This is a genomic window from Luteibacter sp. 22Crub2.1 (assembly GCF_900167995.1).
GTDB classification, from domain to species: domain Bacteria; phylum Pseudomonadota; class Gammaproteobacteria; order Xanthomonadales; family Rhodanobacteraceae; genus Luteibacter; species Luteibacter mycovicinus.
In genome coordinates, this window is sequence record NZ_FUYT01000005.1 from 115344 (window position 1) to 169527 (window position 54184).

The 54184-nt window shown below is 65.5% G+C and carries 63 protein-coding genes, 2 tRNA genes, 1 other RNA gene and 1 pseudogene (1 of these 67 running past the window's edge); 20 read left to right on the forward strand and 47 right to left on the reverse strand.

The window, feature by feature from the left end:
* The 17 genes from B5X73_RS06275 to B5X73_RS06355 form a co-directional block, all read right to left on the reverse strand.
* Positions 1 to 691, reverse strand: partial view of an NADH-quinone oxidoreductase subunit D gene (locus tag B5X73_RS06275; RefSeq protein WP_239709167.1) — the 5' portion only. Its footprint begins 539 nt before the window's first position; 691 of the gene's 1230 nt are visible here — the first part of the coding sequence; it begins with the start codon at positions 689 to 691; its stop codon lies beyond the left edge, outside the window.
* A 27-nt stretch (positions 692 to 718) separates the two neighbouring features.
* A complete protein-coding gene (locus B5X73_RS06280) occupies positions 719 to 1447 on the reverse strand; it encodes an NADH-quinone oxidoreductase subunit C (RefSeq protein ID WP_079520989.1) in 729 nt (242 codons plus the stop codon).
* A gap of 14 nt (positions 1448 to 1461) precedes the next feature.
* Positions 1462 to 2016, reverse strand: coding sequence for a NuoB/complex I 20 kDa subunit family protein (locus B5X73_RS06285; RefSeq protein WP_036112197.1), 555 nt, complete (start codon positions 2014 to 2016; stop codon positions 1462 to 1464).
* A complete protein-coding gene (locus B5X73_RS06290; protein ID WP_036112196.1) occupies positions 2007 to 2363 on the reverse strand; it encodes an NADH-quinone oxidoreductase subunit A in 357 nt (118 codons plus the stop codon). The genes B5X73_RS06285 and B5X73_RS06290 overlap by 10 nt, the downstream gene beginning before the upstream one ends.
* 320 nt (positions 2364 to 2683) lie before the next feature.
* Positions 2684 to 3043: a PilZ domain-containing protein gene (locus B5X73_RS06295; RefSeq protein ID WP_036112194.1), complete on the reverse strand. Its 360-nt coding sequence runs from the start codon at positions 3041 to 3043 to the stop codon at positions 2684 to 2686.
* 34 nt (positions 3044 to 3077) lie between these two features.
* The gene (locus tag B5X73_RS06300; RefSeq protein WP_176167749.1) at positions 3078 to 4040 is read right to left on the reverse strand and encodes a PIG-L deacetylase family protein; all 963 of its coding nucleotides are present in this window, start codon (positions 4038 to 4040) and stop codon (positions 3078 to 3080) included.
* A 63-nt stretch (positions 4041 to 4103) separates the two neighbouring features.
* On the reverse strand, positions 4104 to 5039 hold the full coding sequence (gene holB, locus B5X73_RS06305; RefSeq protein WP_079520991.1) for a DNA polymerase III subunit delta': 936 nt from the start codon (positions 5037 to 5039) through the stop codon (positions 4104 to 4106).
* Positions 5040 to 5094: 55 nt separating this feature from the next.
* Positions 5095 to 6126, reverse strand: coding sequence for an endolytic transglycosylase MltG (mltG, locus tag B5X73_RS06310; protein ID WP_079520992.1), 1032 nt, complete (start codon positions 6124 to 6126; stop codon positions 5095 to 5097).
* Positions 6123 to 6959, reverse strand: a complete 837-nt coding sequence (gene pabC / locus B5X73_RS06315; RefSeq protein ID WP_079520993.1) for an aminodeoxychorismate lyase — start codon at positions 6957 to 6959, stop codon at positions 6123 to 6125. Before pabC ends, mltG begins: the two co-directional genes overlap by 4 nt.
* Positions 6956 to 8281 carry an aminodeoxychorismate synthase component I gene (locus B5X73_RS06320; protein WP_079521121.1) on the reverse strand — a complete coding sequence of 442 codons (1326 nt, stop codon included), beginning with the start codon at positions 8279 to 8281 and terminating at the stop codon, positions 6956 to 6958. Before B5X73_RS06320 ends, pabC begins: the two co-directional genes overlap by 4 nt.
* A gap of 25 nt (positions 8282 to 8306) precedes the next feature.
* Positions 8307 to 9596, reverse strand: a complete 1290-nt coding sequence (fabF, locus tag B5X73_RS06325; RefSeq protein WP_079520994.1) for a beta-ketoacyl-ACP synthase II — start codon at positions 9594 to 9596, stop codon at positions 8307 to 8309.
* Between the two features lie 155 nt (positions 9597 to 9751).
* Positions 9752 to 9991 carry an acyl carrier protein gene (gene acpP, locus B5X73_RS06330; RefSeq protein WP_029213434.1) on the reverse strand — a complete coding sequence of 80 codons (240 nt, stop codon included), beginning with the start codon at positions 9989 to 9991 and terminating at the stop codon, positions 9752 to 9754.
* Positions 9992 to 10161: 170 nt separating this feature from the next.
* Positions 10162 to 10905 (reverse strand): 3-oxoacyl-ACP reductase FabG, encoded by a 744-nt coding sequence (fabG, locus tag B5X73_RS06335; RefSeq protein WP_079520995.1) that lies wholly within the window; start codon positions 10903 to 10905, stop codon positions 10162 to 10164.
* 43 nt (positions 10906 to 10948) lie between these two features.
* Positions 10949 to 11899 carry an ACP S-malonyltransferase gene (gene fabD / locus B5X73_RS06340; RefSeq protein ID WP_079520996.1) on the reverse strand — a complete coding sequence of 317 codons (951 nt, stop codon included), beginning with the start codon at positions 11897 to 11899 and terminating at the stop codon, positions 10949 to 10951.
* 109 nt (positions 11900 to 12008) lie between these two features.
* On the reverse strand, positions 12009 to 12977 hold the full coding sequence (locus B5X73_RS06345) for a beta-ketoacyl-ACP synthase III (protein WP_036112171.1): 969 nt from the start codon (positions 12975 to 12977) through the stop codon (positions 12009 to 12011).
* An 89-nt stretch (positions 12978 to 13066) separates the two neighbouring features.
* Positions 13067 to 13261, reverse strand: coding sequence for a 50S ribosomal protein L32 (gene rpmF / locus B5X73_RS06350; RefSeq protein ID WP_036112167.1), 195 nt, complete (start codon positions 13259 to 13261; stop codon positions 13067 to 13069).
* Positions 13262 to 13279: 18 nt separating this feature from the next.
* Positions 13280 to 13717: a YceD family protein gene (locus B5X73_RS06355; protein WP_308847004.1), complete on the reverse strand. Its 438-nt coding sequence runs from the start codon at positions 13715 to 13717 to the stop codon at positions 13280 to 13282.
* 235 nt (positions 13718 to 13952) lie between these two features.
* Here B5X73_RS06355 and B5X73_RS06360 point away from each other — a divergent pair, with 235 nt between their 5' ends.
* Both B5X73_RS06360 and B5X73_RS06365 read left to right on the forward strand, forming a co-directional pair.
* Entirely contained in the window at positions 13953 to 14399 is a 447-nt protein-coding gene (locus tag B5X73_RS06360; RefSeq protein ID WP_079520997.1) for a hypothetical protein, read from the forward strand.
* A 13-nt stretch (positions 14400 to 14412) separates the two neighbouring features.
* Positions 14413 to 14982 (forward strand): Maf family protein, encoded by a 570-nt coding sequence (locus tag B5X73_RS06365; RefSeq protein ID WP_254857252.1) that lies wholly within the window; start codon positions 14413 to 14415, stop codon positions 14980 to 14982.
* A gap of 4 nt (positions 14983 to 14986) precedes the next feature.
* Here the strand turns inward: B5X73_RS06365 and B5X73_RS06370 are convergent, their stop codons facing one another.
* Positions 14987 to 16606 (reverse strand): ArnT family glycosyltransferase, encoded by a 1620-nt coding sequence (locus tag B5X73_RS06370; RefSeq protein ID WP_139382676.1) that lies wholly within the window; start codon positions 16604 to 16606, stop codon positions 14987 to 14989.
* A gap of 5 nt (positions 16607 to 16611) precedes the next feature.
* On the opposite strand from B5X73_RS06370, the gene B5X73_RS06375 reads away from it, so the two are divergent.
* From B5X73_RS06375 to B5X73_RS06390, 4 genes are read left to right on the forward strand one after another with little or no spacing between them, the layout of a single operon-like run.
* The gene (locus tag B5X73_RS06375; protein ID WP_079520999.1) at positions 16612 to 17553 is read left to right on the forward strand and encodes an AAA family ATPase; all 942 of its coding nucleotides are present in this window, start codon (positions 16612 to 16614) and stop codon (positions 17551 to 17553) included.
* A complete protein-coding gene (locus B5X73_RS06380; protein ID WP_079521000.1) occupies positions 17553 to 18509 on the forward strand; it encodes a DUF58 domain-containing protein in 957 nt (318 codons plus the stop codon). The genes B5X73_RS06375 and B5X73_RS06380 overlap by 1 nt, the downstream gene beginning before the upstream one ends.
* Positions 18506 to 20494, forward strand: coding sequence for a transglutaminase TgpA family protein (locus B5X73_RS06385; RefSeq protein ID WP_079521001.1), 1989 nt, complete (start codon positions 18506 to 18508; stop codon positions 20492 to 20494). Before B5X73_RS06380 ends, B5X73_RS06385 begins: the two co-directional genes overlap by 4 nt.
* A gap of 42 nt (positions 20495 to 20536) precedes the next feature.
* Entirely contained in the window at positions 20537 to 21133 is a 597-nt protein-coding gene (locus B5X73_RS06390; protein ID WP_043694719.1) for a Slp family lipoprotein, read from the forward strand.
* Between the two features lie 59 nt (positions 21134 to 21192).
* Here B5X73_RS06390 and B5X73_RS06395 read toward each other — a convergent pair whose 3' ends face one another.
* The 8 genes from B5X73_RS06395 to B5X73_RS06430 form a co-directional block, all read right to left on the reverse strand.
* The gene (locus B5X73_RS06395) at positions 21193 to 21537 is read right to left on the reverse strand and encodes a histidine triad nucleotide-binding protein (protein WP_079521002.1); all 345 of its coding nucleotides are present in this window, start codon (positions 21535 to 21537) and stop codon (positions 21193 to 21195) included.
* Positions 21538 to 21553: 16 nt separating this feature from the next.
* The gene (recR, locus tag B5X73_RS06400; protein WP_036112145.1) at positions 21554 to 22156 is read right to left on the reverse strand and encodes a recombination mediator RecR; all 603 of its coding nucleotides are present in this window, start codon (positions 22154 to 22156) and stop codon (positions 21554 to 21556) included.
* 19 nt (positions 22157 to 22175) lie between these two features.
* A complete protein-coding gene (locus B5X73_RS06405) occupies positions 22176 to 22499 on the reverse strand; it encodes a YbaB/EbfC family nucleoid-associated protein (RefSeq protein WP_036112141.1) in 324 nt (107 codons plus the stop codon).
* The gene (gene dnaX, locus B5X73_RS06410; RefSeq protein ID WP_079521003.1) at positions 22496 to 24199 is read right to left on the reverse strand and encodes a DNA polymerase III subunit gamma/tau; all 1704 of its coding nucleotides are present in this window, start codon (positions 24197 to 24199) and stop codon (positions 22496 to 22498) included. Before dnaX ends, B5X73_RS06405 begins: the two co-directional genes overlap by 4 nt.
* Before the next feature lie 76 nt (positions 24200 to 24275).
* An RNA gene (gene ffs, locus B5X73_RS06415) (signal recognition particle sRNA small type) lies at positions 24276 to 24372 on the reverse strand.
* 230 nt (positions 24373 to 24602) lie between these two features.
* A tRNA-Ser gene (locus B5X73_RS06420) sits at positions 24603 to 24693 on the reverse strand.
* A gap of 80 nt (positions 24694 to 24773) precedes the next feature.
* Positions 24774 to 25532, reverse strand: a complete 759-nt coding sequence (locus tag B5X73_RS06425; RefSeq protein ID WP_079521004.1) for an MBL fold metallo-hydrolase — start codon at positions 25530 to 25532, stop codon at positions 24774 to 24776.
* On the reverse strand, positions 25529 to 26257 hold the full coding sequence (locus tag B5X73_RS06430; RefSeq protein WP_079521005.1) for a 3-deoxy-D-manno-octulosonic acid kinase: 729 nt from the start codon (positions 26255 to 26257) through the stop codon (positions 25529 to 25531). The genes B5X73_RS06425 and B5X73_RS06430 overlap by 4 nt, the downstream gene beginning before the upstream one ends.
* Positions 26258 to 26300: 43 nt before the next feature.
* On the opposite strand from B5X73_RS06430, the gene B5X73_RS06435 reads away from it, so the two are divergent.
* Positions 26301 to 27377, forward strand: coding sequence for a glycosyltransferase family 9 protein (locus tag B5X73_RS06435; RefSeq protein WP_254857244.1), 1077 nt, complete (start codon positions 26301 to 26303; stop codon positions 27375 to 27377).
* Here B5X73_RS06435 and B5X73_RS06440 read toward each other — a convergent pair whose 3' ends face one another.
* Positions 27378 to 27782 (reverse strand): DUF6165 family protein, encoded by a 405-nt coding sequence (locus B5X73_RS06440; RefSeq protein ID WP_079521006.1) that lies wholly within the window; start codon positions 27780 to 27782, stop codon positions 27378 to 27380. It abuts the gene before it with no gap.
* 17 nt (positions 27783 to 27799) lie between these two features.
* Positions 27800 to 28723: a LysR family transcriptional regulator gene (locus B5X73_RS06445; protein WP_079521007.1), complete on the reverse strand. Its 924-nt coding sequence runs from the start codon at positions 28721 to 28723 to the stop codon at positions 27800 to 27802.
* Positions 28724 to 28812: 89 nt separating this feature from the next.
* Here B5X73_RS06445 and B5X73_RS06450 point away from each other — a divergent pair, with 89 nt between their 5' ends.
* On the forward strand, positions 28813 to 29766 hold the full coding sequence (locus tag B5X73_RS06450) for an NAD-dependent epimerase/dehydratase family protein (RefSeq protein ID WP_079521008.1): 954 nt from the start codon (positions 28813 to 28815) through the stop codon (positions 29764 to 29766).
* Between the two features lie 14 nt (positions 29767 to 29780).
* Here the strand turns inward: B5X73_RS06450 and B5X73_RS06455 are convergent, their stop codons facing one another.
* Both B5X73_RS06455 and B5X73_RS06460 read right to left on the reverse strand, forming a co-directional pair.
* Complete coding sequence (locus tag B5X73_RS06455; protein ID WP_036112121.1) at positions 29781 to 31064, reverse strand: Nramp family divalent metal transporter; 1284 nt, start codon at positions 31062 to 31064, stop codon at positions 29781 to 29783.
* An 83-nt stretch (positions 31065 to 31147) separates the two neighbouring features.
* Positions 31148 to 32164, reverse strand: a complete 1017-nt coding sequence (locus tag B5X73_RS06460; protein WP_079521009.1) for a YihY/virulence factor BrkB family protein — start codon at positions 32162 to 32164, stop codon at positions 31148 to 31150.
* Between the two features lie 102 nt (positions 32165 to 32266).
* On the opposite strand from B5X73_RS06460, the gene B5X73_RS06465 reads away from it, so the two are divergent.
* Positions 32267 to 32920 carry a response regulator gene (locus B5X73_RS06465; protein WP_043694740.1) on the forward strand — a complete coding sequence of 218 codons (654 nt, stop codon included), beginning with the start codon at positions 32267 to 32269 and terminating at the stop codon, positions 32918 to 32920.
* Between the two features lie 9 nt (positions 32921 to 32929).
* On the opposite strand, the gene B5X73_RS06470 is transcribed toward B5X73_RS06465, so the two are convergent.
* Positions 32930 to 35563, reverse strand: coding sequence for a hybrid sensor histidine kinase/response regulator (locus tag B5X73_RS06470; RefSeq protein WP_079521010.1), 2634 nt, complete (start codon positions 35561 to 35563; stop codon positions 32930 to 32932).
* 115 nt (positions 35564 to 35678) lie between these two features.
* Between B5X73_RS06470 and B5X73_RS06475 the strand changes: the two genes are divergently transcribed.
* The 3 genes from B5X73_RS06475 to B5X73_RS06485 are packed head-to-tail and all read left to right on the forward strand — an operon-like array spanning position 35679 to position 39579.
* Positions 35679 to 37007 (forward strand): dicarboxylate/amino acid:cation symporter, encoded by a 1329-nt coding sequence (locus tag B5X73_RS06475; protein WP_079521011.1) that lies wholly within the window; start codon positions 35679 to 35681, stop codon positions 37005 to 37007.
* Complete coding sequence (locus tag B5X73_RS06480) at positions 37004 to 38032, forward strand: alpha/beta hydrolase (RefSeq protein WP_079521012.1); 1029 nt, start codon at positions 37004 to 37006, stop codon at positions 38030 to 38032. The genes B5X73_RS06475 and B5X73_RS06480 overlap by 4 nt, the downstream gene beginning before the upstream one ends.
* Before the next feature lie 26 nt (positions 38033 to 38058).
* On the forward strand, positions 38059 to 39579 hold the full coding sequence (locus tag B5X73_RS06485) for an OprO/OprP family phosphate-selective porin (RefSeq protein WP_079521013.1): 1521 nt from the start codon (positions 38059 to 38061) through the stop codon (positions 39577 to 39579).
* Here the strand turns inward: B5X73_RS06485 and B5X73_RS06490 are convergent.
* Positions 39564 to 40271: a methyltransferase domain-containing protein gene (locus B5X73_RS06490; RefSeq protein WP_052191327.1), complete on the reverse strand. Its 708-nt coding sequence runs from the start codon at positions 40269 to 40271 to the stop codon at positions 39564 to 39566. The genes B5X73_RS06485 and B5X73_RS06490 overlap by 16 nt on opposite strands.
* 158 nt (positions 40272 to 40429) lie before the next feature.
* Here B5X73_RS06490 and B5X73_RS06495 point away from each other — a divergent pair, with 158 nt between their 5' ends.
* Together B5X73_RS06495 and B5X73_RS06500 are read left to right on the forward strand one after the other, a co-directional pair.
* On the forward strand, positions 40430 to 40672 hold the full coding sequence (locus tag B5X73_RS06495; protein ID WP_036112106.1) for a hypothetical protein: 243 nt from the start codon (positions 40430 to 40432) through the stop codon (positions 40670 to 40672).
* A gap of 136 nt (positions 40673 to 40808) precedes the next feature.
* On the forward strand, positions 40809 to 41684 hold the full coding sequence (locus B5X73_RS06500) for a hypothetical protein (RefSeq protein WP_139382677.1): 876 nt from the start codon (positions 40809 to 40811) through the stop codon (positions 41682 to 41684).
* A 129-nt stretch (positions 41685 to 41813) separates the two neighbouring features.
* Here B5X73_RS06500 and B5X73_RS06505 read toward each other — a convergent pair whose 3' ends face one another.
* The 3 genes from B5X73_RS06505 to B5X73_RS06515 form a co-directional block, all read right to left on the reverse strand.
* Positions 41814 to 42029, reverse strand: coding sequence for a hypothetical protein (locus tag B5X73_RS06505; protein WP_036112102.1), 216 nt, complete (start codon positions 42027 to 42029; stop codon positions 41814 to 41816).
* Positions 42026 to 42205: a DUF3606 domain-containing protein gene (locus B5X73_RS06510; protein ID WP_079521124.1), complete on the reverse strand. Its 180-nt coding sequence runs from the start codon at positions 42203 to 42205 to the stop codon at positions 42026 to 42028. Before B5X73_RS06510 ends, B5X73_RS06505 begins: the two co-directional genes overlap by 4 nt.
* Before the next feature lie 73 nt (positions 42206 to 42278).
* Positions 42279 to 42527 (reverse strand): hypothetical protein, encoded by a 249-nt coding sequence (locus tag B5X73_RS06515; RefSeq protein WP_139382678.1) that lies wholly within the window; start codon positions 42525 to 42527, stop codon positions 42279 to 42281.
* A gap of 191 nt (positions 42528 to 42718) precedes the next feature.
* Between B5X73_RS06515 and B5X73_RS06520 the strand changes: the two genes are divergently transcribed.
* Genes B5X73_RS06520 through B5X73_RS06530 form a run of 3 tightly spaced genes read left to right on the forward strand, consistent with a single transcriptional unit; the run spans position 42719 to position 45613 of the window.
* Positions 42719 to 43390, forward strand: coding sequence for an LAPAL motif-containing putative phage structural protein (locus B5X73_RS06520; RefSeq protein WP_079521015.1), 672 nt, complete (start codon positions 42719 to 42721; stop codon positions 43388 to 43390).
* A gap of 58 nt (positions 43391 to 43448) precedes the next feature.
* On the forward strand, positions 43449 to 44987 hold the full coding sequence (locus tag B5X73_RS06525; RefSeq protein WP_079521016.1) for an FAD-dependent oxidoreductase: 1539 nt from the start codon (positions 43449 to 43451) through the stop codon (positions 44985 to 44987).
* Positions 44984 to 45613 carry a TetR/AcrR family transcriptional regulator gene (locus B5X73_RS06530; RefSeq protein ID WP_254857245.1) on the forward strand — a complete coding sequence of 210 codons (630 nt, stop codon included), beginning with the start codon at positions 44984 to 44986 and terminating at the stop codon, positions 45611 to 45613. The genes B5X73_RS06525 and B5X73_RS06530 overlap by 4 nt, the downstream gene beginning before the upstream one ends.
* 76 nt (positions 45614 to 45689) lie before the next feature.
* Here B5X73_RS06530 and imm40 read toward each other — a convergent pair whose 3' ends face one another.
* From imm40 to B5X73_RS06555, 5 genes are all read right to left on the reverse strand, one after another.
* The gene (gene imm40 / locus B5X73_RS06535) at positions 45690 to 45983 is read right to left on the reverse strand and encodes an Imm40 family immunity protein (protein ID WP_176167750.1); all 294 of its coding nucleotides are present in this window, start codon (positions 45981 to 45983) and stop codon (positions 45690 to 45692) included.
* 133 nt (positions 45984 to 46116) lie between these two features.
* Positions 46117 to 46389: a hypothetical protein gene (locus B5X73_RS06540; RefSeq protein WP_051943459.1), complete on the reverse strand. Its 273-nt coding sequence runs from the start codon at positions 46387 to 46389 to the stop codon at positions 46117 to 46119.
* Between the two features lie 41 nt (positions 46390 to 46430).
* Positions 46431 to 46574 (reverse strand): hypothetical protein, encoded by a 144-nt coding sequence (locus B5X73_RS06545; protein WP_254857246.1) that lies wholly within the window; start codon positions 46572 to 46574, stop codon positions 46431 to 46433.
* 24 nt (positions 46575 to 46598) lie between these two features.
* A complete protein-coding gene (locus tag B5X73_RS06550) occupies positions 46599 to 47066 on the reverse strand; it encodes a hypothetical protein (protein ID WP_139382679.1) in 468 nt (155 codons plus the stop codon).
* A gap of 1 nt (position 47067) precedes the next feature.
* A complete protein-coding gene (locus B5X73_RS06555; RefSeq protein WP_139382680.1) occupies positions 47068 to 47622 on the reverse strand; it encodes a hypothetical protein in 555 nt (184 codons plus the stop codon).
* Between the two features lie 133 nt (positions 47623 to 47755).
* On the opposite strand from B5X73_RS06555, the gene B5X73_RS06560 reads away from it, so the two are divergent.
* On the forward strand, positions 47756 to 48079 hold the full coding sequence (locus B5X73_RS06560; protein WP_079521020.1) for a hypothetical protein: 324 nt from the start codon (positions 47756 to 47758) through the stop codon (positions 48077 to 48079).
* Between the two features lie 29 nt (positions 48080 to 48108).
* Positions 48109 to 48183: pseudogene (locus tag B5X73_RS20575) on the forward strand (transposase); the annotation flags it as partial.
* A gap of 301 nt (positions 48184 to 48484) precedes the next feature.
* Here B5X73_RS20575 and B5X73_RS06565 read toward each other — a convergent pair.
* The 4 genes from B5X73_RS06565 to B5X73_RS06580 form a co-directional block, all read right to left on the reverse strand.
* Positions 48485 to 48832, reverse strand: a complete 348-nt coding sequence (locus tag B5X73_RS06565) for a hypothetical protein (protein WP_079521021.1) — start codon at positions 48830 to 48832, stop codon at positions 48485 to 48487.
* Positions 48829 to 49746 (reverse strand): RHS repeat-associated core domain-containing protein, encoded by a 918-nt coding sequence (locus B5X73_RS06570; RefSeq protein ID WP_079521022.1) that lies wholly within the window; start codon positions 49744 to 49746, stop codon positions 48829 to 48831. Before B5X73_RS06570 ends, B5X73_RS06565 begins: the two co-directional genes overlap by 4 nt.
* 452 nt (positions 49747 to 50198) lie before the next feature.
* Positions 50199 to 51161 carry a DUF6538 domain-containing protein gene (locus B5X73_RS06575; protein ID WP_139382681.1) on the reverse strand — a complete coding sequence of 321 codons (963 nt, stop codon included), beginning with the start codon at positions 51159 to 51161 and terminating at the stop codon, positions 50199 to 50201.
* 84 nt (positions 51162 to 51245) lie between these two features.
* Positions 51246 to 51335 (reverse strand) — tRNA-Ser (locus tag B5X73_RS06580).
* A 146-nt stretch (positions 51336 to 51481) separates the two neighbouring features.
* Between B5X73_RS06580 and B5X73_RS06585 the strand changes: the two genes are divergently transcribed.
* Complete coding sequence (locus tag B5X73_RS06585) at positions 51482 to 52189, forward strand: PP2C family protein-serine/threonine phosphatase (protein WP_079521024.1); 708 nt, start codon at positions 51482 to 51484, stop codon at positions 52187 to 52189.
* An 84-nt stretch (positions 52190 to 52273) separates the two neighbouring features.
* On the opposite strand, the gene dnaQ is transcribed toward B5X73_RS06585, so the two are convergent.
* The 3 genes from dnaQ to B5X73_RS06600 are packed head-to-tail and all read right to left on the reverse strand — an operon-like array spanning position 52274 to position 54161.
* Positions 52274 to 52996, reverse strand: a complete 723-nt coding sequence (dnaQ, locus tag B5X73_RS06590; protein ID WP_036112072.1) for a DNA polymerase III subunit epsilon — start codon at positions 52994 to 52996, stop codon at positions 52274 to 52276.
* On the reverse strand, positions 52993 to 53442 hold the full coding sequence (gene rnhA / locus B5X73_RS06595; RefSeq protein ID WP_139382693.1) for a ribonuclease HI: 450 nt from the start codon (positions 53440 to 53442) through the stop codon (positions 52993 to 52995). The genes dnaQ and rnhA overlap by 4 nt, the downstream gene beginning before the upstream one ends.
* 26 nt (positions 53443 to 53468) lie before the next feature.
* Positions 53469 to 54161, reverse strand: a complete 693-nt coding sequence (locus B5X73_RS06600; RefSeq protein ID WP_036112069.1) for a methyltransferase domain-containing protein — start codon at positions 54159 to 54161, stop codon at positions 53469 to 53471.
* Positions 54162 to 54184: the final 23 nt, after the last annotated feature.

Here is a 54184-nt window from a genome sequence, read left to right on the forward strand (position 1 = left end):
CCCAGGCCTGGGCCTTCTCGGGCGGAATCACACCGATGCCGACCGTACGCTGCTTCCAGATACGGTTGTTGGTCAGCAGCGACTCGTATTCGTCGACGCGCGCCGGGAAGTCGTTGGTGAACTCGGTGAGGTAGTCGAGCATCGAGCCTTCGCGCCAGGCATTGAGGCGCTTGAGGTCGCCGCCCTTGTGCCACGGCGACTCGCGATACTTCGACATCTGCTCCGGCAGGTCGCGATAGACGCCACCCGGACGGTAATACGTGGCGTGCATGCGCGCGCCCGACACCGCCTCGTATACGTCCATCAGCTCTTCGCGCTCACGGAACGCGTAGAGGAAGACGGCCATGGCGCCGAGATCGAGCGCGTTCGAACCCACCCACATGAGGTGGTTGAGGATGCGGGTGATCTCGTCGAACATCGTGCGGATGTACTGCGCGCGAACCGGCGCCTCGATACCCAGGAGGTTCTCGATGGCGCGCACGTAGGCGTGCTCGTTGCACATCATCGACACGTAGTCGAGGCGGTCCATGTAACCGATGGACTGGTTGAACGGCTTGGACTCGGCGAGCTTCTCGGTGCCACGGTGCAGCAGGCCGATGTGCGGATCGGCGCGGACGATCGTCTCGCCGTCCATCTCCAGCACCAGGCGCAGCACGCCGTGCGCAGCGGGATGCTGCGGGCCGAAGTTCATCGTGTAATTGCGAATTTCTTCCACGGCTTAATTCTCCCGCCAGTGATCGGCGGATTCCGCCCTGGCCTGATCGAGATCGGCGTCATTACGGATCGTGCGCGGAACGAGCACGCGCGGTTCGATCGAGACCGGTTCGTAGACGACACGCTTCTGTTCGGGGTCGTAGCGAACCTCGACGTTGCCGATGAGCGGGAAGTCCTTGCGGAACGGATGGCCGACGAAGCCGTAATCGGTGAGGATGCGGCGCAGATCGGGGTGGCCATCGAAGATGATGCCGAACAGATCGAACGTCTCACGCTCGAACCAGTCCGCGCCAGGGAAGATCGGCGTGATGGACGGAACGACCGGGAACGCGTCGTCTTCGCAGAACGCGCGCAGGCGAATGCGCTGGTTCAGCTCGATCGACAGCAGGTGGATGATCGCGGCGTAGCGGCGCGGCTGCTCGACGTTGCGCGGACGCTCCGCCCACGTGAAGCGGCCTGCGCCCTGCCCTTCGACGCCGCGCGAGAAGCTTTCGCCGTGCGCGGTGTCGGTGTCCCACTCGGTCTGGCCGTAGCTGAGGTAGTCGATACCGCAGACGTCGATGACGATCGTGAAGCGGAAGCCGGCTTCGTCGCGCAGCGCGGTGGCGACGGCGGTCAGGTCGCGCGGAGACACCTCGGCGGTGACCTCGTTGCGCTCGACCTTCACCGTCAGCATGTCACCGAAACGCGCGGCGAGCCGTTCGACCAGCGAGGTCTCGTTAGTAACGCTCATGTTCGAAGCCCTGTTCAGCGCGCGATCGTGTGGGTGCGGCGGATCTTCTTCTGCAACTGCAGGATGCCGTGGATCAGCGCTTCGGCCGTCGGCGGGCAACCCGGCACGTAGATGTCGACCGGCACGATGCGATCGCAGCCACGAACGACCGAATACGAATAGTGGTAGTAGCCGCCGCCATTGGCGCAGGAGCCCATCGAGATGACCCACTTCGGCTCGGGCATCTGGTCGTAGACCTTGCGCAGCGCGGGGGCCATCTTGTTGACCAGCGTACCGGCGACGATCATCACGTCGGACTGGCGCGGGCTGGGACGGAAGACGACGCCGAAGCGATCGAGATCGAGGCGCGCGGCACCCGCGTGCATCATCTCGACGGCGCAGCAGGCCAGACCGAAGGTCATCGGCCACATGGAACCGGTGCGGGCCCAGTTCATCAGCGCATCGATGCTGGTCACGCCGAAACCGCGGTTGACGACCGGTGCGTCACCGTTGGGGCGCAGGATGTCGTCGACGAGGTTGAGCGGCGCCGGGTTGTGCATCACCCGGTCGATGGTGGTCATCACTCCCATTCGAGTGCTCCCTTCTTCCAGACGTAAGCAAAGCCGACGACAAGCAGCGCGAGGAACAGCGCCATCTCGACCAGGGCGATCAGGCCGATCTTGTCGAACACCACCGCCCACGGGAACAGGAAGGCGATTTCGAGATCGAAAATGATGAAGAGGATGGCGATGAGGTAGTAGCGCACGTCGAACTTCATGCGCGCATCTTCAAAGGCCTCGAAGCCGCACTCGTAGGGCGAGAGCTTCTCCGCGTCGGGACGGCGGGGACCGGCAAGCATGCCGAGCGCCATCAGGACGATACCTAGGCCAACGGCCACGGCAATGAACAACAGGACGGGCCAATATTGGGCAAGCACGATGCTGCGTACCTCCGCGCCTCACTGGGCGCATCAGTGACCGTCGGCGGGGACGAGCGGTCCGGCTAGGGTCGCCGGAGTTTTTTTCGGATCGATCCAAATGGATCGATCCGAGCCGACGCGACGGGCGCGCCAACGACTCCGGATATCCACAATCTCACGTTGGGGAACCGAACTATTGTACCAGTGCGTGCAGGTATACCTACAAGCCTTAATGCGGGAAAAACATCACCGCGTGAGGCAAAAACCTCACCCCATGCATGCAATCGCAGCGTTTTGCGGCGGGAAGACCTCGGAAGGGCGCCGGATGCGCCCTCCTCTCACATGGTCTGGGTCGGACGCTCGGAGGCGAGGCTACCGGCGAGAAGGGCCTCGATACGCTGACGGGCGGCTTCGCTCTCAGACGATTCGTTGAACTGGATGCCGACGCCGGCCGTACGATTGCCCTGCGCGCCGACGGGGGTGATCCAGACGACCTTGCCCGCGACCGAAAGGCGCTCGTTTTCGTCGATCAGGGTGACCAGCAGGGCCACTTCGTCGCCCAGGCTGTAGCGCTGCGCCGTGGGCGCGAACAGGCCGCCGGTCTTGAGGAACGGCATGTAGGCGACGTAGAGCGCGTTCACATCCTTGATCTTCAGCGAAAGGATGCCCTGACGCGGCGAGGAGACGTTGGCGTTCATGCAAGCGGTTTCCCTGTAATAACGGCCATCCTAGCTAGCCGATGGGCCGGGCCACAAGCCCGACCGGCTCCGGATCCTGGCATGCCCAGCCATAGTGGTCGTAGATCCAGGGCGTGGACAGGTCGGCGGTGAGCTTCACGAAAGCCGGACCCGGCGCATCGCGCAGCCGCAGTAGCCAGCCGTCACCCGAGGATTCCAGCGGCGCCTCGCGCCACGGCCACGCGACGACACCCTGCCCGTCCGCCAGCACGACGCGCAACCGGCGGCGCGCCAGCACGCCCGGCCGCCACGGCAGGAGCAGGGATCCGACGCCGGGCGCCGCGGCGGGCCGGTCGAAGCGCTCGGGCCGCGACGCCACGCCGAGCATGCGTTCGCGACTGAGCGCCATCTGAGTGTGGTGCTCGAGCACGGCGGCCAGCTTGGTGGCCTGCCGCTCGGCATCGAGGTCGGGCACCCACAGGTCGTCGGGCGAACTGCGCTCCGTGCCGTGCACCATATAAGTGAGTACGTCCGCCATCGAACCGGCAGCCGACAGCGCCAGCCGGGCAAGAACGTGGGCGGAACCGTGATCCGGGTGGGTATCGCCCAGATCGGGAATCACCACCAGGGTCGGCCGGACCCGCTCGATCACCCGCCGGACGGCGGTCACGGCGGCGGTATGCCGCCGCCTGAGCTCATCGGTCACCTGCATGTCATGCCAGCCCAGCGCATGCAACTGGTCGGGCGGTACACCCAGGCGCCCCAGGGCCCCGGCCACTTCGAGACGACGTCGCGCACCCCAGCGGGCACGCGCCGGTGCATCGATGATCACGCGCCGCTCGACCCAGCGCTGCGGCCAGGGGTTGTCGTCGCCATCGGTCAGCAGGAGCACGTCGGCCCGCCCGCCCATGGCCAGGGTGCGCTGGATCAGCATGCCCGCGGCGAGCGACTCATCGTCGGGGTGAGGCGCAACCACCAGAAGCCGGGTGGCGCCGTCGATGACGGGGTCACGATACAAAGGGTCTTTCCTCACACAAGTGACGGGCACGACCATTAGGACCGAATGGCCGGTAAGGCCGCGTCAACGCCAGGCGGCAAGCAGTTCGAGAAGAATGAGGTCGACACGCAGCGGACCGCGCAGGGCGTCGCGGGCCCGGTTGACCCGCCCGTACCAGTGGTCCAGTGCCTCGTCGTCGAGCTGACTCTCGAGCGGCGCGGGCTTTCCGGCCGTACGCGCACGCAGCTCGTCGGTCACCGCCTGCGCGGCGAACCAGAGATAGCGCGCCGGCTGCGCGGCCTGCCAACGCTTGATGACCTCCATGGCGTCGCCTCGGCCCGCGGCAAGCGCCTTCAGATCGTTGCGTACCTCGGAGCGCTGTTTGAGCGCACCGTCGGCGGACCACTCGCGCGCCATGCCGGGGTTACCGCCGGCCGCCTCGAGCGCGGCCGGCGCGTCGGAGACGCCTTCGGCGCGTAGCCAGGCCAGCGACACCTCGCGCGAGGGAACCAGGAAATCGATGCGCTGGCAGCGGCTGCGGATCGTCGCCGGAAGCCGCGCGGGATCGTCGGCCACCAGGATCAGCAGCGTTGCCGGCGTGGGTTCTTCCAGCGTCTTCAGCAGGGCGTTGGCGGCGGCGGCGTTCATCGCGTCGGCCGGATCGACCGTGGCGATCTGCCAGCCGCCGAACTGACTCGACATGGCCAGCCGGGCTGACAGGTCGCGAATCTGGTCGACCACGATCTCGCTTCGGGTGACCCCGTCCTTGCGCAGGCCGAACGTCAGCGTGACGACATCCGGATGGGTGCCGGCAGCCACCAGGTGGCAGCTGCGGCAGATACCGCAAGGTACGCCATCGACCGGTTGCTGACAGAGCAGGCCCTTGACGAATGCCGCCAGAAAATCGCGCTTGCCCAGCCCCGCGGGCCCGGCCAGCAGCAGCGCGTGCGGCAGCGCATCCCGCTCGCGGCGGGCCTGCAGGCGAGCCCAGGCGTCCTCGTGCCAGGGGCGCGACGTCACGCGGTCACCGCCACGATGACGTTCATGGCCCGGATCCGGCTGCGCTGGAGTGTCGTCACTGGCATCGCTTCAACTGGTAGCAGGCCACGGCCCGGTTATGTTCTTCGAGGGACGACGAGAAGACGTGGCTGCCGTCGCCTTTAGCGACGAAATACAGCTCCTTGCCGTCCGCCGGATGCACCGCCGCCAGGATCGCCGCGCGGCCTGGCAGCGCGATCGGCGTCGGCGGCAGACCCGTCCGCGTGTACGTATTGTAGGGGGTGTCGGTCGTGAGGTCGCTCTTGTGGATGCTGCCGGCGTACGACGCGCCCATGCCATAGATCACCGTCGGATCCGTCTGCAGCAGCATCCGGCCTTCGAGACGACGCACGAAGACGCCTGCGATTCGCGGACGCTCATCCGCCCTGCCCGTTTCCTTCTCGACGATCGAGGCGAGGATCAGCGCCTCGTAGGCGCTGGCCAGCGGGAGATCTTTCGCGCGACCGGCCCAGGCGGCATCGAGCGTCTTGCCCATCGCCACATACGCTCGCTTGAGGATGCTCGACTCCTTGTCGCCTTTCACGTAGGCATAGGTCTCGGGGAGGAAGCGCCCTTCCGGGTTGTCGCCCTCCGGGGCGCCGATCAGGCGCATGATCGCCGCATCGTCGAGGTCCGCGGTGTCGTGGGTCAGCGTCGGCACCGCCGCGAGCGTGCGACGCAGGTCGGCAAAACTCCAGCCATCCACGATGGTCAGGTTGCGCTGCAGGACACGGCCATTGGCCATGTCGCCGATGAGGTCGCGCGGCGTCATCCCGGGACGCAGGGCGAACTCGCCCGCGTGCAGGCGGCCCGACGCGTGCATCTCCATGGAGAGCACGCGCCAGTATAACGAGGGCGCCGAGGTCGCATGGCGGTCGCGCAGGTCACGCACGATGTCCCTGAATGACGCACCGCGTGCTACATCGATACTCTGCCCGGCGGCGGGAATCGCCAGCGGGGTACGGGCGAAACGCGCCCAGTCGAACCAGAGCCAGGACCCGGCGGCGATCGCCGCGACCAGCACCACCAGCAAAATGACACGCCAGAGGGCGATGCCGCGCACTTTCATCGATCGGAATCCTTAAAGCCTACAGGCAACGGCAGGCCCAGACGTCCCCAGTGCGCCTGCAGCGCACGCGTGACGGGACCGGGCTGCCACGACCGGGTCGCGAAGACCCGAACGGGAAGCATGCCCCGAACGGCCGACGTGAGGAAGACCTCGTCGGCTTCGGCAAGGCGCGAGGGGCTGATCGGAGCCACCTCGACGTTGCGAATGGCGAGCACTTCGGCACGCGCCACACCGGCGACGCCGCAGCGATCCACCGGCGGCGTCACCAGTCGCCCATCGAAGACGGCGAACACGTTGGCGGCGGTGGCACAGATGACGTCGCCGCGATCGTCGAGCATCAGACCCTCGGTCCAGGTCGCATCGGACCATTCGGCACGGGCCAGCACCTGCTCCAGACGATTGAGATGCTTCATCCCGGCCAGCAGAGGCTGCGTGGCGAGGTGGGTGTCGCAAAGACGGACGGAAACACCCTCCGCGTAGGCGCCGGCATCCAGCGACAGCGGAGCGACCTGCACGACCATGCGTGGCCGTTGCGGCTGTGGCGGCGCATACCCGCGCATGCCATCGCCACGGCTGAGCGTGACGCGGACCACCGCATCGCTCAGATCCGTGGCAAGGCGCTCCACTTCAGCGAGGATCGCATCCACGTCCGGCACGGGCATGCGCAGGCGCGTGCAACCATCGCGCAGCCGGGCCACGTGCCGCGGCCACAGCGGGACGCGCCCGTCGACCATGCGTAATGTTTCAAACACCCCGTCGCCGTACGTGAAACCGCGGTCGGCCGCCGGGATACGGTCGCCATCGACGAAGTCCACGGAAACGCGTGCGCTCATCCGGCGCCGAACACGCGCAGCAAGCCGCGGGCCTTGGCCCGCGTCTCGTCGAGTTCCTTCTCCGGCACGGAGTCGGTCACGATGCCCGCGCCCGCGCGGAACGAAACCTCGGTCCCTTCGACGGTCAGGGTACGGATCAGGATGTTGAGATCCATGTCGCCCTGGTCATCCAGATAGCCCAGCGCGCCCGTGTACGCACCACGCGGCTCCTGCTCCAGTGCGCCGATGATCTCCATGCAGCGAACCTTCGGACAACCGGTGATCGTTCCGCCAGGAAACGTCGCCGCGATGATCTGTCCGGGCGTGATCCCCTCGCGTGCGCGACCCGACACGTTGCTGACGATGTGATGTACGTGGGCGTAGCTCTCCACCACCATCAGCTCGTCGACGCGGACGCTGCCCGGCACGCACACACGGCCGAGATCGTTGCGCTCGAGGTCGATCAGCATGACGTGCTCGGCACGCTCCTTCGGATGCGAGGTGAGTTCGCGAATCTTCTCCACGTCGTCATCGCCGGCGACACGCGGTCGCGTACCGGCGATCGGCCGCGTCTGCAGCACGCCGCCGCGCGATTCGACAAGGCGCTCGGGCGACGAACTGACGATGGCCCAGCCGGGTTGCTGCAGCAGCCCGGCGAACGGCGCGGGATTGGCCTCGCGCAGCGCGAGCATCAGGCTGGCCGGTAACGGTGCCTGGGCGAAACGCGCAGACCAGCGCCGTGAAAGATTCACCTGAAAAACGTCGCCCGCACGCAGGTGCTCGTGGATACGCGTGACGCCTTCGAGGAAACGTCGTGGCTCGTCTTCGTCGACGGCGAGCGGTGTCGCCAGCGCCATCGACGGGGCGTCGAGCGCGAGATCGTTCTCGAGACGATCGAGCCACTCCGGAGCACTTTCTTCCGCGACGAGAACGGTGCGCCGTTCGACGTGATCGACCACCGCGGCGGCTGGCGCACGCAAGGCGATGGCCACCGGTGCCGCACCGTTCGATGCCGGCAGATGCAGGCCCGGCTCGATCTGCCCCACCAGTTCGTATGCCAGGTACACGACCCAGCCGCCGTGAAACGGCAGGCCGTCATCGACACGCGGCCTGCGACGTCGCGACCACGCCGCATCGAGCGCGTCGAGAAAGCTTCCCTCGATGACATCGCCGCGTGCATCGCGAACGACACCGTCCGCGTACAGCGTGAGGGATTCGGTGCCCGCGGCAAACAGGATGTCGAAACGCGATTGCGGCGTTCCGGTGACGGCACTGGCCAGCAACGCCGGATAGCGCGCCGGATACGACGCGGCCGGCGCGAGGAGATCGCGCCGGCCGGCCAGGGTTCGCGTGACGAAAGCCAACGCGTCAGACGCGACGGAAGACGAGCGTACCGTTGGTTCCGCCGAAGCCGAACGAGTTCGATACGACGACGTCGATGTCGGCCTTCTCCGCTTTGTTCGGCACCAGATCCATGCCGAGCGCGGCGACTTCCGGATCCACGTTCTCGAGGTTCATCGTCGGCGGCATGATGCCGTCGCGAATCGCCATGATCGAGAAGATGGCTTCGACACCACCCGCGGCACCCAGCAGATGACCGGTGACGGACTTGGTCGAGCTGACCGAGAACGCGCCCTGCTTCGTGGCGTGTTCGCCGAACACGTTGCGGATGGCCCTGGCTTCGCCCAGATCGCCCACCGGCGTGGAGGTACCGTGCGCGTTGACGTAGCGCACGTTTTCGGCGGTCAGGCCGGCGTCGTGCAGTGCGTTGCGCATGGCCAGTTCCGCACCGTCGCCGCTCGGCGCGGTGATGTGGTACGCGTCGCCGCTCATACCGAAGCCGACGAGCTCGGCCAGGATGGTGGCACCGCGCGCCCTGGCGTGCTCGTATTCCTCGAGCATCAGCATGCCGGCGCCATTGGACAGCAGGAAGCCGTCGCGACCGGTGTCCCAAGGACGGCTGGCGTGCGCCGGGTCGTCGTTGCGCGTGGACATGGCCTTGGCCGAGCAGAAACCCGCCATCGCCGTCGGCGTCGTGGCGAATTCCGCACCGCCGGCGATCATCGCATCGGCATCGCCGTACTGGATCAGACGCATGGCCATGCCGATGTTGTGCGCGGCCGTGGTGCATGCCGACACGAGCGCGATGTTCGGGCCCTTGAGGCCGTGGTAGATCGACAGGTTGCCGGCCACCATGTTGATGATGGAGCTGGGCACGTAGAACGGCGACACCTTACGGGGCCCCTTCTCGTGAAGCTCGAGCGCCGTGCCTTCGATGGTGTGCAGACCACCGATACCGGCGCCTGCCGCGACACCGATACGGCCCGCGTTTTCGTCGGTCACCACGAGGCCCGACTGGCGGAACGCATGCGTGCCGGCGACGATGCCGTAGTGGATGAACGGATCCATCCGCTTGAAATCCTTGGCGACCGAACGACGCTCGTCGTCCGGCGTGTCGGTACCGACGAAGAAGGCGTCGACAGGATCGAACCCCTTGACCTCGCCCGCGATACGGGTGCTATAGGCGCTGGCGTCGAATTCACTCACCGGACCGATGCCGGTATTGCCTTCGACCACATTCTTCCAGGCGGTGGCGACATCGTTGCCGACCGGCGAGATGATGCCCATACCGGTCACTACCACACGTCGTTTACTCATGCGTTCTCATCCTCAACTGTTCCCGCGCAAACCATACGCGGGCGCAGGTTGCGTTTGCCGCAAACGAAAACTGCGCCGTAAGGCGCAGCTTCCATGTCGCTCGGAGATCGACGGGAGGCGACGCCTCCGATCGACAACCAGCCGGTAGATGTGGATCAGGCCTTGACGTGGGCCTTGACGTAATCGACCGCCTGCTGAACCGTGGTGATCTTCTCAGCTTCTTCGTCCGGGATCTCGCACTCGAACTCTTCTTCGAGGGCCATCACGAGCTCAACGGTGTCGAGCGAATCGGCGCCGAGATCGTCCACGAACGAAGCGTTGGTGGTGACTTCGTCTTCCTTAACGCCCAGCTGTTCAACGACGATTTTCTTGACGCGCTCTTCGATGGTGCTCATGTTGCCTTTACCTCCCGAGGGAAAAATCCGGCGGCATTGTAGTGGCTAAGGACCAGGCCCGCCAACACACCGCCGCCACGTGAATAACGTCCGACGTTTCTGAGCCGGACGCGAAAAAGAGATTGTCTCTCAAAAACGGGCCGGTGGCGACTGCCGTCGGCCCTGCCCCATCAGGGCATGTACATGCCGCCGTTGACGTGGAGCGTCTCGCCGGTGATGTATTTCGCCGCGGGCGAGGCCAGGAAGGCCACGGCTTCGGCGATATCCTCCGATTCACCCAGGTGCCCCAGGGCGATGCCGGCCAGCAGCGCCGTGCGCTGCTCCTCCGGCAGGGCGCGGGTCATGTCGGTGTCGATGAAGCCCGGCGCCACCACGTTGACCGTGATGCCACGTGAGCCGATCTCGCGGGCCAGCGACTTGGAGAACGCGATGATACCGGCCTTGGCGGCCGCGTAATTGGCCTGACCGGGGTTGCCGGTGACGCCCACGACCGAGGCGATGCTGATGATGCGACCCTTGCGTGCCTTCATCATGCCGCGCATGACGGCCTTGGACGTACGGAACACCGAGGTCAGATTGGTCTCGATGATCGCGCTCCAGTCGTCTTCCTTCATGCGCATGAGCAGCTGGTCGCGCGTTATGCCGGCGTTATTCACCAGGATGGAAACAGCACCGGTCTCCCTGGCGATCGCGTCGATCAGCGCCTCGATCGCGGCAGGGTCCGTGACGTTGAGCACGCGGCCGTGGCCGCCGTGCGGCGCGAGGCGCTCGCTGATGGCCTGCGCACCGGCCTCGCTGGTGGCCGTACCGAAAACGGTCGCGCCGAGCGCGGCGAGCCGATCGGCGATCGCCGCGCCGATACCGCGACTGGCGCCGGTGACGAGGGCGACTTCACCCTTCAGGGACTGGGTCATGGAATGCGTGTCCTGTCGTACTTAAGAAAGAAGAAGGGCCGGATCAGGCCTGTACGGCCGTCAGGGCGGCATCGAGGTCGGCAGGCGCGCCGATGGGCTTCGCCTCCACCGACTTGTCGATACGCTTGATAAGACCCGCCAGAACCTTGCCCGGACCGCACTCGAGCGCCTGAGTCACCCCGGCGGCGGCCAGCGCCTGGACACATTCGGTCCAGCGTACCGGCAGGTAGAGCTGGCGCATCAGCGCCCCACGAATGTCCTCGACCGAGGTGTGCGCCGCGGCGTCGGCGTTCTGAATCACCGGAATGGACGGCATCGACCACTCGATGGCGGCCATCTTTTCGCCGAGGCGATCGGCGGCATCGCGCATCAGCATGCAATGCGACGGCACGGAAACGGCCAGTTTCACCGCCTTCTTCACGCCGAGCTCGGCAAGACGCGCCAGAGCGCGGTCCACCGCCTCGGCGTGACCCGCGATCACCAGCTGGCCCGGCGAGTTGAAGTTGGCCGGAGCGACGACCTGCCCCTGGGCCACTTCTGCACAGACCTCGGCGATCTGGGCGTCGTCGCCACCGATGATCGCAGCCATGGCGCCCACGCCAGCCGGCACGGCGGCCTGCATCAGGCGGCCACGCTCGGCGACCAGCCCGGCGGCATCCTTCAGGGACAAGGCGCCCGCGGCGACCAGCGCGCTGTACTCGCCGAGGCTATGGCCGGAGAGGAAGGCCGGCATGACACCGCCCTGCTTCACCCAGACACGCCAGACGGCAACGCTGCCGGCCAGGAGCGCCGGCTGCGTGTTCTCGGTGCTGTTGAGCTTTTCTTCCGGGCCGTTCTGGCTGATGTCCCACAGATCGACACCGGCGCCCGCGGAAGCTTCGTCAAAGGTGGCACGGACTTCGGGATGCGCGGCGGCGAGGTCGGCAAGCATGCCGACGGACTGCGAACCCTGGCCAGGGAAAACGAAGGCGAGCGAGGCGCTGGATGAGGTCATTCGAGACGATTCCGGGACTTCAAACCGCGAATGGTGCAGCAACCCGGAGGCGATTGCACCATTCGCAGGCGTGTGGTGGCGTCGGAATCAGCCGTTACCGCGTCACCGATCAATACCTCAGAAGCGCGGACGCCCAGGTAAACCCGCCGCCGAACGCCTCGAGCAGCAGATTCTGCCCGCGCTTCACCTTGCCCGACCGGACGGCGTAATCGAGCGCCAGCGGCACCGAACCCGACGAGGTGTTGGCGTGCTTGTCGACCGTGACGATCACGCGGTCCATCGACATGTTCAGCCGCTTGGCCGTTGCCTCGATGATCCGCAGGTTGGCCTGGTGAGGGATCAGCCAGTCGACCTGGTCCTCGGTCATGCCCGCATCGGCGAGCGTTTCACCGACCAGCGCGTCGAGCGTCTTCACCGCGACCTTGAACACCTCGCGGCCAAGCATGGTGATCTTCACCCCATGGTTGGGCGCGTCGGTGAAGCCGACGGAAACACCGACCGGGTTGAACAGCAGATGCTTGAATCCACCGTCGGCGCGCATGCGCGTCGTGTAGATGCCCGGCTCGTCGGACGCATCGAGAACGACCGCGCCGGCGCCGTCACCGAAGAGAACGCAACTCTCGCGCTCGGTCCAGTCGACCATGCGCGTCAGCGTCTCGGCACCGATCACCAGCGCGCGCTTCGACTGTCCGCTGCGAATGAACGCATTGGCCACGCCCAGGGCGTAAACGAAGCCCGAGCAGGCCGCATTGACGTCGAACGCGGCACAGCCGTTGGCACCCAGCCGGTGCTGAACCAGACAGGCGGTGGACGGAAAGATGAGATCCGGCGTCGTCGTACCGACGACAATCAGGTCGATGTCACTGGCCTTGACGCCAGCCGCCTCGAGCGCACGCTGCGCGGCAAGGAAGGCGAGATCGCTGGTGGTTTCGCCGTCCGCGGCGATGTGGCGCTCGGTGATACCCGTGCGCGTGCGAATCCATTCGTCACTGGTGTCGACGATCTTTTCGAGGTCGGCGTTGGTGACCACCCTGTCGGGAAGTGCGCTGCCGGTGCCTATGATGCGGGCGTATTTCAGAACCGTATCCCCATCGTGATGGTGTTTCGGAAACGCAAAACGGCGCGTTGCCGCGCCGCCTGCGTTCTGATCATCCCTGGCGGGACGGATCAGTCTTCGACTTCAACCGCGCCGCGGGTGTCGATGACCTTCTTACCACGGTAGAAGCCGTCCTTGGTCACGTGGTGACGCAGGTGGACTTCGCCGCTCGTCGGGTCGGTCGACAGCTGAACGGTGGTCAGCGCATCGTGCGAACGACGCATGCCGCGGGTGGACGGGGTCTTGCGGCTCTTGGCAACGGCCATGGCGAATCTCCAGCGAAATTACTTAATGAGTCCGCGGAGTGCCGCGAACGGGTTTTCGGTCTTTTCCGGCAAGGGCTCTTCTTCCTCACCGGCTCCAAGCATGTCGTCGGGCAACTCATAGTCCGGATTGACCGGGACCAGGGGCAGCACCAACAGCAGTTCATCTTCGATCGTCGCGATGGGATTGAGCTTGCCGTCGTCTTCGACCAGCAAAGCCTCGTAACCCGGCGGAAGCCCGGCTTCCTCACTCTCACGCACGATCAGTCCGAGACGCGTATCGACTTCGACCGGCAGCACGAACGGCTCGAGCGATCGCTGACAGATGAGTGTCAACGGTGCTGTCGCACGGACGGCTACGTACTTCGTGCCGAAGTCGTCGGTGCCGAAGTCCAGTTCGTAGGTCACGTCACCCTCGGTGGACGCGATGACTTCTCCGAGACGGGTGAAAACCGACACGGGAAGCTGACCCTGAAACGAACGCCGCGCACGAACTTCGCGCCAAGCGTCCACGGACGATGGCAAAGTCACGGACATAATCGGGAAATGGTAGGCATCAACACCCTTGAAGTCAACCGGTTAGGCGGTCGAATGTGGGAGACAGGGCGGTTTTGCGCAGTCGCGGGGCTTTCGTGCAGACTGCCATGCCTGGTTCCCGATTGCCGCCACCAGCCCCCAGGAAGGAAGAGGTCGCGTGTTTTCCGTTGCATATTATGCACTTGCCACCGTCTTTGCGCTAGCGGTCGGGCTCTCCGTATGGGTGCTCCGCCACCAGCGGACGCGCCGACGCCACGGCGCCCTGCAGAGCCTGATGGACAACGCCGACCGGCTGGAGGCGGATCTGAAGGATTGCCGGGATCGCCTTCAGCGCGCCCATGCGGTGATGTCGGTCAGCCCCGACCAGCCCGCGGCAGGCGAGATCGAGGCTCAGCAGGCCGTGGACTCCGGACTGCGCGCCCTGCTCCAGCAGCGGCTGTGGATCCGCGACCGTGGGCCTGACGCCAGCCAGCGCGAGCTCGATGAGGCGGTGGATGCCCTGATCCGCGCCCGCCAGCAGCTGGAGCCTCGCCTGCGTGCCCTCGATGACGCTCAGACCGCACTCGACACGGCCGTGCGCGAACACATTCACAAGGAATTCTGACGTGCCCTCCCCGATGGTCGTCCTCGCATCGACCTCCCACTACCGTGCCGGCCTGCTGCGGCGCCTGCTCGATGACTTCGGGCAAGTTTCGCCCGGTACGGATGAAGCAGCCCTTCCCGGCGAAGCCCCCGCCTCCCGCGCAGCCCGCCTGGCGGAAGCGAAAGCGCGCGCGGTCGCCGCCCTTCGCCCCGGCAGCGTCGTGATCGGTTCCGATCAGGTCGCCGATCTCGACGGCACCGTGCTGGACAAGCCCGGCACCGTCCATCAGGCCCACCGACAGCTCGTCGCGAGCTCGGGCCATGACGTGGTCTTTCACACGGCCGTCTGCGTCATCGATTCGCACGGCGACGCACTGACCCACGTCGACGAAACCCGGGTGACGTTCCGAACCCTCACCCAGGCGGACATCGAACGCTACGTGGAACGCGAGCGGCCACTCGACTGCGCGGGGAGCTTCAAGTGCGAAGGACTGGGTATCGCCCTGTTCGAGCGCATCGTCAACGAAGACCCTACGGCGCTGGTCGGTCTGCCACTGATCGCGACGTCACGCCTGCTGCGCGCCGCGGGCGTCGAACTCCCCTGAGCCCTCAGCCGCCGGCGCGCGCGGCAGCGGTCCAAACCCGGCAGGCGTCGGGGTCCGCGACACCCGGCTCCGACGTCGGCGGCGCCGGCCCGGCACGATACAAGGCAAAACGACGCCGCTTGTCGAACAGGTCAAGACGAGTCACCGACTCACCCAGCGCCACACGCGAACACACCGATCCCAGCCAGTCGCGCCGCTCACGCTCACGCAGCGCGGTTTCGTCGACCACGAGCAGCAACCGCGAGCCCTCATGCAGGGACAGTCCTCTTTCATCCAGACCCCAGTCGGCGAGCTGTCTTGCGCGACCATGCTTCGTGTTCAGCGGACTGTCGAGCGCATAGATCTCGCGCCCGCCGCCGAGTGCGAAACGCAGTTCCGCCGCCAGCATGAAGTTGTCGGCCACCACGACCAGGGATGGGTCCGCGCGCAATACCCTCGCGACCGCGGCCGAGGACTCCCGCCAGCCCGTGAAATTCGCCGGAAACGCCTTGGCTCCCGAAAGCATGCGGGCGCCCGACGGCGACGCGGCAAGACCGAGATAGGCCAGCCCGATGACCAGCCCCAGCGCCGCGAGCGCAAATCCACCGCGCGCCGCCCTGCGCCATCCGCTCGCGGCATCCTCGAGCAGTAACGGCAGTGCGGCGCACAGCAGCGTGTAAGCGGGCAGCGGCCAGTGCGCACGAAAGCGCACGTCGTCCGCGAACAGGCCAAGCACGAAGTAAGCAAGGACGAACGTGCCCGCGATAGCCGCGACGACGTCGAAGGGCGCCTCCGCGCGACGGCGCCAGCTTCGCCACAGCGCCCAGAGCATCACCACCCATGCGACGGGTGTGCAGGCCACGGCCTGCTCCAGCGGTTGCACCAGCGCATCCGCATGAAACTGCCAGGGATTCCGGTCGACCAGCTGAAACGCCACACCGGCGCCGCGCGACGCCATGTTGTAGAGCACGATGGGCACGAGACCGATCGACGTCAGAGCCAGCGCAAGCCAGATGCCGGGACGCCGCCACTGCGCCCTGCCGCGCGCGGTGGCGACCAGAAACACGAGGCCGCCGAGCATCGGCATGGCGGCGCGATAGTGGGTCATCCAGGCGATCGCCAGCGCCACGCCGAGCAGCGTCCAGTCGCGATAGAGATTTTTCTCAAGTGCAGCGATCAAACCTTGCGAGGCAAGCACGATGGCGAAGGTCAGCGGTACATCGGGCAACGCCAGCACACCCAGCGATCCGACCAGCGGAAGGCTCAGGGCGAAGGTCGCCGCCTGCCAGCGCGCGATCTCACCACCGTAGCGTCCTGCGATCGCGCCTACCTGCCACGGGATACAGGCGCCGATCAGCAGAAATGGCAGGCGCATCGACAGAAGGCCGTGACCGAAGCACGCCTCCGATACCGCGATCAGCCACGCCGTGAGGGGCGGAAGGTCGCTGTAGCCCCATGCGGGCGCGAGGCTCTCCTGCCAGTAGAACGCTTCGTCACCGAAGGGCGACAAGGTGCATGCGATGAAAAGCTTGCCCAGCAGCGCCAGCGCGAAGAGGACGAGAAACGTGCCTCGCCAGGATCGCGCGCGCGCCGCTACACTCGAACGATCTCGCATCGACATGGCCAGGACGGGGAGCTCACGCATCGATCATGTCCGCAACGAATCCACTCAACGATGAAATGCTGCGCCATCGACTCGACGGCGCCCTCGCACAGGTCAACGGCGTACTTCTGGGCAAGCCACGACAGGTCAAGCTGGCGTTTGCCTGCCTGATCGCCGGAGGACACCTGCTACTCGAAGACGTGCCGGGTGTCGGCAAGACCACGCTTGCGCATGCGCTGGCAGCCACCTTCGACCTCGAGTTCCAGCGCATCCAGTTCACCAGTGACCTGCTGCCTTCGGACATTATCGGGGTCAGCGTGTACGAGCGCGAGACCGGCGAATTCCGTTTCCATCCCGGCCCGATCTTCACCAGCCTCCTGCTGGCGGACGAGATCAACCGCGCCACGCCGAAATCGCAGAGCGCCCTGCTCGAGGCCATGGCCGAGGGACAGGTCACCGTGGACGGTGTGACGCACGAACTGCCTCGCCCCTTCTTCGTCGTCGCGACGCAGAATCCGCTGGATCTCGCCGGCACGTTCCCTCTGCCTGATTCGCAGCTGGATCGCTTCATGCTGCGCCTGAGCCTCGACTATCCCGACCCCGCCGCCGAACGCGCACTGCTGATCGGCGAGGACCGCCGCGACATGATGGCCTCGCTCAGTCCGCGCCTCGACATCGCGGCGATCGACCAGTTGCATGCGGCATCCCAGGCGGTGAAGGTCACCGGGACCCTGCTCGACTATCTGCAGGCCCTGCTCACGGCCAGCCGTAAACACAACGAGGTGCGGGTCGGCCTGTCGCCCCGCGCCGGACTCGCCCTGCTTGCGGCATCGCGCGCATGGGCGTTGCTGAGCGGACGTGACTACGTCATTCCCGAGGACGTCCAGACCGTGTTCGTCCCCACCGCCGCGCACCGACTGGTGCCCGGACGGGGAAGCCAGCGCGAGGTCATTGCCCGGGCGATTCTCGCCGAGACCGCGGTGCCCTGATGCCCGACGCGGTGCAGCGACTCACCGCCTGGGCGGAGCGACGGCTGCCGTCACTCACCCGCATGCGCCAGCGCGAGCCGATGCCCATCGTGCTGCACCGGCGGCGCATCTATATCGTGCCGACGGGTTTCGGCCTGGGGTTTACCGTGCTGCTGGCCGTCATGCTGATCGGCGCACTGAACTACGCCAATAACGCCGCCCTGCTCCTCACCTGTCTGGTCGGTTCGGTGAGTGCCGGCAGCATGCTGGTGGCGTTTCGCGTGCTCAACGGCATCACCGTGGGCGGTCTGCGGATGGGCACGGCGCGCGCCGGCGAGAACGTTCGTGTCTTCCTCGATATCGGGGCATCGCAGCGCGAGCGCATGGCTGTGCGCCTCGATGTCGAAGGCAGGGAGCACGTGGTGGTCGTTCCGGCAGGCGGAGCGGCGACGGTGGAGTTCGACCTGCCCACCGAGTTCCGCGGCTGGCTGCCGCTGCCGCGCATGCGACTGCACAGCCGCTGGCCTCTGGGCATGTTCCGTGTCTGGAGCTGGCTCAATCCCGATCGGGCCGTGCTCGTGTATCCGCGCTCCGAAGGCATGGGTCCGACACCTTTCGAACCGCAGGGCGATGCCGACCGCGGGCGCCCCCGTCCCGGCGACGAACTCGCTTCGCTGCGCGAATATCGTGCGGGCGATCCGCGCCGGCTGATCGCCTGGAAACTGAGTGCCCGGCACCACTCCCTGCTGGTCAAGGATCTGGAACAGCCCGCGCCACAGGAAGACTGGCGACTGGACTGGGACAGCATGCACGGACTCGACGACGAGTCGCGGATCTCCCGACTGGCCCGCTGGGTGGACGAGGCTCGCGAATCCGGCCGTCGCTGGAGCCTTCGCCTGCCGGACGGATATTTCGACGTGGCACAGGGCGACGAGCATTACCACCGCTGCATGACCGCCCTGGCGCTGCGCCCATGACCGGCTTCCGCCCTTCGCTGCGTGCACGCCCGTCGGATGAGCCCCGCCTCGCGCCCCGATCGTTCGACCTGCTCTGCCTCACCATGGCGTTCGTCGTCGGCGTCCACGCGCCGCACCTGCCCTGGTGGCTGACGGCTGGCCTCGCTGTGGTTTTGGTGGCCCGCTGGCAGCAACGTCGCCGAGGCGGTCGTCATCCACCGGTCTGGATCAAGGTCCCGCTGATCGGACTGCTGCTCGCGCTCATCGTTTCGACCTACGGCACCCTGTTCGGACGCGAGCCCGGCAGCGCGTTCGCGGTGGGCCTGCTGGTGCTCAAACTGATGGAGAGCGAGCGATTGCGCGACGCGCGCGTCGGCGTGGCTTTCGCCGCGTTCGCACTGATGAGCGCATTGCTGTTCGACCAGAGCATCGTCGCGACGCTGATCGTCGCCCTGGGCATCGTGCCCGCCGTGATGACCCTGCGCTCGGTGGAGGAAGTGGAGCCCGCACGCATGCGCCTGCGCGTCGAGGTCATGCCGGTGCTTCTGGCTCTGGTCGTGTCGATCCCCCTCGCCCTGTTCGCCTTCCTGTTCATTCCCCGGCTGAGTTCACCCCTCTGGGGAGCGCCGACGATGGACCGCGCCACGACCGGACTGTCGGACCGCATGGCACCCGGCGACATGGCCGAGGTGCTTACCGACGACACACCCGCGATGCGCGTCAGCTTCGATGGGCCCGTCCCGATTGCCAGCTCGCGTTACTTCCGCGCCTTCACGATGACGCGCTTCGACGGTCAGGCATGGAGTCCGGGGTTCCTCCGCCGCGATGACAGCGTTCTCGAGGGATCGGCGCGGTTCCACTATCGGGTCACGCTGGAGCCGACGCGCGAGCGGGTGCTGCCCATGCTCGACATGCCCGTGACCGCGCCCACCGATGCGAGCATGCGTAGCGATCGGACCGCGCTCGCGAATCAGCGACTCGACAAGACCTATACGTACGACGCGACGGCGACCGGCGAATACCGTCTCGATGCGACACTGGACCCGCAGACCCGTCGCGCCAACCTGCAGCTTCCGGCGAACGTCGGGCCACGTGCGCGGGCGCAGGCGGCCGCGTGGGTCGCGCAATTCGGCGGCAACCCCACCGCGATCGCCCAGGCCGCCCTGGCGATGTTTCATGACGGCGGCTTCCGCTACACGCTGGCCGCCGCGCCACTGGGACGCGACCGCATCGACGACTTCCTGTTCGGCACCCGCGAGGGTTACTGCGAGCACTATTCGTCGACCTTCACCTTTCTGATGCGCGCAGCGGGCATCCCCGCGCGCGTGGTCACCGGCTATCAGGGCGGCTACTGGAATGCGCTCGGACACTACCTCCTGATTCGTCGGGCCGACGCACACGCGTGGACGGAACTCTGGCTCGAAGGACGCGGCTGGGTTCGCTTCGATCCAACCGGCGCCGTACGCCCCGAACGCGTCACGCTGGGTGCCGCGGCCGCCGCCGCGGGCGACGGCGGCGACAGTTTCTTCAATGCGGCGTGGTGGCGAAGCGCGCGAGATCGCTGGGATGTGGTCAACCAATGGTGGAACCAGGCCGTTAACGGATTCGACTCGCTCCGTCAGCAGGGCCTGCTGCAGCCGTTCGGCATCCGCCGGGCGGAAGTCGGCGACCTGGCGATCGTCCTCGCCATCGGTTGCGCCCTGCTGGTCGTGGTCGCCCTGGGATGGGCGCTCTTTCAACGACGTGAAGGCGATGAGTTGGATGTGTGGATGCGTCGGCTACAGAGGAAACTCGAAAAGGCCGGCGTGACACGACGGGCAGGCGAAGGACCGAAGCATTTCATGGCTCGCGCGGCCCGCGCGCTGCCCGACCATCGAAATGCATTGGAAAGGTTGAGCGAGGTCTACTTGCGGTCGCGTTATGCCAATGACGAACCGCCGCCTGAATCAGTAAGTGAATTCAGTCGTGCGGTGAAGGAATTAAGGCCGCGCCGCGTGGTCAAATAGGTCATGGCGCCGACTGTGTCCGGCGCTTCCAGGAGATGTGTCATGTCCATGTACAAACCGCTGGCCATCGCGGCCGCGACTCTGGCTCTCGGCGCTTGCGCCACGGTGCCGCAGCCGCTGCAGGGTCAGTTCAACGACGTATCCACTTCGGGCGCCCAGCAGGGCGGCGCACCGGGCGCGAAAGTGCGCTGGGGCGGCGAGATCATCAAGACCGAGCCGGGTCCGCAGCAGACGTGTTTCTTCGTGCTTTCCGAGCCGCTCGACAGCGAAGCCCGGCCGACGGCCAGCAAGTCCGATAGCCAGGGCCGCTTCGTCGCCTGCCGCGACGGCTTCTACGACCCCGAGGTGTTCACCCGCGGTCGCGAGATCACCGTCACCGGCACGCTGCATGGCGCCGTCTCGCAGAAGGTGGGCGACTTCGATTACGCCTATCCTCGCGTCGAGGCAGACGTCGTCTACCTCTGGCCGAAGCGCGTGCCGATCAACCGTGGCTACGGTCCGGGGTTCTACGACCCGTTCTGGGGTCCGGGCTGGGGCCCGGGTTTTGGCCCGTACGGCTACGGTCCCTGGGGCGATCCGTTCTATTACCGCCCGCGCACGATCATCGTGCGGCCCCCGCCGCCGCCGCGCGCTCGCTGAGTATCGCGACCCACAAAAAAGCCGGCCATGTGCCGGCTTTTTTGTGCCTGTCGTCCGGCTTAGCCCGGCGGCCAGTGCATCTGGCGGCCGGCGAGCAAGTGGACGTGGATGTGGAAGACCGTCTGGCCGCCGTGCGCGTTGGTGTTGATGACGGTGCGATAGCCGTCCTTCGACAGGCCCTGGTCGCGGGCGTAGGACGCCGCGGCGAGCAGCAGTTTTCCGAGCAACTCGGCGTCGCCCGCGGTCGCATCGTCCAGCGTGGCGATGGCGCGCTTCGGGATGAAGAGCACGTGCACCGGCGCCTGCGGGTTGAGGTCACGGAAGGCCAGCACGTCATCGTCTTCGAAGACGATATCGGCGGGGATTTCGCGGCGGACGATCTTGGCGAAAATGGTGTCGGTCATCGGGTTTCCCTGGATATCAGCCGAGCGACTGCCGGCTGCCGAATGCGTGAGCGAGCGTGCCGCGGTCGACGAACTCCAGTTCACCACCCAGCGGCACGCCATGAGCCAGGCGCGTGGCACGAATACCCGCGGCCTTCGCCAGCTGCCCGATGTAGTGGGCGGTCGCTTCGCCTTCCACGGTCGGGTTGGTCGCGATGATCATTTCTTCGATCTCGCCCTCCCCCAGCCGCTCGGCAAGCAACGGCAACCCGAGCTCGTCGGGACCCAGCCCGTCGAGGGGTGACAGCCGTCCCAGCAGTACGAAGTAGTGACCGCGAAAGCCGGTGGCCTGTTCGATGGCCGCGAGATCGGACGGCGACTCGACAATGCACAGCACCTGCTTGTCGCGCGTGGCGCTGGCGCACAGCGAGCAGACCGGCGTCTCGCTGAAATTGCGGCAGCGCGTGCAGTTGCCCACATCGCGCATCGCCGACTCCAGCGCGGACGAAAGGCGCAGGCCACCCTGCCGCTCGCGTTCGAGCAGGTGGAAGGCCATACGCTGGGCGCTCTTCGCACCGACGCCCGGCAGGCAGCGCAGGGCATCGATCAGTTCACCGAGAAGGCGGGAGCCGTTACTCATCGTGTCGTCGGACGATCCGTCAGAACGGGAGCTTCATGCCCGGAGGCAGGTTCAGGCCGGCGGTGACGCCACCCAGACGCGTGCGGCTCATCTCGGCGATCTTGTTGACCGCGTCGTTGACGGCGGCGGCGACCAGATCCTCGGCCATCTCCGGATCGTCAGCGAACGTCTGACGATCGATATGGACGGCGCGCACTTCGTGACCACCGGTCATCGTGACGGTGACGAGGCCGCCACCCGCGGAGCCGGTGACTTCCGTCTTGGCGAGTTCGTCCTGCGCGCGCTTCATTTCGTCCTGCATGCGCTGCGCTTGCTGCATCAGCTGACCAATTTGACCTTTCACGTTCCTGGCTCCACGGGTTTGATCGATTGCGGAATGACGCGCGCGTCGAAGTCGCGCTTGAGCGCCTGTACAAGGGGGTCGGCATCCATCGAGGCTTCCGCCCTGGCCTGCGCGTCGCTGGCCGCCTGCGCCCTGCGCTCCGCCGGCGTGCCCAGGTTGCCCCGGTCGGCGACGAAGCGGAAGCGCACGCGGCGATCGAGCGCGCGCGAGACCTTTTCTTCCATCTGGCTGGTCAGTGGCTCGACCGCCAGATGCATGTGCTGGGGCTGCAGCGCGAGCACCATGCTCTCGCCGTCCACCTCACGCAGTGAGCAGTTTTGCGCCAGCTGGCCGATCGGACCACGCAGGTTCGCCCGCTCGACGATGTCGTGCCAGTCCGGCAGACCATCGGCGCCGATGCTGATCGGCCGGGGGCGCGCGGCGGGTTCCGGCGCCGGAGGCGCTGGCGCTGCAGCCGGACGCGACGCGGCGCGCGCGGCAACCGGAGCGGTAGCCGGAGGCACAGGAGCCGCAGGGCGCGCCGCTGCCGGTGTTGGTGCCGCCGCTGGTGCGGACGGGCGCGCCGCGGGCGCGGAAACGGGTGCACGTGCCACGGCGGCCGCCGCCACGGTTCCACCGCCGTCGGTTGGACGGAAGGCGAACATGCGCAGCAAGGCCATCTCGAAACCGATGCGCGCGTCGGGCGCCATCGGCAACTCGCGGCGACTGGTGGTGGCGATCTGGTAATACAGCTGGACGTCTTCAGGCGCGATGCGCGAGGCGATATCGGCGAGGCCGGCATCGCTCTCTTCTTCGCGATAACCGGGCACCAGCTGGATCAGCTGAATGCGATGAAGCACCGTCGCCAGATCGTCGAGCACGCCGGCGAAATCCGGAGAGAACGACGCAATGCGCTCGGCTTCGCCCATCAACGCGGCGCCGTCGCCGGCCGCCAGCGCTTCGAGGACACCCAGCACCTGGCCGCGCTCGACGCTGCCGAGCATGGCGCGCACATCGTCCGCACGGACCGCGCCGCCGCCGTAGGCTATCGCCTGATCGAGCAGCGACAGACCGTCGCGCAGCGAGCCGTCCGCGCCATGCGCGAGTTCGCCGATGGCTTCGTCGTCGTACTCGATACCTTCGGCACCGAGGATGTGGCGCATCTGGCCCGTGATCTGATCCGGCAGCAGCCGCTTCAGGTTGAACTTGAGGCAGCGGGACAGCACCGTCACCGGCAGCTTCTGCGGATCCGTGGTCGCAAGCAGGAATTTGACGTGCGGGGGCGGTTCTTCCAGCGTTTTCAGCAGCGCGTTGAACGCCGGCTTCGAGAGCATGTGCACCTCGTCCACCAGGTACACCTTGAAGCGCCCCCGGGACGGTGCGTACTGCGCGTTCTCGATCACCTCGCGGACATCGTCCACGCCGGTGTTGCTGGCCGCGTCGATCTCGAGCAGGTCGACGAAGCGACCCGCATCCACCGCCGTGCAGACCGCGCATTCGCCGCACGGGTCGGCCGACTCGCCGCGCTCGCAGTTGAGCGACTTGGCGAAGATGCGGGCGATCGTGGTCTTGCCGACACCACGGGTGCCGGTGAACAGATAGGCGTGATGCATGCGACCGGAGTCGAGCGCGTTGGTAAGCGCGCGGACCACGTGCTCCTGTCCCACGAGTTCAGCGAACTTGCGTGGGCGCCACTTGCGTGCGAGGACCTGATAGGACATGCGTATTACCTTGGGGCGACAGTGGATTGTGCCAAGGACACGCGTCGGGCGCACCCCAGCCCCGAAAAGGCGATGACCCTGCCAGCCACACCCCGGCACCCGAGTCGTCCGCTACCGTTGCTTCCTTCCGGACCTGGCGGAGTTTACGGACTATCGTCGCGGGGGGACCGACAGGGTCACCATAAAGACGGTAAATCAATTTAAAAGCAGGGTGTTGCAACCGTGCGGGCGGGATTGCTCGGGCTCCTGCCCTCACCCCTCCGCTTCGCTACGGGGCCGACGCTACGCGTCGTCCAAATTTGTTCCAGACAAATTTGTCGAACCCGCGCGGGCTCAAATCCCGCTCCCACGGTGTCGCTTCGTTTGTCTCTGCGCCACCTTTAACGGTGTCGCATTTTAGATTTGGCGGAGAGAGCGGGATTCGAACCCGCGATACCTTATTAGGGTATACACACTTTCCAGGCGTGCTCCTTCAACCACTCGGACACCTCTCCGCACTTGCACATCCTCTTCCCCGGCGTCCTGTCCGGCAAAGAAGCGGAAGGATAACGTTCCCGCCGCGGCGGGGCAAGCCTCAGCCGGCACCGGGACGCGGCGGCTCCGGTTCGGGCAGAGTCAGGCGTTCTCCCGGATGAGCGATCCGGTAGCCGCGTGAGACCAGCGTTTCACCGTCTTCGGCGCTGCCGTAGTGGTACAGGGCCATGCGCGCGGTGACCTCGGGCGCGTACTCACGCTCCAGATCGTCCACGCCGGTATGCGACGGATTGCCGATGACGCCGCAGTCATGGGCGATCAGTTCGCCAGCCGCACCGTGCAGCGCCAGGGCCTCCGGCACCGGCCTCGTATCGCCCGTGTAGACGAAGCTGCCACGCAGCGCCAGGCCGTACGAGGTGCCCTGCACGTGATGCCGGGTGGGAAAGACGTCGAACCAATGGCCTTCGTGCCAGAACCCGCGGGTGCAGGGCAGCAGATGGAAGGCCTCCCAGTAATTCACGCCGCCCTCGGCCAGTGCGCCCGGGTAGTCGGCCACCCTTCCCTGCAACCACGGCAGGAGTGCGGCGTGCAGGTAAACCCGGGTGCGGCCGCGCAGGGCTTCGTCGAACCACAGGCGGAAGAACAACCTTTCCATGCCCGCGACATGGTCCATATGCACATGCGTGACGTAGAGCGCCGGTGGCGGCGTGCCGTAGGCGGCGACGTAGCGATCGAGGGTATCGGGGCCGCAGTCGACCAGCAGCAGCGGTTTGCCGTCCCGCTCGACGACCACGGCCGACGAACCGAGCTCGACCGCGTGTGCCGCGCCGGTTCCGAGGAAATGCAGGTCCCAGGTCATGCGCGCAGGCTCCGTTCGTAGTGTTCGATCAGGGCCGGCCATAGCTCGGCGTCGAAGGTGTCCCCGGCCGCGTCGCGCGCGCCGAGCTTCACCAGCGAGCGCTTCAGGCGGGACAGATTGGCATGGCGCCAGCCGCGCGACGGACGGCGCACACGCCCCCGGTCGAAATCGATCAGGTAGAGACCATCGGCATTGACCAGGATGTTGTGCGCGTTGAGGTCGGCATGCCAGGCGCCCTCCCGGTGGAACCGGGCGATCAGCTCGCCGACCCGTCCCGCCAGCGCCGCATTGAAGGCGCCATCCTGAAGGCGCTCGGCCAGCGTGGCGGCGGCAGGAATGCGCAAGGTGATCAGGTCGGCCGAGTAACGGAAGCCCTGACGAACGAAGCGTGAGGCCACCGGCGGCGACACGGGCAGGCCCCGGCGCTCCAGTTCGGCCAGCAGACGGAACTCGCGGTCGCTGCGTGTGCGGCGGCGGCCGGTAAAGAGGTAGCGATCGCCGAGCAGACGGGCGACCATACCACCGCGGCGATAATGCCGAAGCACGGCTTCGCCGGCCGGGGTATCGATTACCGCGACACCGCCCCGCCCACCCGATTGCGTGCGCAGCGCACCCCGCTCGCGCCAGTAGTCGGGCGAGAACCAGGGTGCGTCGACTTGAGATACACGGGTGGCGTCGAACAGAATCGTCCCGCCCGCGCTCTCCTTGACTCGTTGCTCTGTCATTCGTCGGCCGCCCTTACGCAGCCACTCATCCGGTACTCCGATCGTGTCCAGTCTACCAAGCCGTCCACTCCCGTCGGGAGATTCCAGCCTCTGCATCCTGCGTACCTCCGCCATCGGCGACGTGACGCACGTGATTCCGCTGGTCCGCACCCTGCAGGAGAAGTCGCCCGGCACGCGCCTGACGTGGCTCGTCGGCAAGCTCGAGCGCAAGCTCGTGGGCGATTTTCCGGGCGTCGAGTTCATTACCTTCGATAAGGGCAAGGGCCGGGAAGGCATGCGCGAGGTACGCCAGGCGCTGGCCGGACGCCGGTTCGACGCCCTGCTGCACATGCAGGTGGCATTGCGCTCGAATCTGCTGAGCCTGGCCGTAAAAGCCGATCGCCGCATCGGCTACGACCACGCCCGCTCCAAGGACCTGCACGGGCTCTTCGTCAACGAACGCATCGAAGCCCGCACGGGCGAGCACGTGCTTGACGCCATGGCCAGCTTCATCGAGCCACTGGGCCTGAAGCAGACGGAGGTGCGCTGGGACATTCCCGTGCCCGCCGACGCCCATGAGTGGGCCGCCGAACAGCTGCCCGGCGACGCGCCGACCCTGCTGGTCAGTCCGATGTCGAGCCACACGGTGCGTAACTGGCGGGTCGACCGCTACGCGGCCCTGATCGACCACGCGATGGCGCGCGGCATGCGTGTCGCGCTGGTCGGCGGTCCGTCGGACCCCGAGCGCGCGCTGGCGGACAGCATCCTGGCGGCGACCGCGGCGGCCCCGCTGGACCTGACCGGCAAGGACACGCTGAAGCGTTTCATGGCTCTGCTGGCACGCAGCGCCATGATCCTCACGCCGGATTCGGGCCCGATGCACATGGCCAACGCGGTGGGCACGAAGGTCCTGGGGCTGCACGCCGCCAGCAACCCGCACCGCTCCGGCCCCTACTCGGACCGTCGCTGGTGCGTGGACAGATACGACGCGGCGTCGCGCAAGTTCCTCGGCAAGCCGGCGTCCGAAATACCCTGGGGCACCAAGATCGAGAAAGCCGGCGTCATGGACCTGGTCGAGGTCGCCGACATGAAAGACCGCTTCGAGGCCTGCGCGGCGTTCCTGAAACTGCCGCTCGCCTGATCAGGCCTGCGGCGCGCGGTAGTCCTGATACGACTTTTCTTCGACCAGCGTCGAGCCCAGCTTCGTGTTGATCTCGCGCTTGATCGCCGCGCGCTCGTCGTTTTCGATGTACACCGAACGGGCGAGCTGGATGAATTCGTCGTCGAATGCCTGAGCACGCTCCTTCATGCGGATGTCGTCTTCGATCTTCCACAGGCGCTGGTTGACGGCCAGCAGGCGCGAGGTCTCGTCGGTGATGTCGGTCTCGGAGGCCCTGTCGTTCTTCCACGTGGCCTCGAGCAGTTCGAGCTCGTTGCGCACATTGGCCAGCTTGGCCGCGTCCTTGATCTGCTGCAGTTTGATCTGGAGGATCGTGATCTTGTCGATCAGCTCACCGTAAGAAACGGGGGTCTGGATAAGGCTCATGGCAAATCTCCGGTCGGTCAGGCGCCGGAGGTTAGCAGTTTTGCATCCGCAGGACCGCCCCCGAAGGCGGCGAGGCTGGCGGCGAGATGATCGAATACGGCTCGGACACGACGGCTCTTGCGCTGGTCCTCGTGCATGACGACCCAGATCGGGAGGCACACCTCGAGCTCGTCGGGCAGTAGGCGTACCAGGCCCATGCGGTGCGCCAACGGCTCCTGACAGAAGCCGATGCCGAAGCCGGCGCGGATCGCCGCCATCGCGGCCAGATCGTTATCCGTGCGCAGCGCGAAATGCTCGCGCGAATACGGGACACCGGCCGGCCGCAATGCGCGGATGTACGGTTTTTCCTCGTCGTAACCGATCAGCGCGTGCGTGACGATATCGGCGACGCGTTCGGGCGCGCCAGCCACGGCGAGGTAGTCAGGGTGACCGTATAAGCCCAGCGGTATGTCGCAGACATGCCTGGCGACCATCGCGTCCTGCTCGGGCATCGCACTGCGAACGGCGATATCGGCGTCCCGACGCAGCAGATTTTCGGTGCGATTGGTGGTCGACAGCTCGATGACGATGCCGGGATGCGCGCGCCGGAACGTCGCAAGCATCGGCGGCAGGATCTCGACGCCGACCACCTCACTGGCAGTGATGCGCACCACGCCGTGCAATGCCTCACGCGTGCCCGAGGCGACCCGGAGCACGGAGGCGGCCGCGGCAGCCATGGCCTCCGCATGAGGCTGCAACTCCAGCGCCGCGTCGGTCGGAATGAGTCCGTGGGATGCGCGGGAGAACAGCGGAACGCCAAGCGACGCCTCCAGCTCCCGCACATGCCGGCCGAGGCTCGGCTGGGTCATGTCCAGCGACCGCGCGGCGCCGGACAGGCTGCCTTCGCGCAATACGGCGAGAAAGGAGCGAAAAAGATCCCAGGCGGGCTCGGTGTTGGCCATACATAAACGTATAGCAGATGTTTACTGATACGCAATTCCCGAACAGGGGCACACCCATCAGACTTTGCCCATCCCAACGGAGCACCGCCATGACCCAGCACCCGCGCACTGCCCTCGTCCTCGGCGCGACCGGCGGGGTCGGCGGCGAAACGGCCCGCGCCCTGATCGCCGCGGGCTGGAACGTCACCGCCCTGACCCGCCACACGGGAAAGACCGGAGATGGCATCCGCTGGATCGAAGGCGACGCCATGGTCGCCGCCGACGTGCTTCGCGCGGCCGACGGAGCGCAAGTCATCGTCCATGCCGTGAACCCGCCCGGCTACAAGGACTGGGAGCGCGTCGTTCTGCCGATGATCGACAACACCATCGCGGCGGCGCATGCCGTCGGAGCGCGCATCGTGCTGCCCGGCTCGGTCTACAACTACGGGCCCGACGTGTATCCCATGATCGCCGAGGACGCCGCGCAGCATCCGCCGTCACGCAAAGGAGAGATCCGCGTCGACGTCGAACGACACCTGCAACGCGCGGCCCGCGACGGCGTACGCAGCCTCGTGCTTCGTTGCGGTGACTTCTATGGGCCGGGTGGCGGCAACAACTGGCTGGCTCAGGGCATCGTGACGCCCGGCAAACCGCTGCGCGCGATCCGCTATCCCGGTCCGCCGGCGCTGCGGCATGCGTGGGCCTATCTGCCCGACGTCGCATCGACCCTCGTGGCGTTGCTGGATCGCGAGGACGAACTCGAGACCTTTGCACGCTTCCACTTCGGGGGACACACCCTCACCGGTGACGAGCTGCACGCCGCTATCCGTCGTGCGTCAGGTAAGCCGTCGCTGCGGATGCGTCCGTTTGCCTGGTGGATGGTGAACCTCATCGCACCGTTTCACGAGACGATGCGCGAGGTGCGCAAGATGCGCTACCTGTGGAATGAGGAAGTGCTGATGGACGGTAAGCGCCTGCGCGCCTTCCTGCCGGAACACCGTGACACGCCGCCCGATGTGGCGATGAAGGTCACGCTCGACGCGCTCGGTGTTCTGACGCGCTGATTCGGACCGCCGATTCAGAGCGAGACGGCGCCGAACGCGTCCATGAGCAGCAGTACGTTGAGCCCGAGCACCACCAGTGCGGCGAGCGCGGCGAGACCCACCACGAGCATCCCGTTGCGGAAGGCACCCATGACGTCGCGCCGACTGGTGAACCACACCAGTGCGATCATCGGGAACGGCAACGCGATGCTCAGCGCGACCTGACTGAGCACGAGCGCGCGCGTCGCATCGACGCCGGCCAGCACCACCGCGAAGCTGGGCAACATCGTGATCGCCCGTCGCAGCCAGATCGGGATGCGAAAATCGACGAAGCCCTGCATGATCATCTGCCCCGCCATGGTGCCGACGACCGAGCTGGAGAATCCGGAGGCGACCAGCGAGACCAGGAAGATCGTCGCGGCAGCGCCGCCAAGCAGTGGTACCAGTGTCTGATAAGCGGTTTCGATCTTCGCCACATCCGGATGGCTTCCGTGGAACGCGCCGGCCGCCATCACCACCATGGCGAGGTTGATCAGGCCCGCGACGGCCAGCGCCAGGATCACCTCGAGGTTGGACAGGCGGATGATCCGCCGGCGCTCGCTGTCGTTCTTCGGCTGCGCCCGACGCTCGGTCAGCCCCGAGTGGAGAAACAGCGCATGCGGCATCACTGTGGCGCCGATGATGCCCACGGCGATGGCGATGGCGGCGCTGTCCGGAATGCTCGGCACGAAAATCTGCTGGCCCAGCGACTTCCAGCCCACCGGCGCGATGAACAGCTCCACGAGATACGACAGTCCGACCACGCCGACCAGCGCACCGATGGTCAGTTCGAGCCGCCGGTAGCCTTTGCCTTCCAGCATCAGCAGCGCGTACGTGACGATGCCGGTGATTCCCATGCCCACCAGCAGCGGCATGTGGAACAACAGGCTCAGGCCGATCGCCCCGCCGAGGAATTCGGCGAGATCGGTAGCCATCGCCGCCAGTTCGCTCACCACCCACATCAGATAGACCAGCGGTCTCGGCAGGCGATCCCGACAGAGCTCCGCGAGATTGCGGCCCGTGACGATTCCCAGCCGGGCGGAGAGGCTCTGGAACAACATCGCGACCAGATTGGCCAGGAGCACCACCCAGAGCAACGCATAGCCGTAGCGAGCGCCCGCCTGGATATTCGTGGCGAAGTTGCCCGGATCGATATACGCGACCGAGACCACCATCGCCGGCCCCGCGAACGGCAGCAGCGCGGACAGGCCACGGCGGCGCCCGGAAAGGACGTCGACCATCGCCGGGTCGGGATTCTGCTGTCTTACCTGATCAAGCATGCGATGAATCCGCGGGACTTACGACAAAAAGAGAGCGCCGCGCGGTGAACGCGCGGCGAGGCTGCGTGGGATGCATGCCCCCGTTATACGCCGCGGCCGCGCGCCTTGCGACGCGAGCCCGGTGCGAAGACGAGTCCGGCGATCACACCGGCCGCGATGAGCGAGCCCGCGACGGCGGGCGAGGAGACCTTCAGCGTCCGGACCTGGCGCACCGGCCGCTTCGGCCCGTGCTGCACCTCGGCCGGCGCCGCCTCGATCTCGACCGCGTGCGTGCTGGGCCGGATCGGCTTGCCGCGGGCGTCGGCAACGCCACGGGTCAGCTCCGCGCCGAGCAGGACGATGATCGATGAGTAATAGGTCCACGTGAGCAACACCACGAAGGCACCGGCCGGTCCGTACGCGCCGCCGACATCCGAATACTGGATATAGAGGCCGATAGCGTACTTGCCAACCATGAACAGCACCGTGGTGAGCACCGCGCCGATCAGCGCCTCGCTCCAGTCGATCACCGCGTCGGGGAGCACCTTGTACATGGCGCCGAAGGCCACCACGAAAACCACCACGGAGATACCGAATTCCACCGCCTTCCAGGCGGTGGAGTCACCGCGGATCATGGTCTGGATGATCGCGCTGACGATAAACGAGACAATCATCATGAAGGCCATGCCGCCGAGCAGCGCGAAGGCGCGGCCGCGCGCGCGCAGCCAGGCGCCCACGGCCTCGCCCGGCCGGGCCTTCACCCGCCACACCCGATCGAGGGTGCCCTGCAACTGGGCGAACACCGCCGAAGCGGCGAACAGTGTCACGCCGATGCCGATAACGCCCGCGATGTCGCCGATTCGCGGATGCGCCCTGGCGCTGTTGATCACCGAATCGATCGCGCCAGCCGCGCGGCTGCCGACGACCGCCGACAGGGCCTCGGTCAGCTGGTCACGCCATTCGGGGTGAAGCAGCGAAATGACCCAGACCAGCAGGAGCAGGAGCGGCGCGAACGACAGCGCCGCGTAGAACGCCAGCGCCGCGGCGCGCGTCATCAGCTCATCGTCGCTGAAACCGTCCACCGCCGAGACGATGGTTCGTTTGAGAGCGCCGCCGGTCATGCCCTTCTCCTGATCGTTCTACGCGTTTCCACCAGAGGCATACCTTCAGGGAGGGCGAGCGCACGTGATGTGAACGTGGAAGCAAGGCCCTAGAATCGGCGTATGCCTCTGACCCTGCTGATCGCCGACGACCACCCGATGTTCCGCGGCGCCCTGCTGCACGCGCTGGCCGAACCCCTCCGCGGCGGCCGTGCGCTGGAAGCCGCCAGCCACAGCGCCATGGAGACCGTGCTCGCCTCCGGGGAATCCGTCGACCTGGTCCTGCTCGACCTGACCATGCCGGGCGCCATGGGGTTCTCCTCCCTGCTCTGGTTGCGCGGCGAGCACCCCGACGTGCCCGTGCTGGTGGTTTCCTCGAACGACCACCCGCGCAACGTGCGCCGGGCCCAGCAGTTCGGCGCGGCGGGATTCGTCTCCAAGTCCGCACCCGCCGAGGTATTGCGCGAGGCGGTGGCCGAGGTCATGCAGGGCGGCACGGCTTTCGTGGGTGCGCGCGCCGAGCGCAGCGACGACGACGCGCAACTGGCCGCGCGGCTGGCGCGGCTCACGCCCGCGCAGTTCCGCGTGCTCATGCTGATGGCCGAAGGTCTGCTCAACAAGCAGATCGCCGCCGAGCTCGGCCTCGCCGAGAACACCGTGAAGATTCACGTCACGGCCGTGCTGTCCAAGCTCGAATGCCGCTCGCGCACGCAGGCCGCCGTGCTGGTGAAGTCGCTCGACATCGACGAGGGTGTCGATGGCTCGCATCCCGGCTGACGCGACCCGCTAGCCGGCGAGCATCAGCAGCCGGCTCATCACCGCACGCAGACGTGCGGGCGCCAGCGGCTTGGTCAGGTAGCGCAGCCCGGCCGCCGCGGCGCGCTCGACATCCGATGCCGACGGCGCCTCCGCGATGAGCACGACCGGCGGCAGGCTGCCCCATCGCGAACCGAGCGCTACGCGAAGCTCTTCGGTAGCCATGCCATCGATCGGATCCTCGAGCAACACGATCGACGGTGCCTCGTCGGTCTCGGCATGACGCATGGCTGCGCTGGCCCCGGGGACGGCCACGACATCGCAGCCCCACGAAGACAACAGCCGGGCCGTCGCCTGTCGCGTGACGGCGTCGGCATCGACGAGCATCACACGCGCCCCCGTAAAGGGCGACTCGTCTTCGGCACTCGCACCCGGCGCGACCACATCGGCATCGCCGCGATACACCGGAACGGCGATGGAGAACACGCTGCCGCGCCCCAGCCGGGAGCGCACGCCGACACGCGCTCCAAGCAGCCGACCGATGCGATCGACAATGGAGAGACCGAGCCCCGAACTGCGACGATCGCGATCCATCCCGTTATCGAGGCGAAGAAACTCGTCGAAGATCGCGCGTGTTTTCGCCTCCGGAATACCGAGCCCCGTATCCCAGACCTCGATGCGCACCGCATCGTCCTGCCGCCGCGCACCAATCAGCACGCCACCGCGCGGTGTGTAGTGGATCGCGTTGGAGAGGAAGTTCTGCAGCACGCGGCGAAGCAGCAAGGCATCGGCACGCACGACGAAAGCACTGTCGACCCAACGCAGGCGCAGGCCCCGCGAATCGGCCAGCACGGCAAACTGGCGGGCCAGATCGGCAAGCAGCGGGCCCAGTGCCACCGCCGTGAAACGGGGCTCGACCGCACCGCCCTCCAGACGGGACACGTCGAGCAAGCTGGCAAGCAGTTCGTCCTGCGTGTCGAGGGCGCTGCGAACACGCTCTGCCAGTTCGCGCTCGTTCGCGTCGAGCCGGCCCTCCGCCAGCGTACCGATGAAAAGACGCGCGGCATTCAACGGCTGGAGAAGGTCATGCACGGCGGCGGCGATGAAACGCGTCTTGGATCGGTTGGCGCGCTCGGCCTCCGCCTTGGCCTCGTGGAGATCGCGCGTGCGCTCGTCGACGCGTTGCTCTAGGCTCGTCGCCAGCGAGCGCAACTCGCGCGCCGCCGCCTTGTACGCGGTGATGTCGGCATAACTGGTAACGAAGCCACCATCCGGGAGCGGGTTGCCACGAATCTCGAACGTCGTGCCGTCCGGACGCTCGCGCTCATACATGTGCGGGCTACCCGCACGCAGGTAGGCGAGACGACGCTGAATCGCTTCCTCGGGATCGCCCGGGCCCAGAAGGCCTCGACGAGCGTTGAAGCGGAACATGTCCTCGATGGGCCGCCCCACCCGCATGTAGTCGTCGGGAAAACCGAAAATCTGCTGGTAACGCGAATTCCACGCCACCAGACGCAGCGAGGCATCGACGACGCTCACGCCTTGCGGCAGGTGCTCCAGGTTGCCATGTACCCCCTGGGTCGCCTCATGCGCGGCGGCTACGATGCTGTCCTGCGCCGACCGCAGCGCGGCGGCATGATGCGCCACCATGCGCTCCAGTTCCTCGCGGCTGCGCAGACGCAGACGTGCAAGGCGGATCCGCTGTTGCAGGAACAGACCGAAGAGGATCACAGGCAGCCAGCCTGCCAGTACGATCAGCGCCGCGTTGCGTGCCGCCACGGTCGCCGGGCGCGCATCGGCCAGCAGGTGCAGTGTCCAGGCCTGCTGCGGTAATGGCAGGCTGCGCCAGATGACCTCATGAGGCAGCGCGGGCGACGTCACCCTCACCTGATCCGCACCGTCCCCGGCGGTTCCCACCCGCGTGCGTACGATCAGGGGAAGCGTGCGACCGCCGTACTGGCGCGTGCGATCGATGGATAAGGCGTCCCGTGGATCGAGCGCGTGCAAGGTGCGGTACATCCATTCGGGGCCACGGTTGGCCAGGAAGACCACGCCGTGCCGGTCGGCCAGCAAGACGATGTCCTCTCCGCGCGCCCAGTCGTGGCGCACATCGTCCAGCGTGATCTTGACCACGACCACACCGATATGACGGCCCGTATCGTCGTCGACCGTGCGGGTGATGAAGTAGCCCGGCACGTTGGTGGATACGCCCAGCGCGTAGAACGTGGAGTGGCCGTCACGCATCGCGTCCTGAAAATACGGCCGGAAACGGTAATCCAGACCGACGTTACTTTCCGGCGTGTTCCAGTTGTTGGCGGCCACGGCGTGGCCGTCACGGTCCAGCAGAGTCAGCGTCGAAGCATGCACCGCGCCGTTGGCCTGTTCCAGTTTGCGGTTGAGCGCCGGCGTATCGATGGCTGCGGTCGGACCGGACAACGCGGCCCTGAGCTCGGGATCCAGCGCCAGCACGTCAGGCAGCACGGTAAAGCGATCGATCAGGCGCTGTACCGCCAGCGCATGCAGATTGAGCCGGTCCGCCGACTGCGCGGCGATGCCGCCAAGCGCCCGCCGCCAGGCCCACCAGCCGCCCAGCGCCACGCTCCCGGCCATGGCCAGCAACAGGATCAGCAGGGTAACGAGGCGGGCAAGACGCGATCGGGGCATGCGACATGCTCGCACAGGCGCGGGACCTCTAGCCGGAATGTGCTATGGGTCGTTCCGGCCGCAGGGAGTACAAAACGGCACCCGCCCTCAAAAGGGCAGCTGCCGTTGTCGTGCCATGTCCCTGCGCTCCGCCTCGCCCGTCGTACCTGTCCCCTTCTATCGCCAGACCTACGTCCAGGTGTTGCTGGCCATCGCACTCGGCGCCCTGCTCGGCCACTTCTGGCCGACGTTCGGCCAGTCGCTGAAGCCCCTCGGCGATGCCTTCATCAAGCTGGTGAAGATGATCATCGCGCCCGTGATCTTCCTCACCGTGGTCACCGGCATCGCCGGCATGCCGCACCTCAACGCCGTCGGCCGCGTCGTGCTGAAGGCGATGATCTACTTTCTGGTCTTCTCGACCCTCGCGCTGATCGTCGGCCTGCTCGTGGCCAACGTGGTGCAGCCGGGTGCGGGTCTGAACATCGATCCCGCGACCCTGTCGACGAAGGAAATCGCGACCTATGCGTCCAAGGCGCACGATATCTCGCTGACCGGCTTCCTGCTCGACATCATTCCGGACACGGTGGTCGGCGCGTTCACCTCGGGCAATATCCTGCAGGTGCTGCTGTTCGCGGTGCTGTTCGGCATCTCGCTGACGATGGCCGGCGAGCGCGCGAAGCCGGTCGTGTCCTTCTTCGAGTCGCTGACCGCGCCGGTGTTCACTCTGGTGCATCTGCTGATGAAGGCCGCACCCATCGGCGCCTTCGGCGCCATCGCGTTCACCATCGGGCGCTATGGCATCGAGTCGCTGTCGAACCTGCTGTTTCTGGTCGCCACGTTCTATGGCACGGCGATCCTGTTCATCGTGGTGGTGCTGGGCACGGTCGCCAGACTGGCCGGGTTCTCGATTTTCAGGCTGCTGCGCTATCTCAAGGCGGAGCTGTTGCTGGTACTCGGCACCTCGTCGTCGGAGGCCGCGCTTCCCTCGCTGATGGAGAAGATGGAACGTGCCGGTTGCGACAAGTCCGTCGTCGGCCTGGTCGTGCCCACCGGTTACTCGTTCAATCTGGATGGCACCAACATCTACATGACCCTGGCCGCGTTGTTCATCGCGCAGGCGACAAACACACCGCTGACGCTCGGTGAACAGGTCGCCCTGCTGCTGGTGGCGATGGTCAGCTCGAAGGGCGCGGCGGGCGTCACCGGTGCGGGATTCGTCACGCTCGCGGCGACCCTGTCCGTGGTGCCCTCGCTGCCGGTTGCGGGCATGGCGCTGATCCTCGGTGTCGATCGGTTCATGAGCGAGTGCCGCTCGCTCACCAATTTCATCGGCAACGCCGTGGCTACCGTGGTCGTCGCACGCTGGGAAGGCGCGCTGGATCGCAAGGCTCTGGACGCTGCTCTGTCGTCTCGCGCGGAGAACCGCGCGCCCACGCTCGTCGCTTCACAGGGGAAACACTCATGAGCTTGCTTCGCGTCGCGCTACTCGCCGCGGCCGTCGGTCTCGCGTGCACCGGCCAGGTGGCCGCGCAGGCCGCGCCGGATGCCGGTAAACCCACCTCCATCGATCTGTGGCCCGGCACTCCGCCGGGCGGCGGCAGCGGTCCGAAGGGGCCGGAGCGTATCGGCCAGAGCGGTACCGGTGTCGGCGCGGTCTCCAACGTCAGCCGCCCGCGTATCGAGGTATATCGCCCCGCCCGCCCAAATGGCGCGGCGGTGATCCTCATCGGCGGCGGTGGCTATTTCCGTATCGGGATCGGGCATGAAGTGATCCCGACGGCGAAATGGCTGGCGGCGCTGGGCGTCACGCCGGTGGTGCTTTATTACCGCCTGCCCGCCGATCACTGGCCGGCCGTCGCGCCATTCCAGGATGCGCAGCGCGCGATCCGCGTTTTACGTGCGCATGCCAGCGAGCTCGGCATCGATCCGAAGCGCGTGGGTGTGATCGGGTTCTCGGCGGGTGGCAATCTTGCCGGTATCGCCGAGACGCGCTTTGCCGATGCGTTCTATCCCGCCGTCGACGCGGCGGACCAACAGTCGGCACGACCGGATTTCGCCGGTCTGATCTACCCGGTGATCTCGTTGCAGAAGCCCTTCGATACCACACGGTCCAGCCGCGAACTGTCCACGCAGTCCGATGCGGTGCAGGCCTATTCGGTCGAACTCCACGTGACGCACGACACGCCGCCGACCTTTCTCGCGCAGGCCGCCGACGACCCGATCGCCAACATCGGTAACAGCCTGGTGATGTTCGACGCCCTGCACAAGAACGATGTCGACGCCGAAATGCATGTGTTCGACAAGGGTGGTCATGGGTGGGGTCTTGGCGATCCCGGCTCGGCGCCGGCGCAATGGCCTCGCTTGTTCGCCGCCTGGGCACGTCGCGCAGGCTTCTTCAACGCCGTCGACACCGGCCCGTTCGCCGTGCCCGCCACATCGCCGTCGAATGCCGCGCCCGCGGCCAGCGATGCGATTCCGGACGACAACTGATCGCCACCGACGACGAGACGCATGCCATGAAGACAAGCCAGTCCCGCCTCTATCCGGCGATCGCCGCCGTGCTTTTTGCCAGCGGCATGTCCGCGCCGTCGATGGCCGCCGACAGGGTAACCAACGCCGACTTGTTGAAACTGATCCAACAGCAGGCCGCGCAGATCGATGCGTTGAAGCAGCGCCTTGCCGTGGTGGAAGGCCAGACGCGTGCTCCCGCCGTGGCTTCCGCCGGTGTCGATGCCCGTACTCCCGTCGCGCCCACCGACACGCAGTCACCTGCCAGCGAAGACGACCGCCGCCAGGCGCAGGTCGACGCGGCCATCGCCGATACGCGCGAGAGCGAGATCGCCGTCGCCATGGCGCGCGGTGGCGCAACGAAATCCTCCGGTGGCAGCACGCGCTGGGGCCTCGGCGGCGAAGCCGGCCCGCTGTTCCGCAGCGACGATGGCTTCTTCACCTTCAAGCCCGACGGTCGCCTCCTGATCGACTTCACCCGTACCAGCGGATCGAATTACGACACACGCAACATCAACGGGGCGCAGATCACCAGCGCGCGCCTCGGCGGCGAAGGCACCATCGGTGCACTCGGTTATCACGTCGAAGCGGACTTCGCCGATAACGTCGTCGCCCTGCGCCAGACCTACCTCACGTACACCGCGAAGCTGTTCGGCAACACGACGAAGTTCTATCTCGGCAACTTCCTCAAGGATCTCGGCACCGAAGGCTCGTCCGAATCGGCGCGCGTGCCCTTCATGCTGCGCAACGCCGCGACCGCGGTGGGCCAGCCCGTCGTCAGCTACTTCGGCATGGGCGCACAGATGCGGATGTACGGCAACAACTGGCATTACAGCCTGTCGATCAACGGCAACGCCCCGAACAGTTCCACGTCGGGCACGCGCACCGACTCGACCACGTACCTCACCCGCGCGCACTGGAATCCGTGGAAGACCGAAAACGGCTTCCTGCATGTGGGTGGCTGGTACTACTACGAGAAGATCAGCGACGGCGTCACCAGCATCAACAACACGCCGGCCATCGCGCTCGACTACAATGACAACCTCGCGGTATCGGCCAGCTCCATCGCCAATCCCACGCAGGATCGTGGCAAGGGCTACGAACTGGGCGGGGTACTGCGCAACTTCTGGCTGATGACCGAGTACGGCAAGCGAACCATCGATTCGAGCACCGCCGACTCGGTCACGCGGCACGGGTCCAGTTTCGCCGCCGGCTGGATGATTACCGGCGAAGCGCCAGGGTTCTCCAGCCGTTCGGGCAGCTGGAAAGCGGTGAAGGTGAACAACCCGGTGACGTCGGGCGGCTGGGGTGCCTTCGAGCTCGCCGGGCGTGTCGACCATTACGACTACGCGGACGCACCGCGCGGCGGTATCGGCAAGAGCTATACGCTCGGCGTGAACTGGTACCTCAACGACTGGTCGCGGCTGATGCTCAACTATGTCCACTGGAATACGGATAACCAGGTGGGCAGTTTTACCGGGCCTGACGCCGGTAATTCGGTGGCGGTGCGGGCTCAGGTCGTCTTCTGAGCCGGCACCTGTTGCAGGACGGGCCGGAAAGATCGCGGCGCCGAGGCTACGAACAGCGCCACGCAGCCGACGACGGTGATGTCGACCTTGTCGAAACGCTTCGTGAGTTCGGCCCGCAGATCATCCAGGCTGTCCGTCGCGTTACCGAAGATACCCTTGCGGTTATAGAACGCCATCAGCCGCACGGCCGCACCGCTACGCACCACACCTTCCGCCAGGATGGTCGCACCGAAGATCACGCCACCCGGAGCGAGCAACGGCAGCATGTGGTCGAAAACACGGGCCTTCCCGGGCATGTTGCCCGGCAGGCAGTGCAGCAGATAGGTCAGGCCGATGGACGCGAACGGCTCGCCGACCGGTCGCACCGGCTGCAACACGTCGGCCACGTGGCTCTCGGGCGCGTAGCGCTCCACCCGCTTCGCCGCCGAGCGCAGGGCATTGTGGTTGAGGTCCATCAGCGCCAGCCGCGGCGCGGCCGGGAAGCGGCAATGATCCAGGTACCACCCCGTGCCGACACCTACATCCAGATGGTTAGAACTTACGTAACTGTCGTAGATCCCGAGGATCCGTGAGGTCGGACAGCGCCACACGGCGGGGTTGGAGATACGCAGGACGAGCGTGTCGTAAATGGCCAGGGTCAACGGGGAATAGACGGACTGGCTGTCGTAATCCTTGTCTTCTTGCAATGTCATGGGCGGGTTCCGGGCGCGGATGGGTGCGATGTGAGGGGATCGATGCCGCAATCCGTGCGCAGGGTAGCGGAACGTCGGCGCCACCTCTTTCACAATTGCACCCTAAAGCCTGGCCGACCCACGCCGATTCACTAACAAACACGCTGAGCCGACCAACCATGCCCGTCCAGCACGCCCGCCACACCAATCTGACTGCCGTCCTCGCCCAGCTCGAACGCGAGGGTATCGTTGGCTATGCCGAACAGGCCGAGCACCTCGGCAACGTCACCGAGCACCGTCTCGCCTCGATGCACCAGGGCGGCACCATCGATGTGCTGTTCTCCCAGCATGTCGAGTGGGTGCTGCACCGACGAAAAGGCTGGATGGACGAACTGCATGAGGACGATCCGCTAGAGGCGTGAGCGGAATCCGTCTCGTCGATCTAGTGCCGCTGACTGAGCCAGCGTGCCTGATCGACCGTATCGACGACCTCGCGAAATCCTGCGACGTTTGTTAGCCTCGCCGGCCCATCGAAAGATCGTCCCCATAGTGAACTCCGTGAAAAAAAGACTTATCCCCTTACTCCTCGTTGCCCTTCTCGCCGGTTGCGGCGACCGCAGCGCCAGCTACTCCATCGACAACCCGACGGATAAGCCGCTTTCGCTGACCATCGACGGTAAGGCATACGAGGTCGCCGCGCATGACGCCGAGAGCGTGTCGCTCAGCGCGGGAGAACACACCATGAAAGGGGACGTCGTCGGCGACATCCGGTTCATCTCGTACTATCGGGGGCGGGGCGGCATCATCAACCCAACGCTGGGTGACTATGTGATTTATCGCCAGAGCTTCGAGAAGGTGAATACCAAGTCGCCCGGGTATCAGGGCAAGCTCGACACCATCGTACTCGATGGCGTGCCCTTCGAAGGCACCATGAAGCAGTCGGATGCCCTCTTCATCGACAAGGACTGGACGTATGGCGTGGACGAAGAGCTTCCCGACAGTGTGACCGAGCACGACAACGGCCTGAATAACACGGTGCATAACAAAGTCTTCCGTGCGAAAGACTTCATCGCCTTCTTCGAGAAGAATGCGGACGCGAAAGGCTACTTCGAAGCGAACCGCCCGAAGAATCCGTCGCCTGTCGTTCACAAGCTGACCGTCCTCTCCCCGACTTTGCCGCCGATCGACGATCCGGCTCTGGAGAAGCTGGCGGAACCGCTGCGCGAAAACTACGCGAAGTATCTGAAGGCCAAAGATGCGTCAGACCAGGAAGCCCTGCAGAAGGAAAATTTCACGCTGAGCATGGCGTTCTCCAGAGGGGCGATGGCGATCAACGACAAAACGCGGCTGTCGCCGGAGTCGTCCAGTCAGATCGATGCGTTTCAGCGTGCTATCGGCGAGGCATATGGGTCGACGGCGCTGGTCGAGCCGTAAGCGCCATCGCAGCGAACATGCCGGACACAGGAGAGTGTCCGGACTTTGCGCCGATCGCATCCAGTGCGAGTGCAACGCGCTGGTAAACCGGGTAAACCCTAAAAAAACAACTTGCGGTTGGCTGTAGGGCTAGGCCTTGTACGTTTCCCAGCAGCCATCCTGGCGCTCGACCTTGACCACTACCGTGCCGCCGGCGCGCTCGACCATCCGCGCGTAATTGCCGGCAAGCTCGATCGCTTCACGCTCGGAGCGGACCTCGTCGACCGGACGATGATCCGAGCGGACGCGCCATGGGCCTCGCGCCGTGGACGGCGGCGAGATGTAGATCAGCACTTCTTCCGTCATGCCTTGCCTAATGCCTTCCGGACATCGTCCGTCATGACGCCGATGCGCTTCACCGTCTCCCGAAGCTTGTCTTCCGGTACGCCGAGAACCCGGGTCCAGTATTCGACCTCGTAATCCTCATGGACATTAATACGCTGCGCATCGCCGGGGCCGCGTTTGCTGGTGTCATCGCTCATACCCTGCGCCTCGTTGAAGGTGGCCAAACGTGGCAGACGAAACGTCGAGCGTTTGTGGATCTGGCGCGAAAGCTCAGCGGATGAAGGCAAGAAGATCGGTCGCTTCCTCTTCCGTCAGCGCTTCGGCCTCGACGTCGAAAAGCAGGGATTTTCCGGTTGTTTCGTTGTTGAGACGGCTGCAGCCAAACGTGCGAAGGTCGCCTGACAGGACGTCGCCCGGCGAGATGAGGCCTTCTTCCAGCGTACCCACGGTAAACCCCGCGATTCGCTCGATGAGCGCTACACGAAGCTCATGGTGGTACCAGGCAACCATACCTCGCATGTGCGACCCTCCCTTCAGACGTGATACTGCTCTGTTGGGACGGCGATTGTGTGAAGGGGTGTGGTGCCACCCACGACTCTCGGTAGGTTTCCACCCCTTTCGCTTCGTCCAGGACGGTACCGGCGCCCTCGCCAGCGGATGCGGAGATACAATCCCCCGGCATTTCAGATGGTGGAATACACGGAGGTACGATGAGCGACACGACCGAGTTTCGCGTTACTTACGATGGCCCGGCTCTCGAAAACCATGAGATGGATCCGCGCGAACTCGCGCCGGCACTTCTTGCCATGGCGGACCTGCTGGATGCCTCGGCCAAGGTTCTCTATGGCGACAAGGCCAAGGTGAACGTCAACGTCAAAGGTTCGTTCAAGACGGGCAGCTTCAACGTCGACTTCGTAACAGGCGTCAAGTGGCTGCAGTCGGTTCGCGACATCTTCGCGGGCTCCGAGGCAACCGCCACCGCGAATGCTTCGGCGATTCTTGGCGCACTGGGCGTGCTCGGAAAGACGGGGCTCATTCCATTGCTGAAATGGCTGCGAGCCAGGCCAATCACTCGAGTTGAACTGACCGATCCTGCGGGCGGGGACCGCCCGCGGGCTCGCATCTATGTTGGGAACGATTTCTACGACACCGAGGGCGCGACCGTGGATCTGTTGAGAGATGTCGGCGTGCGAAAAGCCATGGAGCGGGTACTCGCCCCGCTCGAAACATCGGGCATCGACGTTGTCGCGCTCGGCCAGGGGTCGTCGGTAAATATCACCGTGGACGCGGGCGACCTTCCATCCTTCGTTTCGCCTGTCGCTGAGAATCTTCGACACGCGCCCGGCAGCAGAGCTCGGCGGTCTGCCCGGCTCTGGGCTTGACGCCACCTCCATTCCTGCCAAAATGACCTGAAAGTCATTAACTCGGTCGAGATGTGCCATGTCGGACGTTCTTATCGTTGGTGCAGGCCCCACTGGCCTAGCGCATGCACTCTGGCTGACGGCCCAGGGTGTGAAGGTCCGAATCATCGACCGAACGGCCGGGCCAGGGACCACGTCCCGGGCCATGGCCGTGCAGGCCAGGACACTGGAGCTCTACCGGCAGCTGGATCTCAGCGACGAAGTGGTTGCCGCGGGTTTCCAGAACCGGGCCATGAATATCTGGGCGCGCGGAAAGCGTCGCGCCCGGGTTGCATTGCAAGACATCGGCAGCGGTCTGTCCCCCTACCCCTACATCCTCGTCTATCCCCAGGACCTCCACGAAGAGACGCTGGTGGCCAAGCTCGCCTCCCTCGGCGTGAACGTCGAACGGGAGACTGAGCTGGTCGACTTTCAGGACAAGGGAGACCACGTCGAAGCGCGTCTTCGTAACGCAGACGGGACGGAGGAAACGGCATCGGCCATGTATCTGTCAGCCTGCGACGGGGCAAGCTCCACCGTCCGCAAACAGCTCGGCATAGGTTTCGAGGGGGGCACGTACCGGCAGGTCTTCTATGTTGCCGACGTCGAGCTGTCAGGCCTCGAACACATGGGCGAGGCGCATATCGCGCTCAACGGATCGGACTTCGTTGCGGTGCTCTCCTACAGCGATGACGGGAAGGCGCGGCTCATCGGAACCGTTCAGGACGAGCGCGCACAGCACCCGGAAAGCCTGACCTTCGAAGATGTCGGGCAAGAGGCCATCGCGAGCGTCGGTATCAAGGTCGAGAAGGTCAACTGGTTTTCCCATTACCGTGTACATCACCGTGTTGCCGACCGTTTCCGCGAAGGCCGGGTTTTTCTGATGGGCGACGCGGGTCACGTCCATAGCCCGGCGGGTGGACAGGGCATGAATACCGGAATTCTCGATGCCATCAACCTCGCCTGGAAACTCGCCGAGGTCATCCACGGCCGGGCGCCGGACGCGCTGCTCGACACGTATGCCGACGAACGGCAGGCCTTTGCACGCGAGCTGGTCAAGACCACCGACCGAGTCTTCAGCCTGATCACGGCGGATGGAGGGCTTGCCGACATCATGCGCAGCTACGGCGTGCCGTCGATTGCCAGTGCTGTGTACAAGGTCGGCCCTGCACGCGAACTCCTGTTCAGGATGGTGTCGCAGACGGCCCTGACCTACAAAGACAGCACACTAAGCGAGGGGACGGCAGGAGACGTCGACGCCGGCGAGCGCCTCCCCTGGGTCAGCATCGATGGACGCGATAATTTCGAATCTTTGGCCAGGATGGGATGGCAGGTGCACGTGTACGGCACCGCGAAGGAAGGCCTCAAAGCATGGTGTGGCGAGCGCGGGGTCGTGCTACGGGAATTCACCTGGACATCCGCGTATGAAAAAGCGGGTCTCCGGCAGGACGCGCTCTATCTGCTCCGTCCCGACACATGGGTTGCCCTCGCCGACCCCACCGGCTCGGTCGAAACGCTGGACTCCTACTTCGCTTCGCGTTGTTATCGTCCGGGAGTAACCGACAGGCAGGATTTGTGACAGAACAGGAACCTAAATGGAGCCGGCGCAAAGACGCCCGCCCACAGGAAATCATCGAAGCCGCTATTGATGAGTTCGTGGCCAAGGGTTACGCCAATGCAAAGCTGGCCGACATAGCCAGACGAGCCGGCGTGGTGAAAGGGACGATTTACCGATATTTCGAAACGAAAGCGGATGTCTTCCGGGCGGTCGCCCGGCATCTCGTGACGGAGCACCTCAGCACCATCGAAAACGCGTCAAGTAGCGCGGACAACGACGTCACCACCGTCCTGCCAATGATCCTCTCGCAGGTCGCCGACAGGATGAGCGATCCGCGCGTTCCCGGTATCGTGCGCATGGTTCTGGTCGAGGGCCGGACGTTTCCCGACCTTGCGGCGGTTTGGCATGACGAGGTCATCGGCAAGGTCGCAGCGTTTTTGACGGCAAACATCAAGCGGGGCCAGTCGACCGGAAGCATCCGGGAAGGAGATCCTGCGCTGATGCTCTTTTCCATCATGGGCCCGATGCTGCTGGGCGTCCTGTTCAGGGATACGTTTCCGGACAGTCCCTTAGCCCCCGATCTCAACGCACTCGCCGCTCAGCACGCTGACCTGCTGAGGCACGGTATGGGTCAAAGGCGGACGTGAATCCGTCGGCCGAATCGGATCCGAACCCAGCGAGATCATGCCCGTCGACGTCCTCATCAACGTAGCCAAGGCAGCCTTAAAAGACCTCGGAAACGACTAGAGCGAAGATCGCTGTCCGGTCGGGACGTATCGGAAAGTCTCGGATGTAGTCACAGGTTTCCCGGATGGACCGAGCCGCGTAGGCGGCCGCATTCTCGCCGGGTCTTGGATTGCTGCACCAGTTGGCGTAGGCCAGCTCGAAGCCTTGCGCCGTCCGAAAGAATACATCTCCGCCCAGGACCGCTACCCCGGTGTCGGCGAGCAACTGCGCTGCTTCGATGGCGTCCTCGGCATCGAGAGCGACGTCCTCCGTGCCGAACGCGTCCATCATGGAAACGCCGCGATCCCTAACCCAATTAAGAAACGGTGATGGAAGACTCATTGCGGGTTACCCAACACCCTTGTGGGACACGCGATCGTCATTCTTCGCGCGATTAGAGTCCGCGATACCCGCGGAAAACGCCTTAGCCGCCGCGTAGCTGACAGCCGCACTTTGTCAGGCTAGTTGCCGCTATCGCGGAAGTGTCTACGATGTTTTTTCCAGATCTATCGGTGGTGAACCCAATGTTATAACGCTCACCCTCATTGAGGAGCGGAGTTTTATTGGCTTCGAACTCGTAAAGGGTGGAAGTCGTTTCAGGGTGAAACTCATGGCGATACACAGCCGCGCTAATCCGGGTGATTTTGTAGTCGGTAACAATCAGATCATGGATGGTCTTTAGATCACGCGGCTTCATTCCGTTGCTCCGTTGGCTTTATGACTTTCGGGAATAGATTCTTAGGCGGGCCAGTACATCCGTTTGAGCGGCACCATCCGCTTCGTCTCACTGTCCGTGGCTTCGTAGTGCTCAACGAGGGTGCGGACCAGGGTGTCCAGGTTCCACAGCGCCAGAGGCACGGTCGCCTGCTCGACCTCATACAACGCATCCTTAGGTCGGTCGCGGATTCACTTGGCCAAGCTGAAGTAACCCACCAACGCATTGCCATCGGGTAGATCTTGCGACTGCGCAATCGCAATCACAGCTCCATCCGGCAATGACCACACCGACATGGCGGCCGGACCGGTCACCCGGGTGACTCGTGAAATCTCTTTTGCGTGGAGCCGATCAACGAGCTGGTTTCCCAGCTCGGCATGGACCACTACCCACTGCGGCCCGATGGCGGGACTTACGCCGGTGAACACGAACATACGCTGATCCACGATGTGGTAGCCGTCCAACTCGTTTACCTGTGCGGCAACCCGGCGCACCAGGTCGGCCTGTTGCTCTGGAAAACAATCCGCCGCGATGGGTTGGCGCGGATTGAACAGCTCGCTGGTAGGCAGTTGGTCCAGAGACATCGGGGCATCCTTTGCGGAAATAGAAGCGCCCACACACAGTAGGGCAAAAACAACGAATCGGAAGATAACGGTCATATCAGCGCACCATGACCGGGCCGGTCTGAACCGGCGCCTGTTGCTGGGCCGCCTGCGCTTGCTGGGCCACTTGAGCTTGCTGCGCCTCGATAGCCTGGAACTGCGCCTGGCCCTGGGCGTGGAACGCCTGGCCGTCGGGCGACTGGGCCAACGCGGTCAGCGCCTGCCCCATCGCCGCCGGATCGTTCATGCTGGCCAGAAGCCGATCCATGGCCACGTCCCCGGTGCTGGCCTGCGGCGGGGCTTGCTTCGGGTCGGCATGAGCAGGCTGCCCCTGGGCATGGTCCTGCGTGCGCTGCCGAGCCTTGGGGCCGATTTCCAGGTCATCCAGGTGACCGTTGTCCAGCACCGTCTTCAGGTCTACTTGAACGGTGGGGGAGAGGGAATCAATGCCCATACCGGGCGCGTGATTGTGGCCCCAAGGGTTGCGCAAGGACATGGCCACATTGCCCTGGGCGTCCTTGCTGACCCCTTCGACCATGTAGACATGGCCCACGCCATGGTCCCCTTGGATCAAGCCGTCGTTGGGCACCGTCTTCATGTAGTTGGTGCTCAAAAGAACCGGTCGCCCTTCCTTGAGCGCGCCATCCAGCTGCTCGTAGACCTTCTCCGGAGTGGCCTGCTTCGCGTCGTGTGCGACCCGGCTGCATCAAACCAGCACGGCCGCTGTTACCAAGGTGAACTCGGCTATGGGCGCGCTGGACCAGGGACTGGCCAAGGCCAGAGCTTCTCTTTCTCGGCAAATCACGCTGGGCTACTTCGCCATCATGGGAGCCATGCTGTTGGCGGTCGGCGGCGGCGGCGTTGTGCTCTGGATGGAAAAGCAGGCTTACGAGGACGCTCGGGCGCGCACCGCGGCGGCAAACGTCAGTGCCGACACCGCTGCCGCTTTCGCGCAGGTCAACATGACCTCGTGTGGCGGTCGCCCTTGCGTGAAGCTGGATACAAAGTCACCGCGCTGGGGTGACAAGGGCCAGTATGTTCTGGTGGATACCAAGGCGCTGGCGAAGTAACGCATAAAACTCGACAGCACTCGCATCGAGGTCACTGCCGCGAGCTCGGCATTTCGAAAGCGACGTATTACGTGTGGAAGTCCAAGTACGGCGGGATGGAGGCATGGTCACGAACTCCACGATCGGAGCCGCAGGTTCCTTTGGGGCTGCACATGCGGCAGCGAAGGTTGCCAGGTTGGCTTACCGAGTCGATCTGGATCACGACGGCTACTCCAGCACGCTGGCAGGCGGGTTGACTGAGCCTCAGGCAAAAGCGGTAGCGGCGGAGGTCCTTCGACATGTGCCGACGCTGACCTAACGCGACCATCGGGGCGACGGCGCCGTCCAGCGACGTGGGCCCTAATAGCCTCAACGTTCCGCGTCAGGCCTGGAGCGGCTGTCGAATCAGAACCAATCTACTGAGATTCAGGAACCGGGTGCCAGGCCGAGCGCGAGCGCCATGCCCGCAAAGGCGCCCACAACGGCCAACAGCGCGCCGAGCGCATGGCGACGGAGGAAGGGTTTTCGCATTGCCAAGAGTTGCGCCTTGGCTTGCCGAACACCCTCGCCATCGCCAGGGCGAATGAGGCGCTGGGGTCGGAACACAAAATCAAACCGCAGCGAGGGAGTCGCGGCTAGGTCCAGCCATTCACCGCGCGCCTGGGCGGTGCGTTGCGCCGCCCGAAAGGCTTGCTGCCCCCGCGCAAGGTTCCACAGCGCATAGCCCACGCCAGGCGCGATGCCTAAGAAAAAACCCACTTCGCTGGCACTCACTGCAGGGATTCCCGTTGGTTGGGCCTGGGGTCGTTCGGCCGCGGATTCGGTGGCAGCGGCAGCGGCGGCGGCGCGGTGGTCGCCGGACCGACCGTGACCGTCGGCTGGACCGGGTTGGAGCCCAGCCAAGTCATGCCCCCCGACTGCGTCACCGAGGTATGGATTTCGACAGGGGCCACGGTCAGGCGGGTCCCGAACGTCACCGACTGGACCGCCTTACAATCCGTGCACAGGCTTCGTTCGTAACCCAACGAGGCGCCAAAAAGATTGACGGCCCCTCCGGCCGCCCCATTGCTGCTGGCTGCTGCCATTTCTTCCGCCGAGTCCGCGGGCGAGTAACTCAGCACCAAGCCGCCACCGGTGCCCACATCCGTGCTGGCCACGCCGCCGGCGGAGCCATAGCCGCCGACACGCCAGGTGCTCGGGCTCCAAGACGTCGCACTGAAGGTCAGTTGGCCGGTCACGGTGCCCCCGGCCAGGGCCGAAGCATTCAGCGTGCCGCCGATGGCAAAGGTCGCGCGCCCATCCGGGTCAATGTTGCGCACGGGATTGTTGTTGCCATACGCATATCGGTTGAAAACGAACAGGTCGGCCGCCTTGCCCGGTGCGGGGTCCACGCTCAAAAAGCGTCCGGTCTGAGGGTCGTAATACCGGGCCTGCATATACACCAGGGCCGTATCCACATCCTGGACATGGCCGGCGTAACCGGGGCCATCGGCGGGCGAGCCCAAGGCTTGGCCGCCATACGGGCGATAGTCCACGGTGTTCAGAAGATGCCCAGACGCATCGGCCGTGGCGAGCACCGATCCTTGCGGACTGGTGTAGTAATAAGTCACCGTTTCGTCAGCCGCCACAGGGCCCATGCCCAATGCCAGCACCAGCGATGCCCACGGACGCGCTCGACGGGTCGTCATGACCGCTGTCTCCTTGCGAAGCGATGCTGTGCACGACCGCGTGCGCCGTGCCCCCAGTGCCCACCCCGGAGCACCCCTGGGCCCGATGATAGGGAAACGTGATCGGTTCGAGCAAGACCAGGCGAATGGCCTCGGTAGCCCGTCTGAGGCTTGCCCGAGCGGACGGATTCGAACCGACGGGACGACATGCACCAGACTTGGGCGGGACACAGAGATGGGCGGAGGTGACGCTGAGGGGCACCGCCTTACGAGCGACAGGCCGCCATGTGCCGAGACAGTATCCGGGAAGTTGGAAAGGGTGTCCGGGAAAAATATGGCAGGAGTGACAGGGTCTTAGTGGATTTTATGTAGGAACACATATAGACCCTACATACTCTCCCGGTCTCGTTTGCTGGTCAAAAAATGATCATTTTGAAGCGCGATAGCGGTGGCTCGGGGCTGGCTCATCTACGTCACCCTCCCACAGCAGCAAAAGGAGTCAAGTCGGCGTAGGAAACTGCGTAAGTGCTTGCGGAGGCTCGAAACGTGACGTCCATCACGCGTTTCCGGCAACAAACGCCAGCGGATGCGGTTGACGTTTTTGATGGTCGGCCTCCCCATCGCATGTGCTCGGTCCGAGTCCGTTTGAGGTTGGCAGGGTCGAAAATCAGGCGAAGTTGGGCAGGCGCAAACGGCTCCCAACCGTGGCCCTCATCGCGGGCTGCCTTCTTATCCGACTTTTTGAAGATCACCAGGCCTTTGACGGGATTTTGTCCGCGCTCGATGTGACCGGCACGGATTTGCGCTTCAAAAAGTTGAGACACATGGGACACCATCATCGCCACCGTGCGCCGCGAGAGGCCCGACTGTTGGAGTTCGGCGGCCCACCGTGCTGCGGTGGATCGGCTGATTTGTGCGATGCGAACGGTCGGCGCAATGGCTGACAGGAACGACCTAAAAGCCCGGTCTCGCTGCTGCCAAGTGTCAGGCTTCATGCCGATCGCATCGGTCTTCCTATAGATCTCCACGGACTGGTAGAGCGTGGGGCCGTCAAACGGGGGCTTCTTCTCCTTCGGCGACAACGGCCGGGCTGCCGTCAGGAGTTCCAACGCGCGGATGGCCGCGGCGTTATCACGGTCGGTGCCATCGGTTCGAACCGAGTAGCCACCCTCGAAATGGTGATCGATCTCGAACTTCGAAATCCGGGTTGGATCGAAACTGTTCCCCATACGCAGCGCTTCCCTGGCCTCGACGATGGTCCGAGCATACTGCGCGCCGAGGGCATACGCATACGCTTTGGCGAGGCCTGGCTCACGGGTGCCCAGGCTGCGCTTGATGACCTTCTTGCCAAGCGTGCCCACGAGATCACGCGGGACGATGATCCGGAAATACCACATGCCGGATTTGTGCCGAAGCAGATGATGGGGTAGACGCATATGCGTGTTGACCTACCCGGAAGCCCCAAAACGAAAAACGCCCAGCGATCTAAGATCACCGGGCGTTCAACGACTTGTATCAAGTGGCGGAGAGGGAGGGATTCGAACCCTCGGTACGCTTACACGTACGCCTGATTTCGAGTCAGGTACATTCGACCACTCTGCCACCTCTCCGTGAACGGTCGACGGCAGGGCTTTCGCTCTGCCGGGCCCGCAATGATAGTGGCTCTTCCCCGCCGTGACAACAGCCTTTTCATACGGCATCCTGCCTGAGAAACCCGGGCCCCCAAGGCCCCCTCCTCCGCTTTCCCAAGGCCCACATGATCGAGTTTGGACACGGCACCCACACGGGACTGCGCCGCACGCGCAACGAGGACACCTATTACGCCGATGCCGGCCTGGGGTTGTTCCTGGTCGTGGATGGCATGGGCGGTCATCAGCATGGCGAGGTGGCGTCGGCCACGGCGCGCGATGGCGTGGTCGCTCAGGTGACGGCCGGACAGTCGCTGGTTGACGCGATCCAGCGGGTGAATGAGGCGCTGATCGCCCGCTCCAGCGGGCTGTCGGAGTCGCGGCCGATGGGGACGACCATCGCCGCGATCAGGATCGTCGGGCGGTCCTATGAGGCTGCCTGGGTCGGCGACAGCCGGATCTATCGCTGGCAGCACGGCTCGCTGGAGCGCCTCTCGCATGACCATTCCATCGTCGAAGCGCTGGTCGAGGCGGGCGAGCTGACCGAGGCGCAGGCGCGGACGCATCCTCAGCGCAGCGTGCTGACGCAGGCGCTGGGAATCACGGCGCCGGAGCAGTTGCATATCGGACTGGCTCGCGGCGAGCTTTCGTCGGGGGCGCGGTTGCTGCTGTGTACCGACGGCCTGACTGACGAAGTCGTCGACGCGCGGATCGGAGAGATCGTCGGGCGGACGGATATCGCGGCTCAGGAGGCGGTGGATCACCTGATTCTCGAGGCGCTCGGTGGGACGGGGCGGGATAATGTGACGGCTATTTTGTTGCGGGCTGCTGGGTAGAGCTCGCACCTTGGGCGCTGAGGGGGCGGGTTTGTCGCGCGCGGGGCGCGCTCCTACTGGGTGCGCCTGACGTGGCTTGACTGTTTAGTGGATCGTTTCGGACTCTAGTTTGCGCCAGACGCTTTGGCCGCCGGCGGCTTTGTCGAGGGCGTCGAGGCGGCTGGTGTGCAGCTCGAGTTCTTCGGCGGTGGCGCGGCGGACGACCGGGCGGCGGGTGATCACGATGTCGCCGAGGACGTTGGTGCGGCCGTGATCGGCGGAGGCATCGAAGGCGAGGTCGAGCACGACCTGGCCGGAGGTCATCGCGACGTAGACGTCGGCGAGCAGCTGGGCATCGAGCAGGCCGCCGTGGACATCGCGGCGCGAGTTGTCGACGCCGAGGCGCTTACACAGCGCATCGAGGCTGTTGCGCTGGCCCGGGTACATGGTGCGCGCCATGGTCAGCGTATCGAGCACGCTGGCGTAGTCGGTGGTGCTGCCGTAATTCGGCCCGAGGCGCTTCAGCTCCGCGTCGATAAAGCCGACGTCGAACACCGCGTTGTGGATGATCAGTTCCGCGCCGCGGATGAATTCCAAAAACTCGTCCACCTTGTCGCGGAAGAGCGGCTGGTCGACGAGGTCTTCGTCCTTGATGCCCGTGACCTTGCTCGCCTCTTCGTCGATCTTCCGCTCAGGGTTGAGATACGTATGGAAGTTGCGACCGGTCGGGCGGCGGCCGATCATCTCGACCGCACCGATTTCCACCAGGCGGTGACCGAGGTGGGCTTCGAGGCCGGTGGTTTCCGTATCGAGAACGACCTGCCTCATGCGAACTTCCCTTCCTTGTAGAGAATGGCCTGATCGCGGGCGGCGACGTCGACGCGCTCGTTTTCCACATGGCCGTTATGCCCCTTCACCCATTCCCAGGTGACGTCGTGCGCGGCGGCGGCGGCGTCCAGACGAATCCACAGATCCTGGTTTTTCACCGGCTTCTTGTCGGCGGTTTTCCAGCCGTTGCGGCGCCACTTCGGCACCCACTCCTGTACGCCCTGCATGACGTACTTGGAGTCCGTCATGAGGTGCACGTTGCAGCGACGGGTCAGCGCCTCGAACGCGGCGATCGCGCCCATCATTTCCATGCGGTTGTTGGTGGTGTCGCGCTCGCCGCCGGAAAGCATCTTCTCGATGCCCTTGGCGCGCAGCAGCGCGGCCCAGCCACCCGGGCCGGGATTACCCAGGCAGGCGCCATCGGTGAAGGCTTCAACTCTATCGATGTCGGTCACGGTATCGGTCATGGAACTCAGCTTATGGATTCACGGGCGTTGCGACGCGCGCCGGAGGCGAGCGTGCCAGGCATCGGTGCGGGCACCGCCGCCATGCGGGGGCGCAAGGGTACAGCCGACGGCCGCTTTTTGCGCGCCACCAGGAAATATCCGCCGCCGACGAACGAGCCGTGCGCGGGGGCGCCGCCAGCACGTGGCCAGGCGCTGCCGAGGCGGCGTGGCATCGACAGCTCGAACTCGTCGCGTACCAGACGCTGGCTCCACCACCACGGCCAGGTGAGGCGCGGCCTCGGGCCGCGGCTCTGCCGGGCCACCCATGGCGACCACAGTCCCAGCGGATGGATGCCGGTGATCGCCAGCATGCCGCCCGGGGCGAGGACGCGGATCGCTTCGTCGAGCAGGTTGTCCTGCCGGGCGGTGGTCTCGAGGGCATGGCGCAGCAGCACCACCCCGAATGCCTCGTCGGCGAACGGGAGGGCCTCCAGGCCGCTCGCGCGGATGTCCCCACCCAGTTCCGCCCCGGCGACCCGCACGGTCGCCCAGTGGCCCAGCAGGGGGATCGCGGGCGGCTCGGCCTTCGCCGAGGTCGTCAGGTGCAGCCCGTGGTCGCCCGTGCAGCGCGCCAGCAGGGGCGCCAGCACGCGCGCTTCGTCGGCCAGCAGCTTGCGGACCTGCGGCGTCGCGTAGATGTCGGGGGCGAATGGAGCCATGGGTATCGAGTGTAGTGGGGTTG

Bases quoted from the DNA above. Each gene is read 5' to 3' on its own strand.
- B5X73_RS06425 (WP_079521004.1), bottom strand. From the start codon at position 25,532: ATGACCTGGGACCTGCATTTCCTCGGAACCGGCGCGGCACACGCGGTC.
- B5X73_RS06490 (WP_052191327.1), bottom strand. From the start codon at position 40,271: ATGACATTGCAAGAAGACAAGGATTACGACAGCCAGTCCGTCTATTCC.
- B5X73_RS06585 (WP_079521024.1), top strand. From the start codon at position 51,482: ATGATCGAGTTTGGACACGGCACCCACACGGGACTGCGCCGCACGCGC.
- B5X73_RS06285 (WP_036112197.1), bottom strand. From the start codon at position 2,016: ATGGGAGTGATGACCACCATCGACCGGGTGATGCACAACCCGGCGCCG.
- mltG (WP_079520992.1), bottom strand. From the start codon at position 6,126: ATGAAAGTGCGCGGCATCGCCCTCTGGCGTGTCATTTTGCTGGTGGTG.
- B5X73_RS06365 (WP_254857252.1), top strand. From the start codon at position 14,413: ATGGTCGTCCTCGCATCGACCTCCCACTACCGTGCCGGCCTGCTGCGG.
- B5X73_RS06525 (WP_079521016.1), top strand. From the start codon at position 43,449: ATGTCGGACGTTCTTATCGTTGGTGCAGGCCCCACTGGCCTAGCGCAT.
- B5X73_RS06470 (WP_079521010.1), bottom strand. From the start codon at position 35,563: ATGCCCCGATCGCGTCTTGCCCGCCTCGTTACCCTGCTGATCCTGTTG.
- B5X73_RS06550 (WP_139382679.1), bottom strand. From the start codon at position 47,066: ATGACCGTTATCTTCCGATTCGTTGTTTTTGCCCTACTGTGTGTGGGC.
- B5X73_RS06465 (WP_043694740.1), top strand. From the start codon at position 32,267: ATGCCTCTGACCCTGCTGATCGCCGACGACCACCCGATGTTCCGCGGC.
- pabC (WP_079520993.1), bottom strand. From the start codon at position 6,959: ATGAGCGCACGCGTTTCCGTGGACTTCGTCGATGGCGACCGTATCCCG.
- dnaX (WP_079521003.1), bottom strand. From the start codon at position 24,199: ATGTCCTATCAGGTCCTCGCACGCAAGTGGCGCCCACGCAAGTTCGCT.
- fabF (WP_079520994.1), bottom strand. From the start codon at position 9,596: ATGAGTAAACGACGTGTGGTAGTGACCGGTATGGGCATCATCTCGCCG.
- B5X73_RS06560 (WP_079521020.1), top strand. From the start codon at position 47,756: ATGGGCGCGCTGGACCAGGGACTGGCCAAGGCCAGAGCTTCTCTTTCT.
- fabD (WP_079520996.1), bottom strand. From the start codon at position 11,899: ATGACCTCATCCAGCGCCTCGCTCGCCTTCGTTTTCCCTGGCCAGGGT.
- B5X73_RS06430 (WP_079521005.1), bottom strand. From the start codon at position 26,257: ATGACAGAGCAACGAGTCAAGGAGAGCGCGGGCGGGACGATTCTGTTC.
- B5X73_RS06495 (WP_036112106.1), top strand. From the start codon at position 40,430: ATGCCCGTCCAGCACGCCCGCCACACCAATCTGACTGCCGTCCTCGCC.
- B5X73_RS06395 (WP_079521002.1), bottom strand. From the start codon at position 21,537: ATGACCGACACCATTTTCGCCAAGATCGTCCGCCGCGAAATCCCCGCC.
- B5X73_RS06385 (WP_079521001.1), top strand. From the start codon at position 18,506: ATGACCGGCTTCCGCCCTTCGCTGCGTGCACGCCCGTCGGATGAGCCC.
- B5X73_RS06280 (WP_079520989.1), bottom strand. From the start codon at position 1,447: ATGAGCGTTACTAACGAGACCTCGCTGGTCGAACGGCTCGCCGCGCGT.
- B5X73_RS06450 (WP_079521008.1), top strand. From the start codon at position 28,813: ATGACCCAGCACCCGCGCACTGCCCTCGTCCTCGGCGCGACCGGCGGG.
- imm40 (WP_176167750.1), bottom strand. From the start codon at position 45,983: ATGATGGACGCGTTCGGCACGGAGGACGTCGCTCTCGATGCCGAGGAC.
- rpmF (WP_036112167.1), bottom strand. From the start codon at position 13,261: ATGGCCGTTGCCAAGAGCCGCAAGACCCCGTCCACCCGCGGCATGCGT.
- recR (WP_036112145.1), bottom strand. From the start codon at position 22,156: ATGAGTAACGGCTCCCGCCTTCTCGGTGAACTGATCGATGCCCTGCGC.
- B5X73_RS06505 (WP_036112102.1), bottom strand. From the start codon at position 42,029: ATGACGGAAGAAGTGCTGATCTACATCTCGCCGCCGTCCACGGCGCGA.
- B5X73_RS06485 (WP_079521013.1), top strand. From the start codon at position 38,059: ATGAAGACAAGCCAGTCCCGCCTCTATCCGGCGATCGCCGCCGTGCTT.
- B5X73_RS06475 (WP_079521011.1), top strand. From the start codon at position 35,679: ATGTCCCTGCGCTCCGCCTCGCCCGTCGTACCTGTCCCCTTCTATCGC.
- B5X73_RS06370 (WP_139382676.1), bottom strand. From the start codon at position 16,606: ATGCGTGAGCTCCCCGTCCTGGCCATGTCGATGCGAGATCGTTCGAGT.
- acpP (WP_029213434.1), bottom strand. From the start codon at position 9,991: ATGAGCACCATCGAAGAGCGCGTCAAGAAAATCGTCGTTGAACAGCTG.
- B5X73_RS06520 (WP_079521015.1), top strand. From the start codon at position 42,719: ATGAGCGACACGACCGAGTTTCGCGTTACTTACGATGGCCCGGCTCTC.
- B5X73_RS06570 (WP_079521022.1), bottom strand. From the start codon at position 49,746: ATGACGACCCGTCGAGCGCGTCCGTGGGCATCGCTGGTGCTGGCATTG.
- B5X73_RS06375 (WP_079520999.1), top strand. From the start codon at position 16,612: ATGTCCGCAACGAATCCACTCAACGATGAAATGCTGCGCCATCGACTC.
- B5X73_RS06600 (WP_036112069.1), bottom strand. From the start codon at position 54,161: ATGGCTCCATTCGCCCCCGACATCTACGCGACGCCGCAGGTCCGCAAG.
- B5X73_RS06380 (WP_079521000.1), top strand. From the start codon at position 17,553: ATGCCCGACGCGGTGCAGCGACTCACCGCCTGGGCGGAGCGACGGCTG.
- B5X73_RS06390 (WP_043694719.1), top strand. From the start codon at position 20,537: ATGTCCATGTACAAACCGCTGGCCATCGCGGCCGCGACTCTGGCTCTC.
- dnaQ (WP_036112072.1), bottom strand. From the start codon at position 52,996: ATGAGGCAGGTCGTTCTCGATACGGAAACCACCGGCCTCGAAGCCCAC.
- B5X73_RS06575 (WP_139382681.1), bottom strand. From the start codon at position 51,161: ATGCGTCTACCCCATCATCTGCTTCGGCACAAATCCGGCATGTGGTAT.
- B5X73_RS06445 (WP_079521007.1), bottom strand. From the start codon at position 28,723: ATGGCCAACACCGAGCCCGCCTGGGATCTTTTTCGCTCCTTTCTCGCC.
- B5X73_RS06460 (WP_079521009.1), bottom strand. From the start codon at position 32,164: ATGACCGGCGGCGCTCTCAAACGAACCATCGTCTCGGCGGTGGACGGT.
- B5X73_RS06510 (WP_079521124.1), bottom strand. From the start codon at position 42,205: ATGAGCGATGACACCAGCAAACGCGGCCCCGGCGATGCGCAGCGTATT.
- B5X73_RS06440 (WP_079521006.1), bottom strand. From the start codon at position 27,782: ATGAGCCTTATCCAGACCCCCGTTTCTTACGGTGAGCTGATCGACAAG.
- B5X73_RS06295 (WP_036112194.1), bottom strand. From the start codon at position 3,043: ATGAACGCCAACGTCTCCTCGCCGCGTCAGGGCATCCTTTCGCTGAAG.
- B5X73_RS06480 (WP_079521012.1), top strand. From the start codon at position 37,004: ATGAGCTTGCTTCGCGTCGCGCTACTCGCCGCGGCCGTCGGTCTCGCG.
- B5X73_RS06515 (WP_139382678.1), bottom strand. From the start codon at position 42,527: ATGCGAGGTATGGTTGCCTGGTACCACCATGAGCTTCGTGTAGCGCTC.
- fabG (WP_079520995.1), bottom strand. From the start codon at position 10,905: ATGACCCAGTCCCTGAAGGGTGAAGTCGCCCTCGTCACCGGCGCCAGT.
- B5X73_RS06455 (WP_036112121.1), bottom strand. From the start codon at position 31,064: ATGCTTGATCAGGTAAGACAGCAGAATCCCGACCCGGCGATGGTCGAC.
- B5X73_RS06540 (WP_051943459.1), bottom strand. From the start codon at position 46,389: ATGAAGCCGCGTGATCTAAAGACCATCCATGATCTGATTGTTACCGAC.